The sequence below is a fragment of the Frankia sp. EI5c genome, assembly GCF_001636565.1.
Lineage (GTDB): Bacteria > Actinomycetota > Actinomycetes > Frankiales > Frankiaceae > Parafrankia.
This window is the reverse complement of the sequence record NZ_LRTK01000029.1, coordinates 57,672-115,342: the sequence shown is the minus strand read 5'-3', so window position 1 is coordinate 115,342 and position 57,671 is coordinate 57,672. Positions and strand designations below refer to the sequence as shown.

Genomic DNA, 57,671 nt, shown 5'->3' with positions numbered 1-57,671 from the left:
CGGACGATCGGTTCGGCGGACCGGTCGAAGGGCGCGAGGCCGTTCCATTCGTCGGCCCAGAGCCGGTCACCGACCTTGTTCTCCTGTAGGCAGTAGGCGAGCAGCTGCTGGGCGACGATGTGCCGTGGCTCGGGTGGGGCGACGACCGGCTCGACCCAGCCTCGTCGCCACAGCAGAAGCAGGCCGGCGGCCTGGACGAGCGCGTCCTCGGTGAGCGTCAGGAACAGGCAGTTGCGGACGGTTCCCGGCCGGCGCCCGGTTCGGCCGAGGCGTTGGAGGAACGACGCGACCGAGCCGGGGGCGTTCAACTGGATCACACGGTCGAGGTCGCCGACGTCGATGCCCAGTTCCAGCGTGCTGGTCGCGACGATCACGCAGTCGCGGGCCTCGGCGAACGCCTCTTCGGACCGGCGCCGCTCGTCGACCGACAGGGACGCGTGCGAGAGGAACGTGGTCACGCCGCGGGCGCGCAGTTCGCTGCCGAGCTGTTCGACGAGCTGCTTCGAGTCGCAGAAGACGAGCCGTTTCTCGCCCTGGTGCAGGGTGGCGAGTACCTTCGCCGCGTTCGGCACCGAGCCGACGTAGTCAAGCTCGATCTCGCCCGGCGGCGGCCCGGCCGCCGATGTGGTCGCGACCGGCACGTCCGCCCCCACGGGCACGTCCGCCCCAACCGGCATGTCGGGCGCGACCACAAGCCCGGGCCGCCGATCGACGCCGGAACCCTGGAGCCAGCGGAGCAGGTCGGCCGGGTTACCGACGGTTGCGGACAGGCCCACGACCTGCAGCTCGGGTTGGACCGTGCCCGTGCCCGAGCCCGAGCCCGAGCCGGCCGAGCCGGCCGAGCCGGCCGAGTCGGCCGAGCCGGCCGCGTCGGCGGCGTCGGCGGTGATGATTCGTCGCAACCGTTCCAGCACGGCCAGCAGGTGCCAGCCCCGGTCGTCACCGGCGAAGACGTGCACCTCGTCGACGATCACGGTCCGTACGCCGGCGAAGAAGCCGCGATGGTCGGTGCGGACGCTGACCAGCATCGCTTCGAGTGACTCGGGCGTGGTGAGCAGGACGTCCGGCCGTTCGCGGCGGATCCGTTCCCGTCTGCCGGTCGTCACGTCCCCGTGCCAGACGGCGGCCTGGCGGCCGAGCCAGCCGGTGTACGTCTCGAGCCGGGGGGCCAGGTTGTTCAGCAGCGCCTTGAGCGGACAGATATAGAGAACGGACGTGCCCTGCCACTTCTCGGAGGCCATCCGCGACAGCGTCGGGAACATCGCCGCCTCGGTCTTCCCCCCGGCTGTCGGCGCCAGCAGCAACGCATCAGACCCGCCGAGCAGCGGCGCCACCGCGGCCTCCTGCAACGGCCGCAGCCCGGGCCACTGCAGCGAGTTCACGATGTGGTGCAGCACCACCGGATGCAGCAGGTCCGGTGCGCCCGGCAGCGCTGTGTCCGGCGGTGCCGTGCCTGACGGTGCCGCGTCCGGCCGGTCCGCCACTAGAGGTCCGGGTCCAGGTCGATGTCGTCGGCGGAGGAGACGACCCGTCCCGCGAGGTTGCGCTCCAGGTCCGTCATCTCGGCCGTGTTGAGAGTCAGCGGGTAGTCCCGGCGCGGGTCGAAGTCGGCGTGCTGGTCGACGCGGTCGAGAACGTCGGCGACGAGCTTCTTCAGGAACAGCCTCGGCGCGACGCCGACCTTGCCACCGAGCTGGCCCGCGACCGCGCTGGCCNGCTCGGCGAGGTAGGCGTCATCGGTCAGTCTCTCGATGCGGGCCGCGGCCTCGGGTGAGGCGCCGCCGGCGAACAGCCCCCGGACCCGCGCCCCGAGCTCGATGAGCGACGCTTCGGTGAAGCCGGTGAGCCGTAGCTGCACCGCCCGTGGATTGTCGAACCTCGGGTCGGTCGAGAAGTCGGTCGCCAGCCGCTGCGCAAGCGGCGCGAGCCGCTGCACCCCCTGCGGCCCGTCGTAGAACGCGGGTGTTCCCGTGATCACGATGTGCAGCCCGGGGAACCGGCCGCCCTGCACCTCGTCGATGAGCTGGCGCAGCGAGTTCAGCGCCTTGTCGCGCGCGTCGGAGCGGACCCGCTGCAGCGTCTCGACCTCGTCCAGTACGACGAGCAGCCCCTTGTACCCGCTGTCGCGCAGCACGACGAGCAGCCCTTGCAGGAAGCCCAGCGCCCCGAAATGATCGAGGTCGCCACGGACACCGGCGGCCCGGCGGGCGCTGGCGGCGACGTGCGGCTGCCCGCCGAGCCAGGCGAGCAGCGCCGACGCGGTCGCCTCGTCACCGGCCACGACCGCGGACCGGTAGCCGCGCAGCGCGGCGGCGAACGCCGGCGCTGTTCGACCGACGTCGAGCAGCCGCCGGTCGAACAGCTCGCCCACCGCCTTCTCCAACGTGGCCGGGTCGTCGCCTGCGCCGCCGTCGGCGGCGAGGACGTCCTCCTCCAGCGCGTAGAACCAGCCATCGACGACATTGCGCAGCGCGCTCGGCGGAAAGGTCGACGTGGTGAGCCGCTCGGTGAGCCGCCGGTAGACCGTTTCCAGCTTGTGCAGCGGCGTCTCGTTCTCCGAGATCTGCACCTCGGCCGTCGCCAGCCCCGCCTTCTTCGCCCGCTCGGCCAGCCACCGGGTGAAGAACGTCTTCCCCGACCCGTACTCGCCCCGCACCGCCTTGAACACCGACCCGCCCGACGCGACCGCGGCCAGGTCCTCGCCCACGGAGCGCTCGAACCGGTCCAGCCCCACGGCCAGCAGGTCCAGCCCCGCGGCCGGCACCGCCCCACGCCGCAGGGCATCCAGGACGTCGCGTCGCCGCACGGCGCTGACGGCGATGCCGGTCACGTGAGCGGCCCGAACTGCTGGCCCAGCAGTTCCACGTTGAGCCGCAGGGTGTGCCCGTCGTCGAGCGGCTCCAGCACCGGGTAGTTGTCGACGTTGAAGACGCGCTGCAGGTTGACGGCGAAGCCGGCGGCCCGGTGCGGCAGCTCCCCGGCCCGCTCGGCGACGACGCTGGTCGCCAGCGTGCCACCCGCGTCGAGCAGCGCTCGCACCGCCGCCTCGACCTTCTCGACCGGTACCCGGCGGGCCAGGCCGCCGAGCTGGGAGTGGAACAGCTCGCTGGCCAGCAGCGCGGCGACGAGCACGTCGACACCCGTCGTCGGCGCGGCTTCGGCGGGCACTGGCGACCCGGCCGATGCCGCCGATCCGGCCGGCGCGGTCGCCGACTCGGCCGACTCGGCCGACTCGGCCGCCGTTTCCTCCGGCAGGTCGAACAGCGCGGGACCGGTCTGCGTCTCGGCTGCCCTGGGCCGCCTGCGCGGCTGTGACGGCGTCGGGAGGACGGGAGTGGGAGCGGCATCGCCACCGCGCCGAGCGACGAGCATCGTGTCGCCACCATCGCGCCGACCGACGAGTACGGTGTCGCCGCCGCCGAGTCCGGCGAGCAGGTCCCGCTGCTCCAGCGACCACCAGCGGGGCCGCTGGTCGGGCAGCAGCCGCCAGCCCGCCGGCACGTCGCTGCTCGTCGACGCGGCCGACAGCCGGAACGGCAGGAACGCCAACACGGGCACGGTCACCTCCGCCGCCGCCGCGCCGCCGTGGTAGCCGCCCTTGCGGCCCCGGTAGTGCAGCGCCGCGTCCCAGAGCGCGACGATCCGCTGGCCGGGCACGAGCACCCGCGGCCCGGCAAGCGCGACCTCGCCGTCACGGACATCCGCGGAGACACCGTCGGCCGGGATGCGGTGCCGTGCCGAGACGGCGTCCGGCGCGGCCAGTGTCGACGCGCCGTGGTCGAGAACGTGACCGTGGTCGCTGGTGAGGATCACGGCCCGGCCGGCGGTCTGCGCGTAGCGCAGGATGGTGCGCAGCTTGCCGACGTCGGCGAGGCTCCAGCCGCCGTCGTCACGCTGCCGGCCGGAGTCCAGCAGGTCGTCGATGGTGTTGATGACGACGGCGACAAGCGGGGTGTTCGAAGTCAGTTCATCGCTGAGCTCCCGGCCGAGCGCGGTGCCCGGCGTTCCGTCGAGGTCGGAATGGTGGAACAGGCGGACAGCTCGCCGCCGCCAGCGCGGGTGAGCCTCGAACTCGCTCTTCTCCTTCGCCTTGTCGCCGGTCAACAGACGGCCGGCGAGCAGCGAGGCCCGGGACCTGTCCGTCACCGTCGGCAGGACGGCCAGGGCGGCCCGCCGCCGGGCGATGCCACCCGTGTCGCTGCCACCCGTGCCGGCGCCGGGCGTGCTGGCGCCGAGCGGGTCACATTCCTCCCAGCGCTCGCGGCGCAGTCCTTCGGCGAGCTGGATGGCGACGGCGGCGCTCATCCCGTCGAGCACGATGAGCAGCGCCCTGCCCCGGGCCGTGACGACGGGGGCGACGACGCGGTCGAGGACCTCCTCGATGCCCAGCGGCGCACCCGCGGTCTCGCTGGGCAGGCGGCCAGTCGTCGTCCAGTCCGCGAGCAGCCGGGCGAATCGGGCGTCGAGAGCCTGCCGTCGCCGGTTCGCGGCCCGGTACAGGTCGCCGTAGACGGCACCGACCGCGGGCGACGGGTCACCGGCGGCCAGCTGCCCGAGCGCGATGTCGGCCCAGGCCTCGTCGTCGAGATGGCTGTCGAGCGCGGCGGCGAGGGTGCCGGGGCCGTCCACCGGCCGGCCGGCGAGCCAGCCGGCGAGGCGGGCCGCCATCTCGGCCCGCTCGACCTGCCCGGTCTCCAGGCGGGCGAGCAGATGCGCCCGAAGGGCGTCGACAGCGGTCGCGACCTCGCGGGCCGAGGTCCGCAGCAATGCGTGGTGCACGCCGGCGTCGGCGGCGGACAGGAAACCACGCAGCGCCGCGGCGACGGCGGACAGCCGCTCCTCGAACCCGGCCCGCAGGATGTCGCTGGTCACGCCGGCGGCCCGTGCGTCGAGCTCGTCGAGCAGCCGGTCGGCGGTGTCGAGCAACCCCGGCAGGTCGTCCGCGGTGTTCATTCCGGTGCGGACGACCTCCCGGACCGCGTCGGCGAACCGGCGCATGGTCCCGTCGTCGAGCTGGGTGTCGCCGAAGTAGCGTTCCACCCGGCCCTTCGCCCGCTCGACGGCCGCGGCGGCCAGATCGACGGGACGGCCGTCGTCGCCCGGCCAGAGGCAGTCGCAGACCAGGCCGAGGGCCAGCGCACGCTCGCCGTTGCCGGCGGCGACCAGTGTGGTCAACGCACGTCCCGCCTGACCGGTCCGCTTCCGCAGGAACGCGGTGATACCGGCGCGCTCGTCCTCGCCGAGCCGGCGGAACGCCTCGGTCGCCCCGGGAACCGTCGTCCAGCGCAGCAGCGTGGCGATGTCCAGATCGGCGGCACCGAGGCCCAGCTCGGTCAGGCCGAGCCGGACGGCGGTCAGCTCCGCCAGCGCGTCCTCGAGGCTGAGGACACCGCCTGGCCGGCGCGGCCAGCCAGTCGCCGGACGCGCCTCCAACAGGGCCTTGGCCATCCAGCGGTTGGCGTGGCTGCGTAGCCGCGGGTCGAGCTGGGCGGTGCCGAAGTCCTCCGCGACCGCGGCCCACGGCTCGATCACGTCGACGCGCTGGCGGTGGACCTGGGCGAGCACGGTGTCGCCCAGCGTCTCCTCGTCTGCGTCGGTGAGCAGCACCAGCCAGCCGTCGGGCACCGGCTCCCGCCCCCAGCGGGCGACCTCCTCGAGCACACCGAGCGGTGAGACGCAGGCGACGACCCGCACCGTCCGGCCGCTGACCAGCAGCTCGCCGGGGCCGGGCCACTCGGGCTGGGCCCGTACCAGCAGGATCCGAGCCCGCTCGCCGGTCCCGGCCAACCCGCGCAGCAGCCGTGCGACCCGGCCGTCCAGCATCGCGGTGGTGACCAGTGGTGCCGGGGTGCCGGAGCCCACCGGGCCGGCCGCGGGTGACAGGACGCTCACGGCACCGGCCGCCAGGTGATCTCGATCTCGCCCGGCTGGTCACCGACATACGCACGGACGGCGGCGATNGCCTGGTCCAGCTCGGTGGGCCGCACGCGCCACTGCCGCTCGGCGGGTTTCGGCGTGACGGGTGGAGTCGGGTCAACGGGCTGCGGGTGAACGGGCTGCGGGTGAACGGGCTGCGGGTCAACAGGGTGCGGGTCAACGGGGCGCGGGTTGACGGGCTGCGGGTCAACGGGGCGCGGGTTGGCGGGGGGCGCGCTGACGGCCCGGCGCATGAGCTGGGTCGCCTCCGAGCGGGCGTCGCCCAGCACACGCGCGAGCGGGATCGTCAGCTCGTCGGCGGCGCCGGCCCGCCGGATACGCCCGAGGATCTCCTGAGCCTCCGTCTGGTAGGGCTCCGGCAAGGTGGCGATCATGCCGAACATCTCGCCCCACGGGGCGGATGTCACAGCCTCGGCGACGGTCGCGGCGCGGCTGATGCTGAGCGCGAGTCGCTCCGCCGGTCCCGCGAGATCGGCGTGCGCCAGCCGGGTGACGATCTCCGTGCCGCCTTTCGGGCCGTCCAGCGCCGCGACCAGGTCGTGGGCGGCCCNGGCGGTCCGGAGACGTCCCGTGGTGGTTCCGGCGGGCTCCATCGCAGCGCCGGTCCGCGGGTCGAGGCCGAGATCGAGGGCGTGCGCCTCCAGCGCGGTCACCAGATCACGCGTCGCCGTGAAATGTTCCCGGGCCTTCTTCGTCAGGTCCTCGGCGAATGAGCGGATCAGCCGGCCGCGTCGCAGCGGCGGCGGCTGCACCCCGAAGAGGACCTGAGCCCGCCGGCAGGCGGCGGCCCACTCCTCGGGGCTGGGCAGCGGCTGCTCGCGCAGCGTCATGTCCCTGATCCCGGCCGTCAACTCGGGTGGCGCGGGCAGGATGCCCCCGTACCTGTACCAGGCGCGGTCGGTCTGCTCGGCGAACGCGTTGACGATCAGCGCCGCGACCGGGCTGTCGAGGCCGCGCGGCTTCGGCTCGTCGATCCACGTCAGCAGGTCGGCCACCCGCAGCTCGCCGTCGACACCGCCGGCGCTGCCGCCACTACCACCAGCACCGGCGGCGGCCTGCGCGGCTTTCCTGATGAAGTGGTCGACCCACTCCCGGCCGAGCTCGAAACGCGCCTCGTGCATGACCCCGAGGCCGAGCGCCGGCGCGATCCGCCGCATCGGCGCCCGGTCGCTCCGGACGACCTCGACAGAGTTCCCGTTGGCCTCGGCCGCCTTCGCCACGTAGGAGAGGACGAGCTTGTAGTCGGCTGGCCTGGCCGGCTGGCCGGTCTGGTCCGGGTCGAGGTCGGGGTGGCCGGGAAACTGGTCGGCCAGCAGATCCCCGACCAGCCGCCGCGCGGCCTCCCGGAACGTCGCCCCGAAGGCCAGCGTGGGGGTGAGCCCCGGCCACAGGGCGCGCAGCCAGTCCGTGTAGTCGCTGACATCCTGCTCCTCACGCTTCGCCAGCCCGTAGGCCATGCGCAGCAGGGTGCGGGTCTTCGCCAGCAGGGCGTCGTACCGGCTCTTCAGCACGCCGCGGGCGCGCTGCCGGTCGTCGGCGCTCAGATGCTGGGCGTGGCTGTCGAACCGGTTCCGGTTGAGCAGGTGGTCGAGCCGGACGAGCATGCCGAGATCGGCGAGCCGGGCGGCGGTCAGGTCCGCCGGGATCCAGCAGACCGTCCGGTGCGACGCCCCAGCGCCACGCAGCCGTTCGACCCGGGCCCGGGCGTCCACCGGCGGCCGGCCGGCGTCGTCGAACGGATAGTCGATCACCAGCCGCCACGTCTGCGGATCGGCCGGTTCCAGCTGGTCGTCGCGCAGCTCCGAGCTGCGCAGCGAACCGAAGACGACCTCGGCGGAGCGCCTGGAGCCTCGCCACACCAGGTCGAGCCGGTCCCCGTAGGCATCGTCGGTGACGGTGATGCCCAGCTCCTCGCCGAGCAGCTTTCTGACCAGGGCGCGGCGGTTGCCACCGCCGTCGTAGGCGATCGTCTGGCTGAGAATGCCGTCGATCTCGACGTCGACCAGCTCCAGGCCGACCCCCGGATCGCCGCCCTCGACCGGCAGGTACTTGACCTCGCCGAACTGGCCGGCCCAGCGCTCGACCTTCTTCCCGACGAGGCCGGCCTCGCCGCCCGGGATGGGGCTCGTGATGCTGCCGTGGTTGAGCGCGGAGAGCCGCCGCGGCGTCAGGTTGCGCAGCGCCGGCACACTCGGTGCCAGCGCGGAGAGCAGCAGTGTCTTGATCAGCCGGTCGTCGGCGGTGAACCGGCGGACCTTGACCGCCAGCTCCCCGTCGACGGCGGCGCCGGTCGCCTGGCCGCGGCGCACCCGGGCGAGGATGTCCTCGTCGAGGCCCTCCGTGTCGAGCAGGTAGGGGCGCAGCTTGCGGTGGTAGAGCCGCTGAGCCGCCTCGAACTCGACCTTGAGCACGTCGGTGAACGGCGCGTCCCCGCCTCGGGTGATGACGTCCCACAGATCGCCCAGCGGGACGACCTGGCCCAGGCGCAGCTCGTCGCGCTGCGCGACGAGCAGCTGGCGCATGAGCTTGAGCGCGGTCCGGTTGCGCTGCAGAGCGGAGGAGACGTGGACGAGGGTGTCCATGAAGGCCGGGCTGAACGGGTAGGAGAGCCGGAACGCGTCCCGGTCGGCGCCGAGCTGGGCGCCGCCGCCGAGCATCGTGTCCCACACCTCGGCGCGGACCTTCGCCGTCGTCTCGAACGCCTTCTCGATCCGGGCCGCCGCGGCGGCGTCTTTCGCGCGCAGCAGCCGCCGGTTCGCGATCAGCGGCAGGTTCCGGTCCTCAAGGATGATCTTGTCGAACCGGCCGTCGGCCAAGGTGAGCACGTCGAGGAAGCTCAGCCGGACGTCGCCGGCGATCGACTCGCCGACCAGTTCCCGCAGGTCACGCTGCCGGGCGATGAAGCTGACGACCGGGATGGGCCGGGCGCCGAGCCCACCCTCGACGAAGTTCGTGACCTTCTGGACCTCCCGGGAGACGAACGCCTGGTCACCCATGTTGTTCGCGAGCCAGAGGATCAGCTCGTCGAGGAACAGGATGACCGCGTCGTAGCCGAGCTCCTTCGCGTGCCGGGCGATCTCGCTCAGGCCCTGGTCGAGGGAGACGAAGCCCTCGGCGTCCTCCCGCAGGTCACGGTAGGTGTTCGGGAACCAGGTGGAGAGCAGGTCGGAGGCGAGCCGGCGGCGGGCCGCGGCGTCCGCGCCGGTCGGGGCGAGGGCCGCGTCCAGCTCGGCGGCCGTCCAGGAGGTGTCGTCGCCCCACTCGTCCTCCTCGCCGCCGCCCGAGCCCGCGCGGTTCAGCTCCTTGAGGAAGGCCGCGTCGCCGACCTTCACCCGCAGGCCGCGGGCCTCGTCGAGCAACGCCTCGGCCCGGTGCACCGCCGGAATCGGTGCCTCGGGGTGCAGCGCGCGCAGGCGGTCGGCGTAGCCGCCGAGAACCCGCTGCTCGATCGACTTCGCGCCCAGCATGTGGAACGGGACGAGCAGGAACTTCTTGCCGCCCAGCTCGCCGTCGTGCTTGCCGAGCACGGCGGCCAGGTCGTCGAGCGCCCGCGCGGCGGGCTCACCGTGCAGCAGCGCGTGCAGCACCGCCATGAAGTGCGACTTGCCGGAGCCGAACGAGCCGTGCAGGTAGACGCCCTTGGACGCCCCGGTGCTCACCGCCTGCGCGATCAGGCCGAGCGCCTCGTCGAAGTTGTGCACCAGCCGGTCGGTCAGCACGTAGTCGCGCATCGTCGCGGCCGCGTCGGCGACACCCTCGGTGAGCTTGAGGACGAAGTCGCTGTCCGACGTCCGCTCCGGGATGTCGATGACGTCGCGCAGCAGCGGCTGAGACGACGGGCTGGTCATACGGCCCCCCGGAATCCGGTCGTGCGGTTGTGGGACTGCGCCTGCGTCGGGCAGGAGCGACACTCGCCAGATCCGCCCGTGTACAGATCGTACGGACAGGGTGGGTCAGGTTGCCCGAACCCACCAGCCCGGGAAGCCCGGGTTGCCTGCGCGACGCCCGAACATACCGCTCGCCGTCACAGGTGACATTCATCATCCGACGCTCCAGTGGCGCTTGCCTTTGCACGGGCCAGCCGGGCCCGCTAAGTTCATCTGTGACACCTGAGTCATCTGTGACGCTCGGAGGACAGCGTGATCGAGGACCTTGCGACCGCGGAGATCCCAACCGATCAGCTTGACGATCTCGAGCGCTTCGCTCGGGGCGACGCCGGGCCGCAGTTGCGTGACCTGCTACTCGGCCTCAGCCGCTGCATCCGCGACGGGGCGACGATCACCGCGACCAGCGGCGCCGCCTCCCTGACGCCCAGCCAGGCAGCCGAGCGGCTCGGGATGAGCCGGACCCATCTCTACAAGCTCCTCGACCGCGGCGAGATCCCGTCCCACCGCGTCGGCCGCGACCGCCGCATCCAGCTGCGCGACCTCGCCCGCTTCGAGGCCGAGCGCCAGCACGACCGCCGCGAGCTCGCCGAACGATTCGCCACCCAGCACCGCACCCGCGCCGCCGCCGTCGACGAGATCGCCGACCTGCTCTGAAGCTCCGCTCAAGTCGGCAGCTAATGGACCGGTGCTGGCTCTGCGTGAGCCAGGCAGGTAGTGTCCGAGTCGTCACTGATTGGTAATGTGCCTGCGGTTGAGGGGGAGGGCAATGGCGCAGTCGATCCCCGCGCTCGTCGAACCCTCGGTTCTGCGGTGGGCTCGACACTCGATCGGGTTGACATCGACTGCGGCCGCACGCCGGATCGGCGTTCCGGACGGGCGCGTCGACGAATGGGAAGTCGGCGCCGCGCAGCCCACGATCGCGCAGCTGCGTGCCGCCGCGACCGCCTACAAGCGCCCGTTGGGCGTCTTCTTCCTGCCTGAGCCGCCTCGCTCGTTCGACGCGATGCGCGACTTCCGGCGGCTCGACGATGGGGCGGACGGGGAATGGTCACCCGAGCTACACGCGGAGTACCGGCGGGCGCTTGCCCAGCGAGAGCACGCATTGGAACTGGCTGAGCTCGATGAGCGACCGCCTCCCACCACCTGGAGCACGGCGGTTGTCGCCGAAGAGGACGACGAGGAGAGAATCGGCGCTTTCGCGCGCCACATCCTGACGATGACCCAGCCCGCCTCTCCGCCGGCGAGTGGCACGGAGTACGACGCCCTCAACTACTGGACGGCAGCCGCGGAGGACGCCGGCATCCTCGTCATGTCAACGTCGCAGGGGCGGGTGCTGACCCGGGAGATGAGAGCGTTCTCGCTCCACTTCGACCAGTACCCGGTCATCATGCTGAACGGAAGCGACGCACCCCGTGGCCGGCTGTTCTCTCTGCTGCATGAGTACGCGCACCTTCTTCTACACACCGGCGGTCTGTGCGACACGGTCACCGACCAGCGGGAGACGACAGCCGATCGGCGGCTGGAAGCGCGGTGCAACGCGGTGGCGGCCGCGGCCCTGATGCCGGCCGAGGCCGTCATCTCCTGGCTGGAGTCCACAGGCCAGGGCGAGGTGGACGAGCAGTGGGATTATGCGACCCTCCGGGGGGCCGCTGCCCCGTTCGGGGTGAGTGCTGAGGCATTCCTTCGGCGATTGGTCACTCTCGGCCGTGCGAGCAGAGAACTCTACGACGCCCGACGCCCGCAGTTCGTCGCAGCGTACGAGGCGGACTCCGACCGGGCCCGGGGCGGCGGCAACTGGTACCGGAACGCCGCGCGCGATCTGGNCAAGGGTTACGTGCGCCGAGTAGCGGATGCACACCGCCGCCGCGTCATCGACAGCTACACGGCCGCCACCTATCTCAACGCGAAGGTGGGCCAGATAGCGAAGCTGGCAGAGGAGGCGGCAGTTCGGCTGCCGGCATGACAGATGCCATTCTATTCATTCGACACCAGCGCACTGATCAACGGGCGGCGTGATCTGCTGCCTCCCGCGGTCTTCCCCTCGCTCTGGCGCAATGTCGAAGAAATGATCCTGACCGGTAACATCCGGGCAGTCGATGTCGTCAGGGACGAGCTGGCCAAGCGTGACGACGAGGTGAAAGAGTGGGCCGGGCTCCAGAGCGACCTGTTCGTAGCCCTCGGGCTGGAGATCCAGCAGGCTACGAAGACGGTACTCGCCTCGCACCCCAAGATGATGGGAAGGGGCGGCGGCCGCAACGGCGCGGATCCCTTTGTGATCGGGCTTGCCCTCGCCGTTGGCGGAATCGTCGTCACCGAAGAGAGCATGAGCGGCAGCATCGAACGGCCACGAATACCGGACGTGTGTGCGGCGCTCGGCGTGCCCTGCCTCAGGCTGATCGATTTCGTGGCCGACCAGGGCTGGAGCTGGTGAAGGGCAACTTCCCGCTCTGACTCAGGCGGCCTTCGGTCCTCGACGCTGTCCTACCCCTGGAACCGGGTGATGGGGCCGCCGGCCGGGCTGGGGCGGTCGAAGAGGAGCAGAGCGCCGGCGTCGAGGCTGGCGGTCGAGGTTGCTGTCGAGCTGGACGAGCGCGGGGCCGACGGGACCGGCGCCGCCTTCGGCGCGGACCTTCAGCTCGAGGGCCTGACGCTGCACGGCCTGGGCACCATCGGGACGGCGGGGGTGAAGTTCCCCAGCCGCAGCGACCTCAGGATGATGTTGATAGGGCTGGGTCCACCCAGCCGGTTGGGGTCCCCGCCTGCGGCTGTCTTGTCGTTGCGGAGATCGCGCAGGCCGCACAGAGCGACCGACAGCGGGAAATTCTCGGGCCGGCTGGTGGCGCCGCTGCGCAGCTGACTGAACACCGCTCTTCCGGGCGTTCGAGACCGCGATGATCCCCGGTCTGCTCCAGACCGCCGGGTATGTCTCACCAAGCCTTCCCAGCCCTGAGCGGAGTGCGGACGCGTGACTGTCGCGCGACCTCCGTGACGCAGACGAGTCACTATCCGCAAACCTTCCCTATTTGCAATATCTATTCGCATCCATTGCGATACGGTTCGGAGTTGATCCGGATGGCCTGATGGGGAGCGTAGCCATGGCACGACGCCGGGGATTCGTGGCGGAGCTGCAGCGGGATGCGGCCCGGCGCCGACGTGAGGCGGAACAGGCGCAGCGCGCCGCTGTCCGCGAGGCGGCCCGGATCGACCGGGAGGCACAGCGGACGCTGCGGGAATCCCAGCGCGCCCAGGCGGCGAGCGACCGCGAACGTGCGCGGCAGCACGTCCAGGAACGTGAGGCGGAGGCATCCGCCCGGACGGCGCACCTGAACCTGCGGATCGCCGAGCTGTCCACCCTGCTGCGCTCGTCGTTGGCGACCTCGCCGGGGTTCCCGTTCGACGTCTTGCGGCAGACCCCGAACGCCCCGGCGTTCGACCCCGGCGGCCTCGACGTACCGGCCGCTTCCCCGGACTGGGCCGCCTTCGAACCCTCACCGCCAAGTGCCGTTGGCCGGGCCTTCGGCGGGGCGGGCCGATACGAAAGGGCGTTGGCGCAGGCCAAGGCCGACTACACCGCGGCGCGCGAGGAGCACGCTGCCCTTGATGCGGACCGGCAGCGGCGCCTCGCCGAACGCCGGGCGCAGTACGACCGGATGCTTACGGAGGAACGGCAGCGCGTTCAGGCGAACAATGCCGAGGTCGACCGGATGGCGGCTGCGTTCGGTGCCGGTGACCCGGAGGTGGTCGTCGCCTATATGGCCGACGTCCTGCAGTCGTCGGTCTATCCCAACGGCTTCCCACACCAGTACCGGCTGCTCTACCGGCCGGACTCGCGGGACCTCGTCATCGACTACGAGCTGCCGACCACCGACGTGATCCCCGAGCAGCGCTCGTTCCGTTATGTGAAGAAGACCGACGAGATCACCGCGGCTGCTCGCCCGGTACGGGAACGACGGGACCTCTACCGCTCGGTCGTCGCCCAGATCGCCCTACGGACGATACGGGAGCTCTTCGACGGTGAGGGTGCCGACGTCGTGGACACGGTCGTCTTCAACGGCCATGTCTCCACCATCGACCGCGCCACCGGGCAGGAAATCCGGCCCTGCCTGGTCAGCGTCAGCGCCACCCGCGAGGAGTTCAGCGGCCTCGTTCTCGCCCAGGTCGATCCCAGCGAATGCCTCCGACGCCTGAACGCCCTCGTTTCTCCGCACCCCTACGACCTGGAGCCGGTACGACCGGTCGTCGACTTCGACCTGTCCTCCTACCGCTTCATTGACGGCATGGACGCCCTCGCCGACCTCGACGGACGTCCCAACCTGCTGGNGATGACGCCGACGGAATTCGAACACCTCGTCCGGCAGCTTTTCGAGGCGATGGGCATGAACTCGTGGGTCACCCAGGGGTCCCGGGACGACGGGATCGATGCGGTGGCGACGAACGTCGATCCGATCGTCGGCGGGCTGTGTGTGATCCAGGCGAAGAAGTACCGCCATGTTGTGGGGGTGGAGGCTGTACGCGCCCTGGCCGGGGTGATGGAAGACAAGCGGGCCACCAAGGGAATCATGGTCACCACCTCCTGGTATGGGAAATCGAGCTGGGACTTCGTCGCCCGGCACGGCCGGATCGAACTGATCGACAGTCCCCGACTCAACTTCCTCCTCATCGAGCACCTCGATCTAGACGTGCTCATTCCCCTCGACCGCAAGGTCCCATCCCGCTGACAACGCAGTACCCTGCACATTCATCGACCATTCCCACCCGGACTGACATCCTGCACAGACTGGGCCGGATGCGGCGCGGCGGCCTCGGCTGATCATTTGGTAGCGCGGCGGCCGCGGGTGGGGGCCGCCGGGCGCCAGCTCGCCAGGGCCTCCTCGGTCAGGTTGAGCTGGCCCATGGTGTCGGCGAGGAAGGCGTCGTAGACCTCGGCGGGGGAGCCGTCGTAGAGCGGGTCGACCTCGTTGTGCCACTGGCGGACCCAGGGCATGACCTCGCGCAGGCCAGCGACGAGCGGGGTGAGGCGGGTGCCGTCCCAGCCGTCGTTGTCGCGGCGGTCGACGATCATGGTCGCAAGCGCCTGCGCCTGCTCCCGGTGGTCGAAGCCGGCCCAGCCGATGAGCAGCGTCGGGTCGTTGTCCCGGCCGGCGGGCTGATAGGAGATGAACCGCTCCTTCGGCACGTCGAGCTTGCCCCGGGCCCGCCAGAACGACGTCTTCCGGAAGTCCTTCGGCGCGTACTTCGGCGGCACGGGGATCGCGTCGCGGATCTCCTTGGCCTTCTCCGNGGTGGGCGCGGCGTCCTCGGCACGCTGCTGCTCCCAGACCGACTCCCAGTCGACGCGCTTCACCAGGCCGGTGTCGGTGTACCGCAGGGCGGCGAGGAACGGGACGTGCTCGTCCGCGACGAGGGCGGCGACGACCTTGGCCAGTTCCTCGCCGGGGCGGTAGATCTCGGCGACGGAGACGAAATCCGCGTCGGCGGCCAGCTCATCGGCAAGCTGGCCGGTCGTCCACAGCCGCGGCTGCACCATGCCGTCGACGTCGGCGAACCACAGGTCACGGTCCTCCAGCCGGTCGAGCAGCCAGTCCCGCAGCGCCGCGTCCCGCAGCTTGTCCCAGCCCTCGGTCGCCCACCGCCGCTTGTACTCAGGCCGCTCGATCAGCCCGATGTTCCGGTCGGCTTCGATGACCGCGATCCGCTTCTCGACGAGCGCGCGATACTCGGCCGACCAGTGCGCGGGCACCTCGGTGATCGGCGTGGAGCCGTGCCGGCTGAACCACTCGGACGTCTCGTCACCATCGGCGATCTTCCTGGCGAGGACGATCTCGAACGCCCGCTCACCCAGGCTGATCTCGGGGACGTCGGCCATCGGCAGGGTCAGCTCGTCGGCCAGCAGCCCGTACTGCCGGTAGACCTGCCAGTCCAGCTCCTCCTGCAGCGCGATCATCCGCGCCCGTGTCGACGACCATTCGGTCTGGGCCTCGGCCAGCCGGGCACGAGTCGGCACATCGTCGGCGGCCACCGACGTGGGACTGACCGCCGTCAGCCGCTGCGCCAGCCCGTCCAGCTCCCGCCCCAACTCCAACGGATACTCCGCCGGCAGCGGGAACTCCTCAAGTTTGGTACCGGTGAACTCGTAGCGGTTCTCCCATGCTTCATCCTGCACGCCCCGGCCGATACCGCTCCCGCCCTTGGGGTGGCTGACCTGCTTGAGCCAGAAGCACGCCGTCGAACTGTTCAACACCCCCAACAGCCGCAGATGCTCCTCCTCCGAAGCCCCCGCCGGCAGCTTGATCACCGGTGCCGAACGATTGAAAATGTGGCGATCTCTGGTAAGAGAAAAATGGCTATGGGTGGATATGAAGGAAAAGGAGATTAGTGGCGAGCCATCGATACGGCTTCGTACGACAATTGCGTACTCGAACCAGGCTAGACCGCGTTCCTCTCGTGTCTTACCGAAGTAGAGAGATTTTCGCAGTCCAGGCCGCTGTGGCCAGAAGGTTGGCGACTGTGCGAGACGCATGTTAGGATGGCCATCCCTGTAGGGCCAGATTATCGGACTCGAGTTACATTGCCAGTCGCGGACGTCGTCGCCTACCGTGGATGGTATCCAATCAAGGCCTTCTCGTCGCCAACGTGGCGGAATTGGGCCGTTGGCCATAAACACGTCATCGTCGCCGGTGACGGATGCGACGCCAGCAGATTCTACTAGTGAGCTTAGTCGGGCTGGCGAGTTTAGGGCGAGAAGTGAATGTAGATCGACCGTCCCGCCGCCCGAAAGGCTCCACGGGTGAGGTCTTAGGTGCTCGCGAGCAATTTCGGATATGCTGACCCATTCATTTTCTGTCCCCGGAAGATCTATATGATCGACAATCGATCGCCAAACAACTCCTCTGCTGNGGTCGGCTGGCTGTTCGGGCTCGCCTCGAACTCCGAGAATCGCGCGAACGGTGGTTGGCCGATTCCAGCGGTTGCGTCTACCTGCGAGAATTGTGGTCGGTGTGCCGTGGCCTGGAATGTAGGCGCCTGATGTGTCGACCACATGGGTTAGCTCGACCTTAGAAGCGAAGAAATCCTCGATGAGCTTCTTGCCGAACTCGCGCTTCATGAAGGAGTTGGCCGTGATTTGGCCAACTCGGCCCGCGCCTTGGCCTTCGGTGTCCGCGAACTTCGCGAGTTCGAAGAAGCGCTGAGCGAATGGAACGGTCAGGGAATATTTGCCGGAGCATGCGCTGTACAGTTGGCGGTAAAGTTCGTTGAGTTTCTTGTCTCTTACGACAATGTAGGGAGGATTGCCGACGACGACGTGATACTGGTCATCGGTGAGGATGCCCTTATGCTCGTGTACGTCCTCGGTGATATAGGAGAACTCGGCGAGTTCGTCGCGCTCTTCGCCAAAGAGATCGAGCTGACGACCCTTGAGGAGCGAGTCGCCGACGGCTAGGTGTAGCGGGAACGCGTAGCCTGCCGCAGCTGAAAACGTCTCCAGCCCGGCGGTGCGCAGTGCGGCGACGATGAGGCGGAACCGGGCGATCGCCACCGCGTACGGGTTGATGTCCACTCCGTGGACAGCGTTTAGCGCGAGGCTCACTCGCTCAAAGACGTCCTTCTGCGGGTCCGGCGCGAGCCGGTTCCATTCGCTGAGGAGGCGGCGGAAGGCGCCCAGCAGGAAGTGCCCCGACCCGCAGGTCGGGTCGATCAGCTTGAAGTCCTTGAGGCTTTCCGCGTCATACCCGAACTCCTCCAGAGCCGGCTTCATCGTCAGGTCGAGGATGAACTCCTCGACGAACTCGGGGGTCTGGAGGAGGGCGTACTTCTTGCGGACGTCCTCGGAGAGGTCCTGGTAGAGGTCGCCGAGGAAGCGGGTGTCCCAGGCCGGGTCGGTGAAGTCGTGGACGAGTGCACCGGACTGACGGGTGCGCCAGAAGGTGATCAGGTCCTTGGCCGCGTCGTGGGTCACCGGGATCTGGAACAGCGCGTTGTGCCGCTCGTCGAACAGCCCGGCCCCGACCGGCACCTTCGAGATCTCGCCGAAGGCGGCGAGCAGCCAGTCGCGGGCGGTCAGTTCCGGGTGCTGGACGTAGAACTCGTTCAGCCGCTCCTCGGCCAGCGTGAGCCGCGCCTCCGGCCCGGCCAGGTACGGGTCACCGATCAGCCCGTTGTCCTCGCAGAAGCGGACGAACACCGTCCCGAGCACCCACGCGACCGCGGCCTGGGTGACCCGCTCGCCCAGCCACGCCGACCAGGTCGCCGCCGTCCGGCCGACCTTGAACGCGCGGTCGTACTCGGCCCTCAGCCGCGCCCCGACCTCGGGCACCGCGTCGACCTGGGCCCGCAGGTCCTTCTCCAGCACCTTGACCTGCTGCTTGGCATCCTTCAGCAACGCCGCCCGGTCGATCACGCACTACCCCCAGCCGCTCAGCCCCACCGGCGCTCCCGCCGTGTCACCGCTCCCGGAAGGAGGGCTATCCGATGCTATGGGCAGTACGGTGCGTCACCGGAGCGCCATGCCTGCGGCAGGCCGCCGGCTATGACGGCGCCCGGGTCGGCTGGCGGGCGGGTGGGAGGACCAGACGGGCGATGGTGATCGAGTGGCCGGACGGACTGGTCCGGGTGGTCAACGGTTCGTCGGTGGCCGGCGTGGGCCGCGGCCTCTGGTCGAAGATCACGACGTAGCCCGAGGGCAGGCCCAGGTGGTTCAGGTAGTCGTCGAGCTGGGCGATCGCGTCCTTGAGCGGGTCGGCCTTCCCTGGCCGCTGGGCTTTCACCTCTAACACCTCGCGCTGCTCGGCACGGGTGCCGTCGCGGGTGGTGTAGCGCCAGCGTAGGTAGAGGTCGGCGCGTCCCCGGCCGCTGGCGTACTCCCGGAACACGTCGCCGTCGCCGTTGACGGCCCGGTCGAGCCAGGCGAACAGGAAAGCGTGCGGGAGGGCCTCCTGATACGGCCTGCCATCGCCCAGCATCTTTCCATGGGTGCGCCAGAACGCGGCGAGTCCGGTCAGCGCGCCNGGGACGTCGAACCGGCCGTCGGGCAGGACGAAGTCCCGGGCGGTGGGAAGCGCGGCCGGGCTGGGGACGACCTGGTCGGCGAGAGCCCGGGAGATCACCTCCGCGTAGATCGGGTTGGCGATCCGCGGGCCCTCCTCGTCCCCTTCGCTGATCAGCCCGAGGTCGCGGACGAAGGACCGGTCGTCGGAGTACTCCAGGTCGACGGGCTGCTCGGCGCCGGCGAGGATCGGCAGGAGGACCCGCTGGACCTCCGGCTCACGCAGCCGGCGCACCAGCGAGTCCAGGTGGCTCGGCCGGGCCTGGATGACCCGCTCCCGGGCGGTGTCGACCTGCTCGACCGTGACCGGCTCCGTCGCCGGAATCCTCATCCGGTCGACGATCTCCGCTGCCAGCGCGTTGACCAGCCAGGGCTGACCGCCGGTCAGCGCGTACACGTGCTCGACGGCCTCGTCGGTGAAGACGCGGCCGGTCTCCGCGGTGTGCTGGCCGTAGAGCTCGCGGATCTCGCCGAGGGTGAAGTCCCCGAGCCGCAGCGACTCGACAACGATGTTGAAAGGGCTCGGTCCGCCCGACCGCTCTGGATTACGGCCAGCGGCGGTGCTCCTGTAGTCGCGGACGTCTCGTAGGCCGCAGAGCGCGATGGAGGCGGGGAAGGCGCCGGGGCGGTCCTCGAAGCCCTCGCGGATCTGGCTGAGCACCGAGACGAGTGTCGCCCCTGTGAGCGAGTCGATCTCGTCGAGGAACAGAACGAGTGGCCTGGGGCAGTACTCGGCCCAGGCGGCGAGCGCGCCGCCGAGGAGATCCCCGTCCGGGCCCTCGGGCCAGGCCGGAGGGCACAGTTCCGCTGGAAGGCTGAGCCGGGCCTCCCGGCTGGCCTTCGCGAGGATGGCGCGGGTGGCACCGCCGATGTCGTCGCCGAAGGCCGCGCCGCTCTGCAGCGAGAGCTTCGCCGCCGCGTACCTTCCACTGGCCGTCAGTTCGGCTGCGAGTGCCCGCAGCGTGGTCGTCTTCCCCGTCTGCCTCGGTGCATGCACCACGAAGTAGTTCTCGCGCGCCACCAGACCCTGTACTTTGGGTAGTCGCGCCGACGCCGCGATCATGTAATGTTTCCCCGGCACACAGGGTCCAGCGATGTTGAACCAGCGCGCCACCACTCACCGGCCTCCTACGCTGCAAAGACCATGAACCGATCACCCGTAACTCTACGGGGGCTGACGGTGGATGATCGTTAGGTGGCGCTACGACGCGGCGAGGTCGGGTTCGTCGCCCGCGGCGCGGTGCAGGTTGGCCACCCACGAGTCCGGCAGCGGCACCCAGTCGCTCGCGGTCACCAGCTGCACGAGCGCTCCGTCGAGCCGTGGCGGCAGGCTCGGCTCGGTGGTCGGGCAGAGCAGCCACAGCGGCCGGCCGCCGGCCCGCGTCCGCGCGCGCTCGGCGAGGGTGAACAGCACGTCGAGCCCCCGGCCGTCGTAGCGGCCGAAGACGCCGGCGTCGTGCAGCAGCAGCGGCGCGGGCTGCCCGCCCGGCCCCACCCGGCTGGCGGGGGCGTCGACCAGTTCGGTGAGGAGCGGTGCGGCCCGCTCCCAGGCGCGCCGCACGTATTCGGCGAGGTTCGCGGCGGCGCGGCTGCCCGGTTCGGCGGTGTCGGCGCGCAGGATCGTCGCCCACGTCGGCTTGGGCTTCGGGTCGACCTCGGCGTGCAGGGCGTCGAGGAACACGGCGGCGACGTCGACCGGTTCGGCGGCGAACCGGTGCGGCTTCGCCAGCTCGGCGCGCGCCGTCAGGTAGTGGCTGCGCCGGACGGTGAGCGCGCGGAAACCGCCGTTCTCGGCGGCCGCGGCCAGCCGCTGCTCGGCGGTCGCGGCGGCGGCCCGTGCCGGGCTGTCGTCCGCCAGCGCCGAGCCCGATCGGCCGGTCCAGGCGCCCAGGCCGGTGGGTTGGCGGACGACGGGTGTCGGCCGGGAGCCGAGACCCGTCGAGGAGAGCAGGCCGTGCGGTGGCCGGTAGCCGCCGCGGGCATGGTCCCATTCGAGGGCGAACCCGGCGTCGCGCAGCGGGCCGTCGAGCTGCGGGTGCGGTGGCAGCTCGGTGGCCAGCCCCGGGAACCGGGCCAGCACCCGTTCGTGGATCGTCTCGACGAACAGGGGGTCACGTTCGGCGCGCTCGTCGGGTCCGCTGGGCTGCGCGGGGATGCCGCCAGCGCGGGCCGGGAGGAGGACACCGGCCTGGGAGAGTCGCAGCGCCCGGACGAGGTCGAGGGCCCGCGGGTAGATCTCCAGGCGGGCGTTGGTCGCGGCGGTGCGGGACGCGGCCGCGGCCAGCCGGACGAGGCGCGTCGCGTCGAGCGCCGGCATCCCGTCCGGGGTGTCCGCGGCGAGCTCGCGCAGCACGGTCGCCGGGCTGGGGAGCTGCTCGGCCCTCGCCAGCCGGTCGGCGACCTTGCCGAGCGCCACCGCGTAGTCGAGCAGCGCCGGCGCGGACGGGGTGGTAGGCCCGTCGGCCTCGGTCACCTCCAGGGCGACCAGAACCCGGTCGCTGTCCTTGTACTTCCGCCGGGCGATCCGCGGCTCGGAGTCCAGGTCGACGGTCTCCAGCGCGGCCCGCACGACCGCCGCCGCCCGCGCCCGCGGCGCGCTCGTCCCCGGAGAGCTGCCCCGGCGGGCGAGCACCGCGGTGACCAGCTCGTCGAAGCCCATCACCCGACCGGCGTCGGCGAGGACCTCGACCAGTTCGTCGTGCACCGACCGGACGGCGGCGTCGGCGTGCCAGGCCTTGCGCCGCGCGATCAGCACCTGGGCGATCCGGCCCGGGGTCACCCCGACTCGCTCGGCGACCAGTTGCTGCCCCGGCCAGAGTGGCAGGTCCGGCGGCGTGCCGGTGGCGTCGGGCAGGCCGAGCAGCAGGCGGGTGGCGTCGGCCTCGGTGGTGGCCCGGGCGGAGCGGGGCAGCAGCCGGTCGGCCACCGCCTCGACCGGCATGCGGGCGTAGTCCGCCGCCGTCGCGGGCTGGGCCGCCGTCGGCGCCTCCGCCGGCGGGCGCTGCGGGGCCGGGGCGAGCGTGCGGCGCCACTGCCGGATCCGGGCCTGCAGCTCCTGACGGGTCCGGCTGGCCAGGCCGGGCAGGCTGATGATGTCCTTCGAGCCGAGGTCTAGCAGGTCGCCGACGGTCGTCGCGTCGAGCCGGTGCGCCGCCGACACCGCGCGCGGTGACAGGCCGGCCTGGTCGAGCGGCGTGGCGTCGGTCGCCTGGGCCGCGGCCTCGTCCGGGGTCAGTGGCTGCTCGCCGGCCGCCGGGTGGACGCTCGGCACCGGCGGCGTCGAGTCGGCGGCGCGGAAGACGGCGAGCCAGGCGTCGCGCATGTCCTTCAGCGAGCTGAACCGCCTGGCCGCGTCCCGGTCGAGCGCGCGCAGGAAGAAGGAGGTGAGGCCGCCGCGGATCGCCGGGTCGAACGCCTCGGTCGCCACCGTCGGCGGGCCCTCGGTGAACCGTGGCTCGGTGGAGCCGTCGCCCCATAGCGGCAGCTCGCCGGAGGCCATCTCGTGCAGCGTGACCGCCAGCGCGTACCGCTCGGCCTGGTCGTCGTAGGTGGTGCGGGTGCCGGCACCGAGGAACGGGTCCAGGTAGCGGGGCGTGCCGGCGGCCGTGTCGCGCACGGAGTGGTTGGCCAGCGAGAAGTCGATGAGCACCAGCTGCCAGGTCCGGTTGGGCCGGCGGCGCAGCACGATGTTGTCGGGCTTGAGGTCGCGGTGCGCGACGCCCTCGCCGTCGAGGTAGTCGACCGCGACGAACAGGTCGCCCGCGAAGATCTCCAGCTCGTCGACGGAGAGCCGGCCCTCGCGCAGCTTGCGGGCCATGGTCTGCTCGCCCGCATGGTCGAGGACGAGGACGGTGCGCCCGCCGATGACGAGGGTGTCCTGCCGGGCCAGCCGGATCACCCGCGAGTCGCGCAGCCGGCCAAGCACGTCCGCCTCGTGCGTGAGCCGCCCCGCCCGCTCGTCGGAGAGCGCGACCTTCAGGACCTCGTCGCGGTTCGTCTTCTCGTTGTGCGCGAGGAACGCGCGGCTCGTCGAGCCGGTACCCAGCCGGCTGGTGATCCGCCATTCCCCGCCGACGAGGTCACCGCGCTCGGCCTCCAGCGGGTCCGGTTCCGGCACCGGCTCGGTGGACAGGTCGAACGGCGAGGTGATCGCGCCCTCCGTAGCCCCGACGGCCGGCGCCGCGGACTCCCCGACGACGAGCTCCAGCCAGTCGAGGAAATCGCCGACGGTGGCGAAGCGATCCTCCGGCTTCGCGCGGGTGGCCNGCGCGACCAGGTCGTCCGCCGTCTCGGACAGCGAGTCGACGACCGCGGAGGGGCGCAGCCCGCCGGTCTCGGCGAGCAGCGCCTTCACCGCGTTGCGGGTCGGCGCGGGAGCCTCGCCGGTCAGGATCAGGTACGCGAGCGCGCCCAGGCCGAAAACGTCGATGCCGACCGGGTCCGGGTAGGGGGCGTCGACCTCGGGCGCCAGGTAGCTCTCCGCGGCCCGTTCCAGCTGCGGCAGGAACCGGTGCGCGGGCTCGAGGGCGAGCGCGACCGAGGTCTTCGTCAACGAGCCGGTCAGCTGCCCCGTCGACGCGTCGATGTCGCGGGCCGCCGCCTGCCAGTCGCTGATGACCAGCCGGGGGGAGAGCCAGCGCCGCTCGCTCTCCGCCTGGTCGCGGCCGCGGCGGGCGGACGGTACGACGAGGACGCTGCGGGCCGCGAGGGCCCGGTGGTAGAGGTGGCGGCCGTGCGCGTAGTCGAGCGTCTCGGCGAGCTCGCGGATCATCCGCAGCCGGGTGCCGGCGTCGAGCCGGTCGCCGTAGCGGGCGAGGTAGTGGTCGAGGCGCATCTCGTCGGGGTGGTGCCGAAAGATCAGCGCCGGGCCGGCCTCATGCTGCTCCAGGCCGTCGACCTGGACGATGCCCTGGTGGTCGATCCCGTTGAGGACGAGGAACTCGCGTTTGGCCGCCGCCTCCCGGGCACGGCGCTCGGCCTCGCCCGCACCCGTCTCCACCAGGTAGATCCGCACCCGGCGGCGCGCGGAGGGCATCTGCGTGTGCCGGGCGTGGTAGTCCTGCCAGGTGGGGCCGGACTCGAAGGCCGGGATCTCCAGCTCCCACGCGCCGACGCGCCGGTGCCGCCGGCTGGGTGCGATCCCGGCGACCGGGAGCAGCGCCGCGAGCCGCCTGGACGTCTCCGGGGCGATCCGGTGGCGTTCGTCGCGCAGCGGGGCGTCCAGCAGGCCGGACCAGATCGACGGAAGCGCGGCCGCGGTGCCCGCCCGGACCGGGGCGCCGTCGGCGGCGGGTTCCGGGCCGAAGATCCCGTGCAGCTGGAAGTCCGGCAGCTCGACCTTCAACGTCCCGTTCGAGAGGAAGACCGCCGGCTGGAAGAACGGCATCCGCAGCCGGCCGAGGCCCTGCGCGCGGGCCGCGGTCTCCAGGAGGTGCTTGAGCTCCTTGGACTTCTGGTTCGCGAGGATCAGCGGATTGTCGAAGATCAGGTCTGGGCCGGCCGGCCGGTGCTGGACCCAGTTCGACCCCGACGCCGTCAGCCGGCCCGCCCAGCTCTTGATCTCGATCAGGTACACCCCGCCGCGGGCGACGACGAGCAGGTCGACCTCGCGCAGGTGCCCGGTGGACGCGACGAAGGTGAAGTTCGACCAGGCCCGGTACGGCTCCGCGTCCGGCAGCAGCCGCTGGACGTGTTCCAGCGCGTCCCGCTCATGGGCGAACTGCGACGCGGTGACCGTCGTCCAACGCCTGTCCTGCACCCCGTCTCCCCGCTGCTCCCGCCGCCGCGCTGGGACGGCGACCCCCGCCGCCCCAGCCCGCGACATTAGCCCACTTACCCGAGCCCAGTTACACGGCGAGCTTCTTCAACATTCCGTGAAGCTGGCTGATCTGGCGATTCTCCTCGACGGTCAACGGCGTCGTGCGGAAGTGCGCGACCGAGTTACGGATCTTGCGGACGGCGTCGAGGAGGTCGATGAAGGCGCTCTGGTCGACGAACGGCCAGTTGAGCTTCTGCCAGTTCGCCGGCACCTTCAGCAGGAACATGTAGTCGCCGAACATCATTTCCGCGACCCGTGCGGTTTTCTTCCTCGTGGCCTTCAGGACGGCCGGGTCATGGTCGAAGGCGGGCGTGAGCAGGCCGCGGATGAGCCGCTCGATCTCGCCGATCACGAAGAACGGCCGGGCGAGCTCACCGAAGCGGGTCGCGACGTCGGCCATCGTGACGATGCCGCAGATCTCCCCCTGTTGGTTGCGGACCAGGACGTAGTCGGATGCGGTAATCGTGGCCAGTGCCGCCAGCAGGCTGTCCGTGTCATGGACGACCTGTACGTCTTCGTCGGTCGCCTTCGCCAGGCTNGGCACGTGACCGTGCGCGTACAGCATCGCGACGGACTGCCAGGTCACGACGCCATGGAGATGGGACGCGCCTTCCAGCACCGGGATCTGCGAGTACTCCCACTGGAGCATGCAGGTGATCGCCTTGTGGAGGCTGTCCTTGGGCCCGACGGTGCAGAGCTCCCGATGGGCTGACGGCAGGTCGCCGACCCGCAGCGTCCCCGCCGGGAGTTCCTCGTCGGGGTACTCGCCCGCCGCCTCCTGCCCGGCTGGTTCCTCCTTTCCTCCCTCTCCTCCCTTTCCGCTCGACTCCGCCGCGCCGTCGCCCGCGGCTCGCTGCGGCGGGATCTCGTCGGGTGACGCCGTGGAGGTCGCGGTGTCGTCGGGTGAAGGTGCCGGGTCGAGCACCTCGGCGGCCGGCGCGTCCTGCGGGCTCGGGCGGGGTGCGCCTTCGTCCTGCGCTGGCCGCGAGACCGGCATGACCTTGATCAGGGTGTCGAGTGGGCCGGCCTCGAAGGTCGGCTCGGTCGCCAGCCGGGCCTGGGAGAGCTGGACGCGGATCGCGGAGATGGCCTCGGGGCTGCGGACACCGTAGCCGAACCGCCTCAGCAGCTGCCGGATCGTCAGCTCGCCGTCGACCAGTGACGTGAGGATGTCGTCCATAAGGGTTGCTCGTGGTCTCTGTGCGACGGGGGGTCAGCTGGCCGCGACGGCGGGCGAGAGCGCCTCCCGGCTCGCGGGCTTGCCCATCGCCTTCTCGATCACAGCGAGCAACCGCTGGATCCTGTCCTGGTAGAAGGCCTCGAAGTCGTTGGCTCGCAGCGTCTTCGGGTCGATTCGCTGGGAATCGACGAGATCATCGATCCAGTCGGCCGGCAGGCCTGACTCGCGGGCGAACATCTCGAGGTAGGTCGCCGGCGAGCGCCCGCCGATCGTCTTGGCCGCGCGCAGCGAGAGGGGAGACTTGTTGATCACGCTGGTCATGCGAGGGTCCTTGACGCCGGCGCGCTCGAACNAGGCCTTCGGGAAGATCTGCCGGAAGTCGACCGCCTCGGTCACCAGCGTGTCGGCGTTGATCGGCGCGTCGGTCGCATACCAGTCGTAACAGCCTTCCTGCAGCAGCAGCGCGAAGACGCCCTTGTAGGCGGCGCTCAGCTTCATCGTCATGGTGTGCAGCCGCTGCTCCTGGAACGCCGCCTCGGTGACGGTGTCCGGCTCGCGGCCGGTGCCGTTCACCCAGTCGACCACGTGCTCGACGTCCTTCGGGAACCGGCTCTCGGTGGTACCGCCGTAGAGTTCGCCGAACACGCCGCACCAGTACCAGCGGACGATCTTCTCGTGCGCCTCGGGGCGGTCGGTGACCGCGCCGAGGATGGTCCTGATCGCGGCCAGTGGCACGAGCTGGGTCCGGTACGGCAGCTCGCCGCTGCGGAAGACGCACTGGCCCTGGAGGAAATCCCCGGCCCACGCGAGCGCCTCCGTCACCGCGGGCGACCATTTCCGGTAGTCGGCCAGGGGGAGCGTCAGCAGGTCCCTGCGCTTGCACCGGATCGACGGTGCGTCCGCGGTCCGCCGCGGATGCTCGGCGAGGTAGCGGTGGCGCTTGTGGTAGCTGATGACCAGCATGAGCGCCTGCAGAAAGTCGATGTTCTTCAGATCCTCGAGGACCGGGTACTTCTCGCTCAGTCCCTTCGAGATCCCTCCCCAGTCCTCCTGAAGGTTGAACTCCGACCCGTGCGTGGACGTGTACTCCCGGTTGCCGGCATAGGTCGCCGTGAGCAGTTCGAAGACGTTCAGGACGAGCCCGCCGGTGTTGACCTTCTCGAACACCGTGCAGACGGCCTCGTTGCTCGTCTCCTTCGGGAGCTTGACCCAGGGCACGCGGAACTGGTTGATCCTCTTGAGTACCTCGCCGTTGAAACGCGCCCAGGTGTGCTTGCGGTCGTCGTCCACCGCGTAGGCCCACCCCCAGCCAGCGGTCTCCATCGAGTCCAGGCTGAGGTTGAGCGGGTACATCCCCGCCGCGCACTCCTTCTCCCGGCTGGTCAGGTCGATGACGTCGTCGGGCCCGGAGCCCCGGCGCAGCAGCCGGCTCGCCGGCACGGAGACGATGGCCTCCTCGCGCTCGTCCTCGCTGCCGATCGCCCGGACGATGTCGATGTAGTACCAGACCGACAGCTCGTTGTGCCGCTCGTCCTCGGTCTGCACGGGCTCGCTGGACATCAGCGCGTGGTAAAGCGAGGTGAGGCGTTGCTGCCCGTCGAGCAACAGCTGCGCGGGGACTGCTCCGTCGGGAGCCTTCGTGCCCTCCAGCGGGCGCGCCTTGAACTGGGCCTCACCGCCGGTCTCCAGCGACATGATGACGCCGAGCGGAAACTCCCGGGTGACCGTCGCGAGCAGGGAGCGGATCCGCTCGTCGTCCCACTTCCATTTCCGCTGGAAGTCCGGGAGCTGGATCCGGCCAGTGGACACGTCCTTGAGCAGCTCCTCGAGGAGGGTGTCGTGCACCGCCACCGTGGAATCCNCCTGTCACCAGTCGGTCGCCAACCGTTGGATTATCCACGCTCCGTGCTGGTGTTCAAACTGCCCCGACCCGACACACGACCATTTCCTCGCCGCCGGCCGGTGCCCGATTTCGGCTGACCGCCTGGTGAACGGTCAGTCGCCTCGCACCGCGACGCCCTCGTAGCCGAAGCCGATGACCTCCGGGCCGATCCGGTAGTTGTCGAGGCTTTCCAGGGCCAGCCCGGCCTTCGTGACCAGCTCGTCGATGGGCCGGTTGAGGTGGCAGCCGCCGAACACCCGGCCCCAGGCCGGGGTGAGCCGGTCCTGCCAGCGGGCGACCCCCGCTCGTGGGGACCGGCCGTGCTCGGTGAAGTGCAGTGTGCCCCCGGGCCGCAGGACTCGCCGGACCTCCCGCAGTGCCTGGTCGACGTCGGGAATGGTGCACAGCGTCCAGGTGACCAGCACATGGTCGACCGAGGCGTCGGCCAGTTCCAGCCGTTGCCCGTCCCGCCCGACGAACTCGACCGGCACGGTGGTCGCGGCGATCCGCCGCTGCGCCAGCCGCCGGCCGGCCGGCCGCCGCAGGTTCGACCGCCAGCAGCCGGGTGACCTGCGCCGGCAGATGCGGCAGGTTGCGCCCCGAGCCGAAGCCGATCTCCAGCACCTCGCCGCTCAGCCCGGCGGCCGCCCGGGCTCGGGCCGGTTCCACCAGCCGCCCGAGCACCACGTCGATGATCCGCGGTAGTACCTGGTCGTCGTAGTAGCCCACATCCGCTCCCTCCGCTGTGCGCACCNTCCACTATCCGGGGGTGCTTCGTCGCAGCCGGGGAACTCTGTCGAAGTAGCCGGCGAGTCTGGCGGCCTGGTCGAAGAACTCCAGTACTCGCGAGGAGTCGTCGTCGAGGTGGGCGACGGTCTCCGCGCCGAGGTAGAACGCGACGGCCGCCCGGGCGAGTACCGGCATGCGCACCAGGCCCGCGAACGGTTTGCCGCGCAGCACAGTGGTGAGCACTTCCGCGGCCAGTGCCTCCCACCGCCGAGTCTCCAGTGTCAGCTGGGCCGCCAGCCGCGACCCCGGCCGAGCCCCCGCATACAGCTCCTGGACCGCGGAGATGTGCCCGACCTCGGTGTCCTCCAGGTAGAGCTCGCGGAGAATCTCCACCGCGCGCCCGGCCCGGTCCACACCGGACAGCTGCTCCCGGTACCGCTGGACGCGCGCCTCACAGGTGTGCGCGAGGGCCGCGACCAGGACGTCGTCCAGATCGGTGAAGTGGTAGTAGAGGACGCCGGGGGCGAATCCGCCGACCTGGGCGATCGCCCGCGCTGTTGTGCCGGCATAACCGTGCCGCACGAGGCAGGCGAGCGTGGCGTCGAGGATCCGGCCGCGGGTGTCAGCCCGGCCGCGGGTGTCAGTCCGGCCGTGGGTGTCAGTCTGGCCGTGGGTGTCAGTCCGGCCGTGGGTGTCAGTCTGGCCGTGGGTGTCAGTCCGGCCGTGGGTGTCAGACAACGCGTATCGGCCGAACGCCGTTTGCGGCGAGGTACCCGTCGAGCCGACGGGCCAGTGCCGGGAGATGGTGGCTGGGCACCTGTGGGTACAGGTGATGTTCGAGGTGGTAGGTGAGTTCGAGGAACACGGCGGGGATGATCCTCCCGCGCAGGGTCCGAGTCTGGGTCAGGGGCGTGTCGCCGTAGTCGTGGTGCGGCAGGTACACCGTCAGCAGTGGGTACACCCAGCTCCCGGCGATCGCCAGCAGCGCGTAGACCAGCACGGCCGGGGTGTACGGCCACAGCAGGGCGCCTCCCGCGAGCGCCAGCACGGGTGCGGCGGCCTCGGCGAGCAGCCAGCCGCGGTCGCGCCCCCGCCGGTAGGACCACCACCACAGCCGCGGCAGGAACACCGGGCCGTAGCCCACGGCGCCGAGCAGCGACAGTTCGGCGGGATGTCCCTCCGGATCATCGGGGTGCGGGAAGAGCCGGTGGTGGCGGGTGTGGGTGGCGCGGTAGGCGTGCCCGCTCTCCAGCAGGACGAGCCCCATGGCGAACAGCGCCCGGTCGGTGCCCGGCCCCGACAGGCCGAGCGTGCCGTGCACCACGTCGTGGGTGACCGTGACGACCGCGACGAAGATGCCGAAGACGATTACCGGGGTCAGCCACCACCAGCCCGCCCAGGCCGCCGCCGCGAAACACAGCAGGCCGGCGATCGGGCGGGCGAGCGCGATCCACCGCCGCCGGCGGGTGGTGACCAGCAGATCGGCACCCAGGTCGGCCAGCGTGGGCGGGCCAGGCGGGCCAGGCGGGCCGGGCGGGCCGGGCGGGCCGGGCGAGTCCGGGGAGGTCATCGGTTGAACCCCCGCTCGCGCAGCATTCCCTCCGCGACGATGCGGCTGCCCAGCACGCAGGCCACCGTGCCCAGACCCGGCCAGGTCGAGTCACCGACCAACCAGAGCCCGCGGCCGCCGAGGTCGTGCGGAACGGCGTGCTGATTGGTGTTGCGCAGGTGCTGGCGGACGCCCCCGACGGCGCCGCCCGGGCGGAAGCCGAACCGTTCGTAGCTGCGCGGCGTGCCCGTCGCCGCGAACACCGCCCGCTGCCCCAGCGACGGGTAGGCGCGGCGGGCACATCCGACGAGCAGCTCGCCGATCCACTTCTTGCGCTGCTCGTATTCGAGCTCGTCGAGCCCTTCCCACTCGGCCAGCTCGGTGTGGGTGGAGATCATGACGGCGCGGTGCTCCGGCGGCGCGCTGAGGGTGTCCCCGGGTTCGGAGACGGAGACGAACATGTTGTTCCCCTCGCCCAGCGGGCGGTCGTAGGACTGCAGGAACTGGTGGTGCGTGAACTCCTGCCCCCGCACCTCGTCCTCGGGTACGCCCAGGAACACCACGCACGCGCCACCGAGCGCCGGCGCGTCGCGTTCCAGATAGGGCCGCAGCCTGGCGGCCACGGGCAGCCCCGCGCAGATCGCGGCGGTGGTGGCGGCGGGAACCGCGGCCACGATCCGGCGGGCACCGATCGCGCCTCGGCGGGTGGACACCCGGTAGGCACCCGGCTCGCCGTCGATCCGCGAGACCGCGCACCCGGTGCGCAGCCGGCCGCCCAACCCGCGGTAGTGCGTGACGAGCGCCCGCCAGAAGCCGTGCATCCCCCCGGCGTGCCGGCTCAGGCCGGCGCCCCGGATCGTCACGCCGAGCGCCGCGTTGATCAGCGGTGCGTCGTCGACGGTCGCGTGCACGGTGTCCTCGACGAGCATCGCCAGTAGCCCGACGAGCGCCAGGTCGTCGCGCAGCCCGTACCGGCGCAGCGCGTCTCCGAGCGTCCAGTTCAGATAGCGGGCGAGGGGGACGCCGGTCGGGCCGAGGGCTCGCAGGTCGTGCAGCGCGTCCGCCGGCCCGCGCACGGGGAGGCGCACCCCGGCCCGGCTCGCCCGCCAGAACGTCCGCGCCAACCGGTCGATCAGCGACCACAGCTGTCGATGGGGGCCGGTGTCGCCGAGCGTGCGCCGCCGCTCGGCGTGCCACCGCGCCGGGTCGCGGTGCAGCACGACCTCGCGGTCGGGCAGGTGCGCCACGTAACCCGGTAGCTCGCGGGTGTCCAGCGGGTTCATCCCGACGCTTCGCAGCAGCTCGAAGCCGACTCCGCCCGGCGCGAAGTCGACGAGCGTGGTGGCGCCGACGTCGAAGGAGAAGCCGCGTTTGCGGAAGTAGCCCGCGCAGCCGCCGGCGTGGCCGTGTGCTTCGAGCACCGCCGTCGACAGGCCGGCGGCCTGTAACCGAAGCGCCGTCGCCAGGCCGGCCGGACCGCCACCGATCACCGCCACGTCGAACGGCTCGGCTCCGGTCGGCTCGGTTCCTGTCGGCACGTCCTGAACATCTGTTCTGAACATTTGTTCAGGATGGGGCGCGCGGTGGGGCGAGTCAACGTGTGCGGTCCGTGCGCGCCGCCCGGGCGGCAGGGGCTTTTGTCGGGGATGTCACCAAGGGGTTCGCGGCCCGCCGTCCGGGACAGGTCCTCAGTACTGACGAAAGGGAGAACCGCCTGATGCAGCTGACCCCAACCAGTGATCACCGCCTGGCCCTCCGCGAGCCCCGGGTGGTCGCCGCGGTCGACGGACCGGACGCGGCGGACTACGCGGACGCGGCCGACTATGTGGCGCACACGGCGACGTTACGAGGGGTGGTCCGGCAGCGGCTGGTCACCCGTGCGCTGGTCAGCCACCTGCCGCCCGCGCCGGCGCGGCTGCTGGACGTCGGAGGCGGGAACGGCGTGCAGGCGTTGGAGTTCGCCCGGCGGGGCTACGACGTGACGATCTGCGAGCCCGACCCGAAGATGCTGGCCGAGGCGGAACGCAGGCTGACCGACGCCCCCGAGCAGGTGCGGCGGCGCGTCGAGCTGGTCCGGGGGGACGGGCGGGAGGCCGCCCGCCTGGTGGGGACCGGCTGGGACGCCACCTTCTGCCACGGCGTCATCATGTTCGTCCCCGAGCCGGCCCCCCTGCTGAACGTTCTCGTCGAGGTCACCCGGCCCGGCGGGATCATCTCCGTGGTCGGCAAGAACGGCCCGGCGCTCGCGCTGCGGGCAGGTCTGCAGGGCCGCTGGCGGGACACCGCGATGCTGCTCGGCGAGCCCGGCGCCGCCCGTGTGCCCCGCGCCGCGGGCACCCTGCCGTCCGGCGCCGCGGGCACCCTGCCAACCGGTGACGATCCGGCGAACGTCGCCGCGATCCTCACCGCGGCCGGCACGCGGTCGCTCGCCTGGTACGGGATCAGGACGTTCACCGATCATCTCGGCGACCTCCCGCCGGGGCCGGACGTGGACGCCGTCGTCGACGCCGAATGGGCAGCCGGCACGCGGGACCCCTACCGCGGGATCGCCCGCCTCATCCACCACGTCCATCGCCGCACCGGGTAGCACGGTCGCCGCCGGGGCCCGCGCGTCGATACCGCTGACCGATCACTCGCCTGGTGACGAGCGGGCGGTGCGCTGGTCGGTGCGCTGGCCGGTGACGAGCAGCGCGCTGCGGTGGACGTCCCGGGGGGAGCAGCGGCGGTCGAGCCTGGTCCGCAGCAGCGACCGGGCGAGATCGGGCCGGTTGGCCTGGATGGCGCAGTAGATCGTGGTGTCCTCGACGATCTCGCGCTGGGCGGCGCTGCCCCCGAGCGTCTCGACGCCGGGCAGCGCGATCAGCGCGTCGGTCGCCCGGTCGGGATCGCCGTGCAGCAGGTGCATCAGGGCGTCGGCCAGCGGCGCGATGGTGTCGGTGAAGGCCGGGCTGGACCGGGCGGCCGCGGACCGGCGTAGCTGCGCGAGGCGGCGGCAGTCGCCCGCGGCGGCGAGCGCCACTGCCGAGTGCAGCCCGACGAAGGGTGTCGGCGGGTCGACGAGCAACGCGCCGGGAACGGTCTCCAGCACCGGGCCGAGTTCCACCGACGTCCAGGCACCGGCCGCGAAGCCGCGCCACAGCAGCGACGCCGAGTCGATCAGCGCCCGGACGCCGGAGACGGCCGGCGGCGAGAGCTGGGCCGCGAACCGCGCCCGGGCCGCGCCGTCGTCACCGAGCGCGAGCTCGTGCAGGGCCGCGTGCCAGGCGAAGTGCGCCCGGTGCGACGAATCCGACCCGCAGGTCGAGATCCACCCGTCCAACCAGGCCAGCCCGGCCTCGTGGTCGCCGGTCTCGTAGTGGACGTGCGTCTTCGCGTGGACGGCGTGGCCGGCGGTCGGTTCCACGGCCAGCGCCAGGGCCGCGAGCTCGGCCGCCTCCTCCCAGTTCTCCTGCTCCTGGCGGGTGAAGGCGAGCAGCCCCCGGTACCACCAGTCGTCGCGGTAGACGGCGGCCAGTCCTTCGACCAGGGCCCACGCCTCGGCCGGCAGCTCCGTCGCGCCGCTGAAGGCGATCGTGGGCACGGCGATGCTGACGGCGAGGGCGTCCTCCGGATATGCCTGGATGTAGCTCAGCAATGCCGCGGCCGAGTCGGCCCCCGGCTCGCGGATGCGGGCGGCGACGACCTCGATGAAGCGCCGCTCGCGCTCGTCGGCCCGGGCGGCGTGGCGGTGCGCGTCCCGCAGCGCCGCCTGGACGTCGACATCGGCCCCCCACTCGGCCCCGAGCAGCGCCAGCACCGCCTGCCCGAGGGCGAACTGGGGGTCGGCGGCGACCGCCTCGGCCACCAGCGTCTCGGCTCCGGACCGCACCCGCAGGATCCGCCCGAGCCCGGCGACATAGCGGCCGGCCGCCTCCGGGGTGGCGGTGAGCGGCAGGCCGTAGGGGTCGCGCACCCGCCGCACGACCCGCGGCCCGGGCAGGGCGGCGACGACGGCGCGGGCGAGCGCGGCCGCCTGGCCACGCAGTTCGGGGATCGCCGTGCTCTCCCACAGCTCCCCCCGCCGCAGCGGCCCGATGGCCCAGATCGCCGGCCGGGGCCCGTCGGCCGCGACCAGCCGCCCGGACGTCTCGGTGGCGAAGCCCAGCTCCAGGCTGTCCGGCGTCGCCAGGCGCGAGGCGAGCAGGTTCATGACCAGGGGATCGTGGCTGGCCCGCACGCCGGCGCCCGCCCCGGTGCAGTTGACCACGGCCGCGGCGACCACCCGGGAGCCGTCGCTCAGCGAGACCTCGACACCGGCCGCGGTGTCCCNGGCGTCGACGACCCGCGCGGCGTGCGCGACCAGCGATCCCTCGGCGCGGCGCTGCTCCAGCCAGGAGTGGACGGCGGGGTCGACGCGGTGCCGGACCTGGTCCCAGCGGCGCATCGTGGTGGCGAGGAACCGTGACCGGGCCGCCGGCTCCAGGCGGGACCACAGCTCGGCCGTCACCGGCCGCATCGAGTCCACGGCCTGCCGCCAGTCGCCGCCGGCCGCGCGGATGTGCTCGAAGACGAGCCGGCGGGCCTGGGCGAGGCTCACCGGCGCCTCGGGCAGCTCCGGAGCGGCGATCGGCGGCGCCGNGTGCTGCGCGTGGGGCAGCGGGAGCAGCCCGTGCCGCGAGGTCACGTGCAGGCGCACGCCGGCCCGGCTCCAGCGCTGGGCCATGTCGGCCATGGTCAGGCCCGCGCCGACGAGCAGCACCTCGCTGCCGGTCGGGACGCGGGGCGGGGACTCCGCCCGCCACGGGTCGGCGACGAACCGCGGCGAGCGGGTCAGCGCCGGCGGGGCCCAGGACGCCGTCGGCGCGCCGTGCCCGAGCGCGAGGACGACGGCGTCGACCGGATGGCTGGTGCCGTCGTCGAGTGTCAGCCGCAGCCGGCGGCCATGCCGGCGGACGTCCGTCGCCCGGGCGCGCACCCGCTCGCAGCGCACGCCGGCCGCGGCCCGCAGCGTCTCCTCCAGGGTGTGGCGCAGGTAGTCGGCGTAGAACTGGCGNGGCGCGAAACCACCGGGCGGAAAATCGACCGCGACGTGCCGGCGAAGCCAGCGCAGAAAGTGCAGTGGATCGTCGTCGAATGCGCTCATCTTCGCGGCCGGAACATTGAGCCGGTGCCGTGGATCCCGGGTCAGATATGCCAGGCCCTCACCGACCTCGTCCGGCTCGACGAGCATTATTGTGAACCGCCGGCCGGTAACCGCCACGGACCTCGCCAGCTGGGCGGTGGCGAGGCAGCCGCTGGCCCCACCACCCACCACCGCGACGACCACCGGCGCACTCATCGGGACCGTCGACAGTATGCGTGCGGACACCTTGGCATCGAAAGATCTCCCTTCGCGTCCCATTCCGTTCAACACCAGGTTAGGCGCAGCGGCGGCCGACCGTTGCCCAGATCGACAGACCGTTCCGGTGGCGGTGAGGCAGGTCTCGAAGGCGNGGTCGCTCCGGCCGCGGAGATCTCCGGGCCGTTCCTCCCCGCCCCGCACCCGGGTGGTGGCGACCGACCGGGCACCCGGTGCCCGAGCGGTACCGCGGTACCGCGGTACCGGGGCGGCTCAGGCATCCGGGCGTGCCGAGCCGCCGGGTCCGCCGGTGGTGGGGTGGACGTCGTCCGCGGCGCCGGGCTCGGCCCCCGGCGTGGTGCGCCTTCTCGAAACGGCGGGTCGGGTGAGTGGGCGTCCGCCGGTCACCCGGTATAAGGCAGTGTTTTTCGGACTCATAGTGATTGTCCCGTTTTGCCGGAAAGTCCGTGCTGCCGTCACCGGGGGGCCGGTATGCTCTGTCGCCCGTCGGATGGTCACTGAATCGGCGACGGTGAGGTCAGGGCAGAAGAGGGGCCTTGATTCTCAAATGCCCAGTGTGGTCTCATGGTACCCGCAGCCTATGATACAGAGATTCCAATCATGTTTCTCTGTTTCACCTCGGGGGCTGCCGAGCCGCTGGAGGGCGAAAGATGGTCGAGCGGAGCAGGCGCCAGTTACTGATCACGGGCGGTGCGCTGGGTATGGCCGGCGCGCTGTCCGCGGCGACCCCGGCATGGTCGTGGTCGCCTTCGGGTTCGGTGGTCGGTACGGGAGCCGGCCTGGACCCGAAGTACGTGTGGGATGCCGAGGCCGACCCGCTGGTCGCCGCGCTCAGCGAGCGCGGTGACGTGACCGCGGTCAACAAGCTGCTGAAGACGTGGACGAAGAACGGCCAGCCGTTGCCGGCCGGGCTGCCCGCGGACCTGCGCGACTTCATCGAGCGCGCGCGCCAGCTGCCGAGCTGGGCCGACAAGAACAAGCTGAAGGCCGCGACCAACTTCAACCAGAAGCGCGGTCTGTACCTCGGCGTCACCTACGGCTTCGTCAGCGGCATGCTGAGCACGGTCATCCCGCGTGAAGCCATTGCGGTGTACTACTCCAAGGGTGGTGCGGACATGAGGGACCGCATCACGAAAACCGCCAAGCTGGGCTACGACATCGGCACCGCGAACGCCTTCGAGCCCGACGGCGAAATGATTGTGACCTGTGTCAAGACCCGGCTGGCCCATGCCGGGGTGCGGCACCTGCTGCCCAAGTCGCCGTACTGGAACAAGGTCGCCGACGAGGAGATCCCGATCTCCCAGGCCGACATGATGGTGACCTGGCACAGCCTGCCGACCACCGTCATGCAGAACTTGCTGCAGTGGAAGGTGCCGATCGACGCCACCGAGTCGGCGGGGTTCCTGCACTCCTGGCAGCTCACCGCCCACATGCTCGGCATCCTCGACGAGTACATCCCGGCCACCTGGGCGGAGGCCAACTCCCAGGCCGCCCAGGTCCTCACGCCCATCCTCGGCCCGACCCCCGAGGGCATCAAACTCGCCGACACCCTCGTCAACCTCGCCTCGTTCATCGACGGCAGCCTGCTGAGCAAGCCCATCCTCTGCGCCCTCACCCGCTACTTCCTCGGTGACCAGATCGCCGACTGGCTCANGCTGCCGCGCTCCCTCTTCTGGGACACCGCCTTCGAGGTCGCCTGGCTGCCGTTCGTCGCCGTCCGCGAAGGGCTGCTGAAGCTGGAGCGGGCCCCGGGAATCCTCCAGCAGGTCTACTGGGCCTTCGACGAGATTCTCCGTCTCGGCGTGCTGGTCCTCCTCTCCGGCGCCGACTTCCCCATCAGCATCCAGATTCCCGACGCCAACAACCCCAACTACTGACCGTCAGACGCACCCGCCGGAGTCAGCCCGTTGCCTCCGGTGCTCTGGTCACCGGCGCCCCCCACGTCGGTGACCAGAGGTGCGGCCGGCGGGCGCGGTCGATGACCTCCTCGGCGGTCAGGGGCGAGGAGGGGTGGTGGCTCAGGCACATCGGCGTGCGGATCCTGCCGAACGGCAGGCTCTCGCTGGTGGCGTAGAACTCGCCGACACCGAGCCGGCCGATGTCCGGGGCGTCGCCGCCGCAGGCGCGGGCCATCATCCGCGCCGCTTCGATCTGGGCCGGGGCGTTCAGCCGACCGAACATCTGCGTGGTGGCGTTACCGGGGATCCCGTTGTGCAGGTTCTTCGGCGCCTGGGTGGCGAAGACCAGCCCGAGACCGTACTTGCGGGCCTGCGAGGCGAGTGCCAGGGTGCTCGCGGTGCAGGCGGTGGACGGACCGGACGGGGCGAAGGTCTGCGCCTCGTCCATGACGAACAGCCCGCCCAGGGGCCGATCACCGGCCGGGTTGCGCTTCACCCAGGAGAACAGGGCGAGCTGCAGCTGGTTGACGAAGCTCTGGCGCTGCTCGTCGTGCGGCAGCCCCACGAGACTGATCACCGACACGCGGGCGCGCCGTCCCGGGGCCGGGGAAAGCAGCAGGCCGGGATCCACCGGCTCGCCCTTTCCGCCGAACAGCGGATCGTTGACCATCGCCGCTCGCAACGCCTGCGCCAGTTCCCCGGCGCGCTTCCCCGCCGGGTCGAGGTCGTCGGCCACCCCGTCCGGCAGGTCGGCCAGCAGTTCGATGAACGCGGTCAGCCCGGTCCGGCTGCCGCGAGCGAACCGGCGCAGCGCCGCCGTCAGGACCGCCCGCCCGAGATTGGCCCGGACGGTGTTCCCGGTGACGTTCGCGCGGACCGCCAGCGTCGCGACGGCGGCGTCGATCGCGGCCTCGAACTCGTCCGGGTCGTCGCGCAGCCCGGCGAAGTCCGGCAGTGGCTGGAAGGTCAGCGCCCGCCCGCCGTCCCGGCGCGGCGTCCAGATCACCACCTCGGTGCCGGCGAGGTAGTCGGCGGCGAGCTGGTCGTCGCCGGTCCGCCAGCCGGTCGGCGGGCTCGGCCAGGCGTCGCCGAGGCGGGCCAGGTCGTTGTTCGGATCGAGCACGATCGAGGACACACCGCGCAGCGCGGACTCCTCGACCAGCCGCCGGATCAGCACCGTCTTGCCCGAGCCCGATCCGGCGAAGATCGTGACATGCCGGCGCAGCACGGCCAGGTCGATCCGGGCCGGCGTGCCACCCCGCACCGCCGTACCGAGCGCGAACACGGCGGGCGCCGCGCCGCCGCCACCCGCGGCATCAGGCGAGGCCGGTGACGAACGATCGGTCTCCGGCGAAGGGGGTGACAACCGAGCGGTCGGGCCGGGGATGTGGGGTGCCCGCGCTACCGCCGCACCCGGGCCGATGCCGACCGCGTCACCCAGTGCCGCCCGCAGGAGCCAGGTACCGCTGGCCGGCCGCCGGTCGACCAGCCACTCGTGCAGCCCGGCCGGCCGCTGGTCGAGCAGGGTCCGCAACGCCTCGAAGGTACCCAGGTCCTCCGTGTGCAGCGACACGGTACGGCCGCCGGCGGCATCGAACGCGGCCAGCGCCTGCTGCACCTTCTTCCCGGTGCTCCACGGAGTGTTCCGCACCAGGAACAGCCGTCGCCGCGGACTGCCGGCGACCATGGCGGCGGCGGTGCAGGCCGCGATGACCCGGGGCAGAACCGCGTTGCCATGGCTGGCGGTGACCGCCCGGAAGCACCAGTGCAGCTGCTCGCCGGTGTCGGCGTCGACGGTGCGGGTCAGCCGTGCATGCAGCGCCGGGCGGGCGCTCGGAACCGCTTCGAGACCGTAGTCGCACGCCTCGCCGTTCTCGATGATCCACGCGGTCAGCCCGGCGGTCAGCAGCACGGGTACGAGGCTGTCCTCGTTGGCGGCGGTGACGGCAGGCCGCGGGCCCGCTCGCAGCTCGGCGAACCGGGTGTCGAGCGCGCTGAGTGCCTCGGGACTGGCCGTCCCCGCCTCGTCGGGCGCTCGGCCGGCGCCGGTGCTGGTTCCGTCGGTGGCCCTGATGTCGGCGGTGACCGTGATGTCGTCGACGCCACGGGTGTTACCGGCGCCACGGGTGTTACCGGCGCCACCGGTGTTACCGGCGTCGTCGGTCTCCTCGTCGTCCGCGGCGGCGAAGTCGGGCAGCTCGCGCACGACGCCCGCGGACAGGCACTCCTGGATGTGCCGGTCGATGCGCTGCAACAGTTCCCGAGGGGTGTACTGCGGGGCGCGCTCGAAGGCCGCCCGGGCCACGGGCCAGGTCGGATGGGGCGGGGTGAAGCCGATGCGGTCGAAGTCCTCCCGGAACCGCCGTTCGATGATCCTGGCCGTGATCTCGGGGTCGTCCAGCCGGTCCAGGGGCATGATCGCCGCGAACCGGTCGCGCATGGAGGTGACCGCCCGCTCGCGGAACTGGATCCAGCTGACCGGCAGGCAGGCGAGCAGGCACAGCGTCCGCTCCGTGCGTTCGTGCAGGACGAGCAGGCCGTCCGCCAGCATGTTCAGCCGCACGGCGCCCGACCCGCCGGAGCCGCCCGGGTCGCCGTCCGACGAATCGTCGCGGGCCGTGAGCTCGGCGACGATCCCGTCGACCTGATCGACGGCGATGACACTCGGCCCGGTCAGCGCGAGCAGCCGGGACAGATCGCGGGCGATGTCCATCGGCGGGCGGGTCCGCGCCTGCATGCCGCGGCGCGCCCGCTCGCCGGGCTCCTGCTCGTCCATGGACCGCAGGTAGGTCTCGCCGACCGCCTGGGCATCGTAGTCCTCCGAGTTGTAGAGGACCAGGGCACGCAGTGTGTGCTGGCACTCGCGGGCCAGCGCCCCGTCGTGGTCGAAGAACGCGACGACGAGGTCCTTGAGGTGGGTCGGCTCGAGCGGCTGGTCGCCGATGACCGTCGCCGTCAGCTCCGCCGGCACGAGGAGTCGCCTGCACAGCGCCAGCAGGAAGCGCCGGATCTGGGTCATGCCGTCGACTGTCCGGAACAGGTCGGTGAGCATCGCCGAGACGACGCTCTCGGCGAACGCGTCCCCGCCGACCGGGCCGATCAGGAAGAAGTAGCCNCCCCGCCGCTCGACCTGCTGACGCACCCAGCCGAGCAGGTGGGTCTTCCCCGTGCCGGCCTGGCCCTGCACGACGAGGCCCGGGGGGCGGCCGTCGCCGAGCCGGTCCAGGGCCGCGAGAATGCGCCGCCGCGGCTCGACGTGCACGCCGTCCACGTGCACCGGGGAGTCGCGCCACACGTCCTCGAGGCCGTGTACCCAGTCCAGCTTGATGGCGCCGAGCGCCTCCAGCTCGGCGCTCATACCGGCCCGATCAGCAGCAGATGGTTGTCGTGCTCACCGATGCGGACCGCCGCGGCGCGGTCGGCGGCCGTCAGCGACTTCTGGTCCTCGTCGGGCACCACCCGCACGTCGGGACGCCGGGCCAGCTGGCGCAGCGCTCGGTCGACCTGTCTCCGGTCGACACTTCCGAGCAGCGGCCGGACGTCGGCCAGCCGCACCCAGTCGGGAGCGGCGGTCGTCAGGCTGGCATACGCCGCCCGAATGGCCGTCTCCAGGTCGCCAGGGCTCCCGTTCCCAGCGGCCTGCACCGGGGCCGTCGTCTCCGCCTCGGCCGTCTCCGCCGCCTCCGTCGGGGCCGTCGTCTCCGCCTCGGGTGCGGTTGCGTCCGGCTTGTCAGGTGTTCCCGTGTACGCGCCGAGCACGTCGCCGATCGTCCGCCGCTCACGCTCAAGGAACCGGGCCACGCCCTCGGCGAACGCGAAGAACACCCCGGCCGGCACGCTGAGCCTGGTGAACTCGCCGGTCGGGGTCAGCTCCCGCAACGCCCTGTTCCAGCCGGCGTCCGTCAGCTCGTGGAACAGCACGTTGCCATGGCCGGAGATCTTGCCGCTGCCGACCAGGCCGAGTTCGTTGAGGCGCCGCCGGTCCTCGCCGACCAGGTCGAAACCGAATCGGTCGCGCAGCTCGCCGTTGGAGATGGGCTGGTTCTGGGCGAGCAGCGCCAGCAGGAGCGCTGCCTGCCGGGCGGTGAGGGCGGTCGCGTCGCGGGTGGCCGAGCCGCCACGAGACGCCGAGCTGGCGCGGGTCATGGGTTGGTTGCCTCTTCCGATGGTGTCCGGCGCGCCGTCACGCAGCGCTCGATCTGGTTGATGACGAGGTCCACGTCGCCGAGAACCGCGTCGTTGGTGAACCGCAGGACGGTGAACCCCTCGAGGCCGAGTTCGTTGTCCCGCCAGCGGTCGCGTTCGTAGTGCGCCATCGCGCGGTGCTCCGGGCCGTCCACCTCGACGACGACCCGCTCCGCGAACCACGCCAGATCGACGTAGATCAGCGCCGAGAGCGCTCCGGAGCGGTGCGGCTGGTTCCAGGCCCTGCCGCGCGCCCAGGCCTGGCGGCTCAGCGCCTGTTCCAGTCGCTGTTCCGCCCGACTCGCCGGATGGGGCCGCCCCCGCATCGCCGGCGCCGTCGCGGCCGGCGCCGCAGCTGGTGCCGGAGTCGAGGTCGGAGTCGGTGGTGCGGGAGCTGGTGTCGGTGCAGTCGGTGCAGTCGGTGCCGGCGAGCCTGGCGGGATGGCACGGGTGGAGCGGGAGCTCGCGTGGCTGACCGGGCAGGGCGAAGCCTGGATCCGGTCAGCGTGTGGGGCACTGGGCTGCCCGGTCAGCCAGACACCGGCCCGGCCCTGGTACGCGAACCACTCCAGTGCGTCCAGGAGGGCTCCCTGCCCGGCGGGACGCAGGTCCCCCGCGGTCGGGTCGACGACCAGTGCCAGTCGCGCTCGGTCGAATCCCGCGGCGATCGCCTGGGTGACCCCCACCGCCCGGATGTCGAGCGGGAAGCGGCTGGTCCGTGGCCGCGCCCCGCCGTGCAGCGCGCGCTCGGCGAGGTCGGCCAGGTAGCGCGACGAGATTCCCCACGTGTCGGCCACCCCCGCGGCGAGTTTCCGCACCGCCGCCGGGGCCGATCCGCCGGCCGACTCGATCACCTCGCTCTCGGGTAGCCAGGCTGGAAGCATCGCCATCGCCACCGCCTCCAGCTCGTCGAGCAGGGCATGCTGGTGGGCGGGCATGGAGGCGGGCATGGAGGCGGGCATGGAGGCGGGCATGGAGGCGGGCATGGAGGCGGGCATGGAGGCGGGCATGGAGGCGGGCATGGAGGCGGGCACGGGCCGCGGGCGGTAGGCGACGGTGGCCGGCGCGTCATCCGGCAGCGGGTCGAGTGCGCGTCGCACAGCGGCATCCGTCGTTCCCCTGAGCCAGATCAACCGCGCGGTCGGCAACGCGCCCCAGGACTCACCGGGCACGGTGACCACGGCGGCCGGCCGCGGGCACGGCGGCGGCGCTGCCACGCGGCCGTCGGCGGGGGAGCTCTCAGCACGCGCCTCACCAGCAGGCGCCGCCGGTGCCGGTGTCGGCGGCGTGGTCAGCCGGGCCCGGACGAGGCGAGCGCCGCCGCGAGCCTGGGCACCCGGCCGCCGCGCCTCACAGGTCTCGGAGGCTCCCCGGCGGGTGAGTGGGCCGCCGGGACGGGCTGGCCGTCCCGCGGGGGAGGGCCTCGGAACACTGGTGGGGAAGGCAGGTGCGGGCCGCCCCGGGGCCGCGGCCGGCGCCCGCCGGGGGAACTCCGGTTCGGCCGTCGGTTTGGCGCGGCCGTCCATGGCGTGGCGGACGAGCTGAAGCAAGGTGTCGCGGGCGGACTCGGCGGAGAGATCGAACAGGTCGATCGGCGCCAGGCGAGCCAGCAGACCCGGCGCCGCGCACTCCTCGACGCGAACGGGCAGCAGGCGCCGGTCGGATCCGGACNGGTTCGCGGCGATGGCCGCCTGCCATTCGGGCACGTCGTCAAGAGAATGCAGGTAGGCCGCCGAAAGCACGAGCATCGTGCGTTTCGAACCCACGATGCCCGCCTGGATATGTGAACTCCAGTTCGATCCCGGAACGAAATCCCAGGCCTTGATCAGGACCCGATAGCCCGCGGACTCCAGATGCCAGGCAAGCCACTCGGCCCAGCCACGGTCCGACGCGGCGTAGGAAAGGAAGAAATCCCACCGGCCCGCTGCCAACACAAGGTACACCCCCGTCCGGGCCTGCCCCCGTTTGCCGGCCCGCGTCGCGATTATTGCATCGGCCACCGGGCGGGTAGCTCCGGTGGTTCTCCCGTGGGTGAACGGTGTGCGCTATGCGGTGCGGCCGGAACGTCGGCGCCTCGACGGGTAAACGAGGCCGGCGCATTCTCGTCTGGAAAGTGCCAGGTCAGCGGCCGCGCGGCCGTCCGGGCCAGAGCGGTGCCGCCCGCCCCGACGGTGTTCGGCCGGTGTGCTCAGCCGGTGAGGACGTAGCCCTGCACACCTTCGACGATCTGGCCTTCGCGGGAACCGTCCGGCGAGACGAAGTGCTCACCGCTGCCCGTCTGGCAGCGGACGATCGCCCTCGTGGCCGGTGTCGCCGGCTGCGAGCCGTGCACCCAGAGCACCTCGTCCGCGCTGGGCCGGCGCGCCGGATCCTTGTCGAGCGCGCGCGCCAGCGGCGGGACGAGGCGCCCCGGCACACCCGTGAGGTCGGGGGAGTCCCGCAACCTCGCGCCGGAACCGCTCGCGGAACTCGGGTTCGGCGACCTGGTCGGGCCGGATCACCTTGACCGCCGCCGGGCGGCCGCGCGGGTCGAGCCCCAGGTCGACGGTCCCCATCCGACGATCGGGTCGGAGAACGACATTCCTGGTGCGGACGGAAAGTGCCGCCGCGGTAAGCCCGTGTCTCGTACGTGGGTGACCTGAGGAACGACACCGCAACCTGGTTCTCGAACATCAGCCGTTGACACAGTGGGTGGGGTGGGACTGTTCGTGATCTGACGGTCGCGGTCGGCATTTCGGGGGGCGGCGTGGGTGTGGCGATTCGGCAACTGAAGAGCTCTGGGTGTCTCCTCGCGAGAGGTATTGACACTCCCGCCCGCGGACGAGGCGCAACCCCGGGTGGAGCGGAGACACAACGAGGTCTTCAGTCGCTGTCGGAGAACACCGCGAACGGGCGGCGCGGGGGCGGGCGAGGGCTGTTTCGGGGCCTGTGCGCCCGCTGAAAGCCCTGGTGGCGGCGTTGTGGCGGGTTCGGTCGGGGGCGGCGGCCCGGTGGCCGTGCGTCGGCCGGCTGGCCGCGGGCCGAGGTTCCCGCGGGCGGGGTGGTGGACGTTGGAAGGGTGGGGCGGTGCTGCCCCGGTACCGGTCCGGGGCGGTCGCTCTCCGGGCCTCGCGGCCCGGCTCGGCACCGGGGGCGTCCCGTCCGGTCAGACAGGTCTGTCACCACTGCCACCTCGCCTCGGGCTGATCCTCCTCGGGTTCCGGGCAGACGGGAGTGAGTGGCGATGGAACGAGACGTCTCGTTCCATCGCCTGCGAAAACGGCCACGCCGGGTATGTCGGAGTGTGGCCTGCCTGAATGCGCCGACCCCAGGGTAACCAGCTCCACCGGCCGCCGGGAAATGTGTGCTTCCGCGCAATCTGCGTTACCGCTCCCGATGGCGGTTACCGAACTGTCTCGTGCCGGACAGCCGGTTCCGTGGGCTAACAGCGCATGGAATCCTCGCGCGAGGATGTTCTTGCCTGACGGCACGCGGGGAGGAGGTGCGGATATGTCGGCAGACGCGATCAAAAAGGACCTGCGGGATGTCCTGGAACTGGTGCATGTCCTGCACGGAGATGATGAGGCGGGCGGCGAGATGCCCGCGGTGGTGCTGGCCCGGCTGGCGGCTATGGTCGGCTGCGACTCGGCATCCTACTGCCGGGTTGACCATGTCGACCGGCGGCTGCTGGCGACCGTCGTCGAGCCGGACAGCACCGACCTCACGGAGTCGGCCGCCTTCGCCGCTGTGCTCGGGCAGCATCCCGCGTTCGTCGCCCACCGCGAACGGCGGCTGTCCGCCGGCGGCTCGGTGGCCCTGACGGATCTGCTGGAGCTCCGCGCCCTGCGCAACCTGCCGATCTACGCCGACTTCTACCGGCCGCGCAATACACATGACCAGCTGCTGAACCTGGTAGCGGTAGGTCGCCACCAGGGTACGGCGCTGGTGTTCAACCGGTCGCGGCGCGGCTTCCCCGAGCGGTCCCGGGAACTGCTCGATCTCCTCTCTCCGGTGGTCTGCCAGGCAGTCGCGCACCGGGCGCGGCTCACCCGGCTGACCCGCGCGCTGCGGGACGCCCAGCGGCACGCCGCGGCGTCGGAGGAGGCCGCGGGCCGGCTCCCGGGGCTGACCCCGCGGGAACGTGAGGTTGCGGCTCGCCTCGCCGACGGGATCGGTGACCGCGAGATCGCCGTAGCCCTGGGAATCAGCCCGCGTACCGTGCACAAACACCTCGAACAGATTTATCGCAAGCTCGGCCTGCAGAGCCGGGGTGCCGTCGTCGCCATGATGCGAGACCCACGGCCGGCCCCGGAACCAGGAACCGCTTCCCGGTAGGGCAGCCGATGAAACCGTTCACCGGGCCCCCGGGTGGGGCGCGGCGCATCGGCCCGCATCAGCCGGGTCCGAACGGTTATCTCCGGGCCACCGGCGCAGTACGGATGACCCCTTCGGAGGAATCGGCGCGGGTGGGGGCGTCGCCCTTCATGTCATTGGCGAAGTCGGTGTTCGTGGAGATCGCCTCGTACGGCGGGTTCGCGGCGTCCTCGGTCGCGAGCGGGCCGCCCCGCTCCCCGAACCGAAGCGGCGAAGCCGGGTCGGTGGGGTCGATGCCGGCCATGACCGCTGATCCGCCTTCCGGATGCGCCCGCGGGAAACCCGCGTCCCGGCCGCGCGTGCTCGACCCGTCGGTGGCGTCGCCGGGCGCTGCCGCGACCCGAGCCGGCATCCGCGTCAGCCGTCCACCGGCGAAGCCCGCGCCGAGTGCCGCCACCAGCAGGATCGCGAGCCGGATCCCGCTGTTCCCACGGTCCTGGCCGCGGCGTTCCAGGGACTGCCCTGCGCTCATCTTCGGACTCCCCACCTCGACCACCGGGTGTGGCCGGTCCCGAACCTCGCCGGCCTCTACCCCTGGTCTGGTCCGGACTCGGCGGCTAAAACGTCGAGACGGTCGAGAGCTGACGGTCGGCGGCTCACCGTGGAACGCGGCGCCGGCGATCGCCGACCGGCCCCCCGAGGGCGGTGGGCATTTTTCTTGACTAAGTTCAAATCTGATGGTCAAGCTACTCGCCATGACCAGAAGCGGGCTGAGCCTCGAAGAGCGCGTGCGACTGCTGGAGGACCGGCAGGAGATCCTGCAGAGTCTGATCGACTACGGCGAACTGCTCGATGCCCGTGACCTCGACGCCTGGGCCGAGCTCTGGGCCGAGGACGGCGAGTTCGAGATGAGCACGGGCCGGACGGCTCGCGGGCGGGCAGCGATCAGGGGCATGCTCGCCGCGGTGCTGGAGCGGAACCNGCCCGCGGTGGTCCACCTGGAGGTGAACCCGCGCATCACCCTCGACGGCGACGCCGCCCGTTCCACCGCGCTGTACGGGGTCGGCCGCACCCAGGACGACGGGCTGACCCGCGTCATCTGGTTCGGGCACCACCACAGCCGTCATGTACGCACTCCGGACGGCTGGAAGATCCACTATCGCCGCAACACCGTGGATCTACCGGAGTCCGGCCACCCCTGATGACGCAACCGCCCGCCGGAAGACGTCCCGAAGATCTCAGCGGGCGCGCCGAAGACGCGGCGAAGACGGGCCGAAGAGCGGGCCANGGCCGTCAGGTGAGGCCGTGCCGGTCGTGCGCGGACGGGGGCGCCGTGAGCGCCGCGGCGGCCACATCGAACAGATCGGTGACATACAGCTCGTAGGGGACCTCGTAGGGTGCCTTCTCGCGGGTGGCGCTTTCGCGGGTGGCGTTTTCGCGGATGGCCGGGTCCGGGCCGTCGGATCTCCCCGCGGGTAGCTGCCCGTACCCGGCCAGGGCCGACAGGCAGAGGCGGATCAGGTGCGCCAGCCGCAACGTCCGCAGCTGCCGGGGTACCTCGACCAGCAGGTCAAGGATCGCCACGGTCACCTCGTGGCCGACCTTGCCGGCCGGTCTGCCGCCGGCCCACCAGGGGTGGTCCTCCAGCGGGTGGGCGCCGAAGCGGCCGAGGAATCGCACGTAGAAGCTGTCCGGCCGGCGGGCCTCCTCGGCGAGCGGACGCATCAGCACCTCGAACAGCCCACGCACCGTGTGGTCCTGGCCGTGGGCTCGTGCCGCCGCCAGCAGCTCGGCCCGGCGCCGGTCGAGCGGCGGGACCCGGTAGGCGATGATCGCCTCAAGCAGGCCCCGCTCGCCGCCGAAGTGGTACTGCACCGCGTTGTTGTTGCCGTTGCCGGCGGCCCGGCAGATGTGCCGGAGTGACACCGCTTCCAGGCCGTGCTCGGCGTACAGCCGCTCCGCCGCCAGCAGCAGCCGCAGCCGCGCGTCCTGGGCCCGGGGCGCGGCGGCGGCTGTGGCCCGCTCGGCCTCGACCGTCGGCGACGGTGCCGTCGGCGACGGTGCCGGCGGCGTTGTGGGTGCCACGGCTATCGGTCGTCCTTCCGGCCGCTGACGGGGGCGGCCTCGTCGTCGGCGACGCCGAGCTCGGCCAGCAGGCGGGACCGCAGGGCGGCGAACTGCGGGTTGGCGCGGGTGCGCACCGCACCCAGCCGGACCGGCTCGTCCAGGGAGAGCCGGCCGTCCGTGAGGACGGCGACCCGGTCGGCGAGCAGGATCGCCTCGTCGACATCATGCGTCACCAGCAGCACGGCCGGCCGGTGGCGCTGGCACAGGTCGCGCAGCAGGCTGTGCATCCGGATCCGGGTGAGTGCGTCGAGCGCGCCGAACGGCTCGTCGAGCAGCAGCAGGCCGGGGGAGCGGACCAGCGCCCGGGCGAGCGCCGCCCGCTGGGCCTCACCACCGGACAGCGTCCCGGGCCAGGCACGCTCCTTGCCGGCGAGGCCCACCTCGGCCAGCGCGGCGGCGGCCCGGGCGCGAGCGTCGCGTTCCCGCAGGCCCAGGGCCACGTTGTCGACCACCCGGGCCCATGGCAGCAACCGCGGGTCCTGGAAGACGACGGCGTCCCGCTCGGGGACGCTCGCCTTCCCGGTGGCCTCCGTGTCGAGGCCGGCGAGGATGCGCAGCAGCGTGCTCTTGCCCGAGCCGGACCGGCCGAGCAGCGCGACGAACTCACCGGCGGCGATGTCCAGGTCGATCCCGGCCAGCACCTCCCGGCCGGCGAACTCGCGGCGCACGCCGCGGACCCGCACCGCGGGCCCGACCGCGCCGCCGTTGCCACCCGTCGGGTCCGCGTCCGCGTCCGCCCGCCCGGCGGTCGCGGTTGTCGTCGCGGTCAGGGACGTGGTCACGGCGGTGGGTCGGGTAGTGGCGGTCGGGGTGTCGGCGCCGGTCAGCGCCGTCGCCGGCGTGCCCGGCGCCGGGGCGAGGGACGTCCTCGGCGTGGTCATGTGGCCTCCAGACCGCGCCGCCAGGCCAGCGCGCGGCGTTCGAGCAGACGGACGAGGGCGTCGGAGAGCAGACCGAGAACACCGTAGACCGCGAGGCCGACGACGATGATGTCGGTCTGGTTGAAGGTGCGGGCCTGGTCCATGAGGTAGCCGATCCCGCTGGAGGCGTTGATCTGCTCACTCACCACGAGGATCAGCCACGAGACCGTGAACGCGAACCGCAGGCCGACGAGGAAGCCGGGCAGGGCGCCGGGCAGGACCACCCGGCGGATCAGCGCGAGGCGGCCGAGCCGGACGGTGCGGGCCAGCTCCACGTAACGGCTGTCGACCCCGCGGATCGCCGCGAAGGTGTTGATGTACACGGGGAACGCGGTGCCCAGCGCGACCAGGAACACCTTCACCTGCTCGCCGATGCCGAACCAGAGGATCGCCAGCGGCACCAGGCCGAGGATGGGGACTGCGCGCATGATCTGCACNGGTGCGTCCACCAGGTCCTCACCGAGCTGGAACAGCCCGGCTATCAGGGCCAGCGCCACCGCGGCACCCACCCCGAGCGCCAGTCCGAGCGCCACCCGGCGCAGCGAGATCACCAGGTTCTCACCGAGTGTTCCGTCGGCGGCCAGGGTCCAGCCACTCTGCAGCACCGTCCACGGCCCGGCGAGGACGTCCGACTGGATCAGCCCGGCGGACGAACCGATCTGCCAGAAGGCCACCAGCAGCACCGGCCCGAGCAGCCGGCGGAGGGCCTTCGGCACCGGCCGGCGGCGCGGCCGGTTCGGGTCGGCGAGCGCGAGCGTCACGCTGCCCCTCCCGTCCCCGGCGGCACCGGGGACGGGAGCGGCGGGAGCGGGGACCGCGGCGGTGGCGACCTGGACGTCTTCGGCGCCGCCACGACTCCCGAGGACGAGCGAGGTCATGCGAACGACCCACCCTCGGTGGACTCGGAGGCCACGCCGTCGACGCCCACCGGGATGTCGCCGGCGATCGTGATCCGGTGCATCACCCGGTCGAAGCCCAGGTGGCCCTGGTCGGTCGGGGCCAGGTGGGCGGTGGCGCGGTTGTCCCAGAACGCGATGCTGTCGGGCTCCCACCGGAACCGGACCGTGAACGCCGGGGTCGCAAGGTGGTTGAAGAGGAGGTTGAGCAGCGTCTGGCTCTCGGTGTTGGAGAGCTCGACGATCCGCTGGGTGAAGGTCGGGCTGACGAACAGCACCCGCTCGCCGGTCTCCGGGTGGACGCGCACCACCGGGTGGACCGACTCGTAGATCTTGCTGGCGAACGCCTTCTGCAGCTTGCTGCCGTCGCCGCGCTCCAGGTGGATCTGGTTGCGGTGCACCGCGTGCAGACCGTCGAGGAGGTCGCGGATCGGCTGCGACAGCGTCTCGTAGGCGACGGCCAGGTTCGTCCACTGCGTGTCGCCGCCGTAGGGCGGGACGACCACGCCGCGCAGGATCGAGCCCATCGGCGGGTTGTGCACGAACGTCACGTCGGTGTGCCACAGGCTGCGGACCTGGTATTCGGACATGCCGGCGCCGAAGACCCGGGAGTCCAGCGGGAAGATCTCCGGGTGGCCTTCCAGCGTCGGCAGCGTCGGGTGCCCCGGGGTCACCTGCCCGAAGAGCTGACCGAAGGCGATCTGCTGCGCGGGGGTGATGTGCTGGTCGCGGAAGAACACGACCTTCCACTTCAGCAGGGTTGCCCGGATCTCCGCGACGACCTCGGGCGCGAGCGGCCCGGCCAGGTCGACGCCGAAGATCTCGGCGCCGATGTAGCCGGACATCGGGCGGACATCCAGACCGACCGGGGACGCGGCGGCGGTTCCGGTGGTGGCGGATCGGGTCTCGGTGTCGTTGGTGATGGTCACTGCTGGGCCTCCTCGACCGCGGAGTTGTATCGGGCGTCGAAAACCTTGGAGATGTCGATCTTCTTTGGCAGGACCCCGCTGGCGTGGAACAGATCGGCCAGCTTCTGCGCACCGCCGATGCTCTCCGCGTCAATCGGGACGAACTCCGACGGGATACCGGTTCCCACCAGCACCTTCGCGGTGGCCAGCGGCACCTTCAGCTCCTCGACGTAGTACTTGTCGATGTACTCGTCGGTGTTGGCGTCCCGCCAGGAGACGGCCTTCACCCAGCGCTGCACGAAGTCACCGAGGGCGGCCTGCTTGGCCGGGTCGGAGAGCACCTTCTGGGTCGTGATCAGGTACTGCACCACGGGCGACGTGTCGGCCCCGTCGACCTTGTGCGCGGTCGGGTTGGCCTGCAGATAGGTGGTGGCGAGCGGCTCGGCCGTCACACCGGCGTCGACGTCGCCGCGGGCCAGCGCGGTCGGGATGTCGGTGATCGCCAGATTGACGATCTCGACGTCCTTCTGCTCCAGACCCACGGAGTCCAGCGAGCGCAGCAGGTAGGCCTGCAGGATGGTCCCGGTGGTGATCGCGACCTTCTTGCCCTTCAGCTCCGTGACTGACCTGATGGGGCTGCCCGGCTTCGTGAGGAGCACCATCTGGCCCGGCGGGTTGTGCCAGCTGGCGATCACCGCGAGATCCTGCCCGGAGGCCGCGGCGATCACCGGCGGAGTGTCGGCGACGTAGCCGACGTCGACCGCGTTCGCCCGGAACGCCTCCAGCAGCAACGGCCCGGAGGCGAACTTGGACCAGTCGATCTTGTATGGCGTGTCGGCGGCCTGCCCGGACAGGTCAAGCGCCGGCTTGATGGTGCCCTGGTCGCCGACGCGCAGCGTGGTGCCGGCCGGAATGGTCGTCGGGTAGCTGGTCACAGCCGTCGCGGGCGTGCCCGCCGAGCCGCCGGACCCGGAGTCCGAGCCACAGGCAGCCAGCGCGCAGACGGCGAAAAGAGTGGACAGGGCTGTCAGAACAGCCGCGCGGCGTGGCCGACTCCGGCCGGCCCGATGGGCAGGCGTGAACACAGGACTCCTCGCGAACGTGAGTGCCGCGCGGCGTCCTGCGCGGCGGAGAGAAAGTGGCCCGGCGGAACCGGGCGGACGCTTCGACCTGCCCACTGAAACAGTTAAGTCAGCTGTTTGTCAACTTAGTTGGTGGAGATACTGCAGTAGTGTTACAGGATGATCTTGCTTAGCGTCGGCGGGTCGCCGGCGGAGCCCCGGGCGGCGGCGGAGGTTCCGCCCACAGTGTGCTGACCTGCACCGTCAGGTCTCGGCCGGATCCCCGGGGGTACTCGGAGGCCCACCCGCGCGGGTCGTCGGCAGGGGCTGCGCGGGGCGGATGTCCCTGCCCCGCAGGGCCTCGCGCGGCCCCCGCGCGGGTAACGGGCGGGTGTCGCGAGGGCGGGCGGGGCGGTGCCGCGAGGGCGGTCGGGCGGGCGTCGCGAGGGCGTCGGTTCAGGCGGCGACATCCGCCCGCGCCGGGCGGGGGAAGGCGCCCGGCGGGCGTCTCGACGCCGGGTATTTGGTGACCGCCGCCACACATCGGCGTCGAGGTGTGGCGGCGGTGGCGGTGGCCGCGGTGGCCGCGGCGGCGGCGGTGGCCGCGCGGGTCGGGTCGGGTCAGGCCATGGCGCCGGGCCGGCGCAACAGGCGTAGGACCTGGCTCTCCTGATGCGGCAGCAGGGCGGGCTCGGCCGCGTGGAGGGCACGTCTCAGCAGGTCGTCGGCACCCTCGTGGTCACCGTGCGCGCGGATCACCTCCGCCGCGTGCCACAGCACCGGACCGCTGTCGGGCGCCTCGCGCAGCGCCACCGCGGTCTCGTTCGCGGCATCGGTGGCCCGTCCGCGCCTCGCCAGGGCCACCGCCCGGGCCGCGCGCATCAGTGGCTGGGCCACGACCTGGGCCGACGACCGGGCGAGCCGGTCGAAGTCCTGCATCGCCGCCTCGTCGTCACCCAGCTCGACCCGGAGCCGGGCACGGCCGGCCAGGGCCGCCGCCGAATCCGGCGTGAACGTCAGAACAGCGGAGAAGATCGCCGCCGCCGCCNAGGGCTGGCCGGTGCACCACAGCGCATGCGCCAGCGCGGTCTGCACCTCCGCGTCCCCGGGGAGCCGTTCGCTGGCGGCCTGCAGATCCTCGAGCGCGTGGGTGGTCTGACCGGCGGCCAGCAGCAGCCGGCCCAGGGCGGCGAGCATCCGCCCGGAGGACTCGGTGTCCGAGAGTGACTCGTAGACCTCGGCGGCCTCCCGGTAGCAGGCCTCGGCGTCCGGCCAGCGGCCCTGGACCTCGTACATCTGCGCCCGCAGCGCCTGCGCGCCGGCCCGGGTCAGCGAATGCCCCGGCTCGCGGCGCAGTGCCTCCTCGACATGGGTGCGGGCGGTGGGCAGGTCGCGGTCCGCGAAACTCACCTGGGCCGCCCGGAGGTGGTCGTCGGCACCCGCCTCGGCGGCGGTGCCACCGTCCGCCCACTGGGGGAAGCCACGCTGCAGCGGCTCGATCAGCCGGTCGTCGAAAAGCTCGAACCGCCGCGAGCCCGACCGGTGGTCACAGCGCAGGACGTAGCGCTCCGCCAGGTCCTCGAGCAGCGGGGTCGGCAGGCCGGCCGTCGTGGTGAGCCCTTCGTCCACCACACCGCGCCGGCCACGTTCGGTCACGAACGTGCGGGTGAGCCACGCCCGCAGCTCGCCCTCGTCCAGGTCGTGCTCGTTCGCCACCGTGACCAGCACCCGGGTCAGGTACTCGGCCAGTACGGCGGTGACGTTCCCGGCGGGCCCGAGCCGGGACGTGATGACCAGGTCCGCGCCGGGGCGCGAGCGCCACAGCTCCGTCGCCACCAACTGCAGGAACACCGGCTGGACGGTGTCGGCCAGCAGCGTCGACTCCGCACCGGTGGCGTCGACGACCCTGCTGGTGAGCAGATCGCCCACGCAGGCATGGGCGGCGCCGGCGGCGAGGCGGGTCCCCATGGCACGCAGCGGCTCGACGAGGGCGGCCTCGGCGGCCGGTGGCTCCAGCGCCGCGACGGGCACCTCGATGACCGGCGTGGAGGGTGCACTGCCGATCCCGGCCAGCAGAATCCGCAGGTACGGCTCCAGTGCCGGGTGGTGATCCGAGCGGACCACCAGCAGGATGCGCAGCGCCGGCAGCGCGGCCGCCGCCTGCGCGAGCAGCTCGACGCACTGGGCCCGCATGGGCTCCAGCCGCGCCGGTCCAGGCGCGAGGAGCTCCTCGACCTGGTCGATCGCCACCAGGATCGGCCGGGTCGAGCTGTGCGGCCGGCGTCGGTCGGGGTGGTCGCGGATCGCCTCGAGCAAGGTCGGCGGGTCCGCTGTGGACGACCAGCACCGCAGGAGGGCCTGGACGAAGGGATTGCCGGCGCCGAGCGCGCTCCCCGGGTCGGCGGGTCCCACGTCGGGGGACCGCACCGTCGGGGAGGCCTCCGCGAGACTGACTCGCCCCACCGGAAGAACATCGGCGTCGACCGAGGTCAGGCTGGGCAGCACGCCCGCCCGCAGCAGCGAGGTCTTGCCGACCCCGGTGGGCCCGTGGGCGAGGACCACGCGGGCCCGCAGCCACTCGGCCAGCAGCGCGTGGGCGGCGGCATCCCGGCCGAAGAACAGCCCGGAATCCTCCTCGGTGAACGGGCGGAGGCCGACGTACGGGTTGGTGGCCCGTGCCTCGATCACCGTCCTCCTCCGCCTGGGGCCGCATCCGCCCGGCCTGGGGAGACGCCCGCCGCGAGCCCGTTCGGCCAGGTCAGAGGAGTGGAGTCCCCGGGTAGATTTTTTGTGTCTTTGGTTGGAAATCTGCCGACAATCACTGAATGGTATGCTTCCAATGGAACCGGAGGCCTTTCGGCGTTGGCGCGACCGTGCCCGTGAATCCTATCCATCGGCCCTGGCTCCGGCTCTGGTGGCACCCGGTCCTGGGCCGTCCACCCTATTCTCCGGGACTTTACGCGCGGTGCGCGTCGACTGTGCCAGGTGGCACGATTTTCGCCGTACGAGGCCGCCTGCCGCAGTCGCTCCCGTGGGATCGGAGGTGTGCTGCCGATGTGTCGGCGTGTCGACTCGGCCGCGAGTGGTGCCGAGTGGTTACGGGCGTGTTGCGAGCGTGGGTCGGATGCTGGATCCCGGGCCCGGGTCGCGCGAATTCGCAGGTCACGAGGTTTATGTGGTCGATGGTGACGGGCGCGCCGAGCTGTCGCCTTCGGGCACCGCGAGAAACCGTCGAAAGCGGTGGACATCCGCTCGGAAGTATGCACTCGGCGGGCCGCGGGGAGGTGCGTCCGTGAATCCCGGTCCGTGTCGTGTGCCGGCCGCGGTCCGGGCCTCGTGCGAGGATCCTGTGAAGGCGCGAGAGGACCCTCGGTCGGGAGGTGTAAGACGATTGGGAGGTGCATGGCACCTCGGTAATCGTGTTGACTGGTGTTACGATCAGGAGCGACCGCGTGTGATTGAGCGGCGCACCGGCGACGCGTGCGCACCCGTATGCCCGTCGGCTGATCCCTACAGGCGAGCAGGCGAGCAGGCGGGGGGTAGGTAGGCGTGGCTTCGGTGGTGGAGTTCGACCCGGTGAGTGGGCCGAGTCGAGGCGTTCCGACGATCTGNGGTGGGGTGCCCCAACGGAACAAGAACTTCACCGGGCGGGAAAGTCAACTCGCTGAACTCCGGCGCCGGATAGCCTCCGACGAGGGCGAGGTCACGGCGGTTCTGCCGCACGCCCTGCAGGGCCTGGGCGGTGTCGGCAAGACGCACCTCGCCATCGAGTACGCCTACCGGTACCAGTCCTACTACGACCTGATCTGGTGGATTCCCGCGGACCAGCCGGTTCTGGTGCGTTCCACGCTCGCGGCGCTGGCGCCGCGGCTGGGCCTCGCCGAGGGCGGCCTGCTGCGGATCGACGACTCGGTGGCCGCGGTCCTCGAGGCGCTGCGCCGCGGATCGCCGTACCGGCGCTGGTTGCTGATCTTCGACAATGCCGACCAGCCCGAGCTGATCCGCAGCATGATGCCGCACGGGCCGGGCCACGTGCTCGTCACCTCGCGGAACCGCCGGTGGCAGAGCATCGTCGACACCATCGAGGTCGACGTCTTCGACCGGCGCGAGAGCCTGGAGTTCCTGCGGCGCCGGGTGCCCGGTATCGCCGAGGTCGACGCCAACAGCCTCGCCGAGGCGCTCGGTGACCTTCCGCTGGCGTTGGAACAGGCCGGCGCACTGCAGTTCGAGACCGGTATGGATGTACGCGANTACCTCCAGCTCCTGAAGGTCGCCTCCAGCAAGCTGCTCGCCGAGAACCCGCCGGCCGACTACTCCNGGCCGGTGGCGGCCGCGTGGAGCCTGTCCGTGGCGCAGCTTCGGGATCAGTCTCCCTTCGCGCTGGAACTTCTTCGGCGCTGCGCCTTCTTCGGGCCAGAACCTATTTCGCTGGAAATGCTGGACCGCGGAAAGTACACGCTGGACTCGGATTTCGGTCAGTCGATGCAGGACCGGCTCATGGTGAGCCGCGCGATGCGGGAGCTCGGCCGCTACGCGCTGGCCCGGATCGACAACAGCCGCAAGACCGTGCAGGTCCATCGGCTGGTCCAGCTGCTCATCCGGGAGGAGTTGGCGCCGGAGGAGCAGGAACGGATGCGGGACGAGGTCCACGCCCTGCTCGTGGCGGCGGACCCGGGAGATTCCGAGACCCAGAACCGCGCGGGATTCGAGAACCTCCTGCCGCACATCGTCCCGTCCGGTGTCTACACCTCCAGGGATGTTCGGGCCCGCCAGCTCATCGAACACCTCATCGGATATCTGTACAACGCCGGTGACCTCACGACGGCACTCGCCGAGGCCGAGCGCGCGCTGGAACGGTGGCAGCAGGACTCCGGCGATCAGGACCCGGACGTTCTCGTCCTCCAGGGAATCAAGGCGAACACCCTCTGGTCCCTGGGCAAGTACCAGGATGCCTACGATCTCCGCCGCCGCACCCTGGCGGNCATCACCGAGGTCCTCGGGGAGGATCACGAGGAAACCCTCATCATCCTGAACGGTCACGGTGCGGACCTGCGCGCGCGCGGTGATTTCCGGGCCGCGCTGGCGCTGGACGAGGACGCGCTGCCCCGGCATGAGCGGGTCTTCGGCCCGGAAAGCGCCCAGACGCACCATGTCGTCAACAACCTCGCGGTCGACTGCAGCCTCAACAGCGACTACCAGCGGGCGTTCGAACTCGATCAGGAAAACCTGACCAACCGGCGGGACATGTGGGGCGGCGACATCAACCTCTGGGTCGCCGCCTCGCTCGCCGCGGTCGCCCGTGACCAGCGCCAGCTGGGCCAGTACCTGAAGGCGCGCGAGTCGGCGGAGTACGCCTACCGGATGTTCGAGGAGCTCGTGAACCGGCGGGAGCTCCAGATCGACCACCCCTTCGTGCTCGGGCAGGCCAAGGATCTCTCGGTGGCCCGGCGGAAGGCCGGGTTGTTCCACGAGGCGCTGGAGCTGGCCGAGCAGGTGTACGACCGATACACCTCGAGCCGCCAGTTCGGGAACGAACATCCTGACGCGCTCGCCGCCGCGATCAACCTGGGTAACGCACAGNGGGTGGCCGGNGACCCGAACGAGGCCGCGGAGCNGATCGAGAAGACGGTCAACCGGTACCGGGACGTCTTCGGCGCCGACCATCCCTACACCTACGGCTGCCATCTGAACCTGGCGCTGGTCCATCGCCAGCTCGGTCGTCTCGACGAGGCGGAGCGCCTGCTGAAGGACGCGCTGGCCGGGCTCGAGGCCAGGCTCGGCCCCGACCACCACTTCACGCTCACCTGCCTCGCGAACCTGGCGACCGCCAGGTCCGCCCAGGGGCAGGCGGCGGAGGCACTGGAGATCGGTGAGCGCGCCCTCGGCCGGTTCCGGGAACTTCTCGGCCCCGACCATCCCCACACGCTGGTCTGCGCGACGAACACGGCCCTCGATCTCCTGCGGACTCCGGGCCGGGAGGACGAGGGCAGGAAGCTCGCCGAGGAGACCTCGCAGCGTTA

Annotated in this window: 30 protein-coding genes and 20 pseudogenes (2 of these 50 cut by a window edge); 16 read left to right on the top strand and 34 right to left on the bottom strand. The window is 71.6% G+C overall.

Going from position 1 to position 57,671, the window contains the following annotated elements; all coding sequences use genetic code 11:
- From UG55_RS15580 to UG55_RS15565, 5 genes and pseudogenes are all read right to left on the bottom strand, one after another.
- A protein-coding gene (locus tag UG55_RS15580) for a DEAD/DEAH box helicase (protein ID WP_066069157.1) crosses the window boundary here: on the bottom strand, positions 1–1,430 show its 5' portion. The gene continues 826 nt to the left of window position 1, outside the view; the window shows 1,430 of its 2,256 coding nt (coding positions 1–1,430); it begins with the start codon at positions 1,428–1,430; the stop codon falls past the left edge of the window.
- Positions 1,431–1,483: 53 nt separating this feature from the next.
- A pseudogene (locus UG55_RS37670) lies at positions 1,484–1,715 on the bottom strand (BREX system ATP-binding domain-containing protein); the annotation flags it as partial.
- Between the two features lies 1 nt (position 1,716).
- Positions 1,717–2,830, bottom strand: a 1,114-nt coding sequence (gene brxD, locus UG55_RS15575) for a BREX system ATP-binding protein BrxD (protein ID WP_396230922.1), incomplete at its 3' end; no start/stop codon positions are given.
- Positions 2,827–5,892: a BREX-2 system phosphatase PglZ gene (gene pglZ / locus UG55_RS15570; RefSeq protein WP_066069029.1), complete on the bottom strand. Its 3,066-nt coding sequence runs from the start codon at positions 5,890–5,892 to the stop codon at positions 2,827–2,829. The genes pglZ and brxD, both read right to left, overlap by 4 nt.
- A gap of 596 nt (positions 5,893–6,488) precedes the next feature.
- A partial coding sequence (locus tag UG55_RS15565) for a phage resistance protein (protein ID WP_242424514.1) occupies positions 6,489–9,785 on the bottom strand: 3,297 nt, incomplete at its 3' end.
- Between the two features lie 291 nt (positions 9,786–10,076).
- On the opposite strand from UG55_RS15565, the gene UG55_RS15560 reads away from it, so the two are divergent.
- The 5 genes and pseudogenes from UG55_RS15560 to UG55_RS47360 all read left to right on the top strand — a co-directional run bounded on the left by UG55_RS15560 (position 10,077) and on the right by UG55_RS47360 (position 14,542).
- Positions 10,077–10,478, top strand: a complete 402-nt coding sequence (locus UG55_RS15560; protein WP_083986840.1) for a helix-turn-helix domain-containing protein — start codon at positions 10,077–10,079, stop codon at positions 10,476–10,478.
- A gap of 112 nt (positions 10,479–10,590) precedes the next feature.
- Positions 10,591–11,647 (top strand): annotated as a pseudogene (locus tag UG55_RS15555) (ImmA/IrrE family metallo-endopeptidase); the annotation flags it as partial.
- Between the two features lies 1 nt (position 11,648).
- Positions 11,649–11,787 (top strand): annotated as a pseudogene (locus tag UG55_RS47365) (hypothetical protein); the annotation flags it as partial.
- Between the two features lie 3 nt (positions 11,788–11,790).
- Positions 11,791–12,255 (top strand): DUF4411 family protein, encoded by a 465-nt coding sequence (locus tag UG55_RS15550; protein ID WP_066069024.1) that lies wholly within the window; start codon positions 11,791–11,793, stop codon positions 12,253–12,255.
- Positions 12,256–14,146: 1,891 nt separating this feature from the next.
- Positions 14,147–14,542, top strand: coding sequence for a restriction endonuclease (locus UG55_RS47360; RefSeq protein ID WP_206779377.1), 396 nt, complete (start codon positions 14,147–14,149; stop codon positions 14,540–14,542).
- A gap of 92 nt (positions 14,543–14,634) precedes the next feature.
- Here UG55_RS47360 and UG55_RS37665 read toward each other — a convergent pair.
- From UG55_RS37665 to UG55_RS15495, 12 genes and pseudogenes are all read right to left on the bottom strand, one after another.
- Positions 14,635–15,104 (bottom strand): annotated as a pseudogene (locus UG55_RS37665) (DUF7008 domain-containing protein); the annotation flags it as partial.
- A gap of 1 nt (position 15,105) precedes the next feature.
- A pseudogene (pglX, locus tag UG55_RS37660) lies at positions 15,106–16,720 on the bottom strand (BREX-2 system adenine-specific DNA-methyltransferase PglX); the annotation flags it as partial.
- A gap of 1 nt (position 16,721) precedes the next feature.
- Positions 16,722–18,222, bottom strand: a 1,501-nt coding sequence (gene pglX, locus UG55_RS37655; protein ID WP_396230921.1) for a BREX-2 system adenine-specific DNA-methyltransferase PglX, incomplete at its 3' end; no start/stop codon positions are given.
- A 1,846-nt stretch (positions 18,223–20,068) separates the two neighbouring features.
- Positions 20,069–23,132: pseudogene (pglW, locus tag UG55_RS15525) on the bottom strand (BREX system serine/threonine kinase PglW); the annotation flags it as partial.
- Position 23,133: 1 nt separating this feature from the next.
- Positions 23,134–24,691, bottom strand: a 1,558-nt coding sequence (locus tag UG55_RS37650; RefSeq protein WP_242424512.1) for an NERD domain-containing protein, incomplete at its 3' end; no start/stop codon positions are given.
- Between the two features lie 22 nt (positions 24,692–24,713).
- Positions 24,714–25,220 (bottom strand): CBS domain-containing protein, encoded by a 507-nt coding sequence (locus UG55_RS47355; RefSeq protein WP_396230924.1) that lies wholly within the window; start codon positions 25,218–25,220, stop codon positions 24,714–24,716.
- Positions 25,221–25,224: 4 nt separating this feature from the next.
- Positions 25,225–25,682, bottom strand: a 458-nt coding sequence (locus UG55_RS47350; RefSeq protein WP_396230923.1) for a CBS domain-containing protein, incomplete at its 3' end; no start/stop codon positions are given.
- Between the two features lie 536 nt (positions 25,683–26,218).
- A partial coding sequence (locus tag UG55_RS15515; protein ID WP_255360489.1) for a DUF262 domain-containing protein occupies positions 26,219–27,710 on the bottom strand: 1,492 nt, incomplete at its 3' end.
- Positions 27,711–27,860: 150 nt separating this feature from the next.
- Positions 27,861–28,476, bottom strand: a pseudogene (locus tag UG55_RS15510) (class I SAM-dependent methyltransferase).
- 30 nt (positions 28,477–28,506) lie between these two features.
- On the bottom strand, positions 28,507–29,214 hold the full coding sequence (locus tag UG55_RS15505) for a TetR/AcrR family transcriptional regulator (RefSeq protein ID WP_242424509.1): 708 nt from the start codon (positions 29,212–29,214) through the stop codon (positions 28,507–28,509).
- Entirely contained in the window at positions 29,207–30,046 is an 840-nt protein-coding gene (locus UG55_RS27385) for a fatty acid desaturase (protein WP_083986838.1), read from the bottom strand. The genes UG55_RS15505 and UG55_RS27385 overlap by 8 nt, the downstream gene beginning before the upstream one ends.
- Positions 30,043–31,587, bottom strand: a complete 1,545-nt coding sequence (locus UG55_RS15495; protein WP_066068993.1) for an NAD(P)/FAD-dependent oxidoreductase — start codon at positions 31,585–31,587, stop codon at positions 30,043–30,045. Before UG55_RS15495 ends, UG55_RS27385 begins: the two co-directional genes overlap by 4 nt.
- A gap of 155 nt (positions 31,588–31,742) precedes the next feature.
- Here UG55_RS15495 and UG55_RS15490 point away from each other — a divergent pair, with 155 nt between their 5' ends.
- Positions 31,743–32,612: a methyltransferase domain-containing protein gene (locus tag UG55_RS15490; protein ID WP_083986837.1), complete on the top strand. Its 870-nt coding sequence runs from the start codon at positions 31,743–31,745 to the stop codon at positions 32,610–32,612.
- A gap of 2,031 nt (positions 32,613–34,643) precedes the next feature.
- Here the strand turns inward: UG55_RS15490 and UG55_RS37645 are convergent.
- Positions 34,644–35,057, bottom strand: a pseudogene (locus UG55_RS37645) (FAD/NAD(P)-binding protein); the annotation flags it as partial.
- A gap of 1 nt (position 35,058) precedes the next feature.
- The coding region (locus UG55_RS37640; RefSeq protein ID WP_242424553.1) for an FAD/NAD(P)-binding protein at positions 35,059–35,342 on the bottom strand (284 nt) is incomplete at its 3' end.
- A 671-nt stretch (positions 35,343–36,013) separates the two neighbouring features.
- Here UG55_RS37640 and UG55_RS45455 point away from each other — a divergent pair.
- A pseudogene (locus UG55_RS45455) lies at positions 36,014–37,016 on the top strand (oxygenase MpaB family protein); the annotation flags it as partial.
- A gap of 1 nt (position 37,017) precedes the next feature.
- Positions 37,018–37,240, top strand: a pseudogene (locus UG55_RS45450) (DUF2236 domain-containing protein); the annotation flags it as partial.
- A 22-nt stretch (positions 37,241–37,262) separates the two neighbouring features.
- Here the strand turns inward: UG55_RS45450 and UG55_RS45990 are convergent.
- From UG55_RS45990 to UG55_RS29140, 6 genes and pseudogenes are all read right to left on the bottom strand, one after another.
- A pseudogene (locus tag UG55_RS45990) lies at positions 37,263–40,376 on the bottom strand (ATP-binding protein); the annotation flags it as partial.
- Position 40,377: 1 nt separating this feature from the next.
- Positions 40,378–40,619 (bottom strand): ATP-binding protein (locus UG55_RS37620; protein ID WP_242424504.1); only part of this gene is annotated, 242 nt, incomplete at its 3' end.
- Complete coding sequence (locus UG55_RS15470; RefSeq protein ID WP_066068980.1) at positions 40,616–41,407, bottom strand: hypothetical protein; 792 nt, start codon at positions 41,405–41,407, stop codon at positions 40,616–40,618. The genes UG55_RS37620 and UG55_RS15470, both read right to left, overlap by 4 nt.
- Positions 41,404–43,117: pseudogene (locus tag UG55_RS15465) on the bottom strand (DUF559 domain-containing protein); the annotation flags it as partial. The gene UG55_RS15470 and the pseudogene UG55_RS15465, both read right to left, overlap by 4 nt.
- Before the next feature lies 1 nt (position 43,118).
- A partial coding sequence (locus UG55_RS37615; protein ID WP_242424548.1) for a toll/interleukin-1 receptor domain-containing protein occupies positions 43,119–43,380 on the bottom strand: 262 nt, incomplete at its 3' end.
- Between the two features lie 254 nt (positions 43,381–43,634).
- Positions 43,635–43,889, bottom strand: a complete 255-nt coding sequence (locus UG55_RS29140; protein WP_157901518.1) for a hypothetical protein — start codon at positions 43,887–43,889, stop codon at positions 43,635–43,637.
- A gap of 1,046 nt (positions 43,890–44,935) precedes the next feature.
- Between UG55_RS29140 and UG55_RS15450 the strand changes: the two genes are divergently transcribed.
- Entirely contained in the window at positions 44,936–45,760 is an 825-nt protein-coding gene (locus tag UG55_RS15450; RefSeq protein ID WP_066068970.1) for a LuxR C-terminal-related transcriptional regulator, read from the top strand.
- Positions 45,761–45,836: 76 nt separating this feature from the next.
- Here the strand turns inward: UG55_RS15450 and UG55_RS15445 are convergent, their stop codons facing one another.
- Positions 45,837–46,271: a hypothetical protein gene (locus UG55_RS15445; RefSeq protein ID WP_128423005.1), complete on the bottom strand. Its 435-nt coding sequence runs from the start codon at positions 46,269–46,271 to the stop codon at positions 45,837–45,839.
- Positions 46,272–46,476: 205 nt separating this feature from the next.
- Between UG55_RS15445 and UG55_RS37610 the strand changes: the two are divergent.
- Together UG55_RS37610 and UG55_RS37605 are read left to right on the top strand one after the other, a co-directional pair.
- Positions 46,477–46,720: pseudogene (locus tag UG55_RS37610) on the top strand (nuclear transport factor 2 family protein); the annotation flags it as partial.
- Position 46,721: 1 nt separating this feature from the next.
- The coding region (locus tag UG55_RS37605; protein WP_242424501.1) for a nuclear transport factor 2 family protein at positions 46,722–46,941 on the top strand (220 nt) is incomplete at its 5' end.
- Between the two features lie 91 nt (positions 46,942–47,032).
- On the opposite strand, the gene UG55_RS15435 is transcribed toward UG55_RS37605, so the two are convergent.
- The 8 genes and pseudogenes from UG55_RS15435 to UG55_RS47340 all read right to left on the bottom strand — a co-directional run.
- A complete protein-coding gene (locus tag UG55_RS15435) occupies positions 47,033–47,824 on the bottom strand; it encodes a TetR family transcriptional regulator (RefSeq protein ID WP_066068965.1) in 792 nt (263 codons plus the stop codon).
- A 2-nt stretch (positions 47,825–47,826) separates the two neighbouring features.
- Complete coding sequence (locus tag UG55_RS15430) at positions 47,827–48,747, bottom strand: ABC transporter ATP-binding protein (RefSeq protein ID WP_083986836.1); 921 nt, start codon at positions 48,745–48,747, stop codon at positions 47,827–47,829.
- Positions 48,744–49,223, bottom strand: a pseudogene (locus UG55_RS37600) (ABC transporter permease subunit); the annotation flags it as partial. The pseudogene UG55_RS37600 and the gene UG55_RS15430, both read right to left, overlap by 4 nt.
- A 1-nt stretch (position 49,224) precedes the next feature.
- A pseudogene (locus UG55_RS45445) lies at positions 49,225–49,664 on the bottom strand (ABC transporter permease); the annotation flags it as partial.
- Positions 49,661–50,611, bottom strand: a complete 951-nt coding sequence (locus tag UG55_RS15420; protein WP_242424497.1) for a TauD/TfdA family dioxygenase — start codon at positions 50,609–50,611, stop codon at positions 49,661–49,663. The gene UG55_RS15420 and the pseudogene UG55_RS45445, both read right to left, overlap by 4 nt.
- A complete protein-coding gene (locus UG55_RS15415) occupies positions 50,608–51,525 on the bottom strand; it encodes an ABC transporter substrate-binding protein (RefSeq protein ID WP_242424495.1) in 918 nt (305 codons plus the stop codon). The genes UG55_RS15420 and UG55_RS15415 overlap by 4 nt, the downstream gene beginning before the upstream one ends.
- A gap of 747 nt (positions 51,526–52,272) precedes the next feature.
- Positions 52,273–52,699: pseudogene (locus tag UG55_RS47345) on the bottom strand (hypothetical protein); the annotation flags it as partial.
- A 1-nt stretch (position 52,700) separates the two neighbouring features.
- Positions 52,701–54,339, bottom strand: a 1,639-nt coding sequence (locus UG55_RS47340) for a tetratricopeptide repeat protein (protein WP_396230920.1), incomplete at its 3' end; no start/stop codon positions are given.
- Between the two features lie 930 nt (positions 54,340–55,269).
- Here UG55_RS47340 and fxsT point away from each other — a divergent pair.
- The 5 genes and pseudogenes from fxsT to UG55_RS37565 all read left to right on the top strand — a co-directional run.
- Positions 55,270–55,901: pseudogene (gene fxsT, locus UG55_RS37590) on the top strand (FxSxx-COOH system tetratricopeptide repeat protein); the annotation flags it as partial.
- Position 55,902: 1 nt separating this feature from the next.
- A pseudogene (locus UG55_RS37585) lies at positions 55,903–55,968 on the top strand (hypothetical protein); the annotation flags it as partial.
- Position 55,969: 1 nt separating this feature from the next.
- Positions 55,970–56,632: pseudogene (locus UG55_RS37580) on the top strand (tetratricopeptide repeat protein); the annotation flags it as partial.
- Position 56,633: 1 nt separating this feature from the next.
- Positions 56,634–57,231, top strand: a pseudogene (locus UG55_RS37575) (tetratricopeptide repeat protein); the annotation flags it as partial.
- 35 nt (positions 57,232–57,266) lie between these two features.
- Positions 57,267–57,671: part of a tetratricopeptide repeat protein coding region (locus UG55_RS37565; protein WP_242424493.1), annotated on the top strand (this coding region is incomplete at its 5' end). 91 nt of the annotated region lie beyond the right edge of the window; the window shows 405 of its 496 annotated nt.

Excerpts from the sequence above, each read along its gene's own strand:
- UG55_RS15550 (WP_066069024.1), top strand. The coding sequence starts at position 11,791 with ATGCCATTCTATTCATTCGACACCAGCGCACTGATCAACGGGCGGCGT.
- UG55_RS47360 (WP_206779377.1), top strand. The coding sequence starts at position 14,147 with ATGACGCCGACGGAATTCGAACACCTCGTCCGGCAGCTTTTCGAGGCG.
- UG55_RS27385 (WP_083986838.1), bottom strand. The coding sequence starts at position 30,046 with ATGACCTCCCCGGACTCGCCCGGCCCGCCCGGCCCGCCCGGCCCGCCT.
- UG55_RS15495 (WP_066068993.1), bottom strand. The coding sequence starts at position 31,587 with ATGTTCAGAACAGATGTTCAGGACGTGCCGACAGGAACCGAGCCGACC.
- UG55_RS15490 (WP_083986837.1), top strand. The coding sequence starts at position 31,743 with ATGCAGCTGACCCCAACCAGTGATCACCGCCTGGCCCTCCGCGAGCCC.
- UG55_RS15470 (WP_066068980.1), bottom strand. The coding sequence starts at position 41,407 with ATGACCCGCGCCAGCTCGGCGTCTCGTGGCGGCTCGGCCACCCGCGAC.
- UG55_RS15450 (WP_066068970.1), top strand. The coding sequence starts at position 44,936 with ATGTCGGCAGACGCGATCAAAAAGGACCTGCGGGATGTCCTGGAACTG.
- UG55_RS15445 (WP_128423005.1), bottom strand. The coding sequence starts at position 46,271 with ATGAGCGCAGGGCAGTCCCTGGAACGCCGCGGCCAGGACCGTGGGAAC.
- UG55_RS15430 (WP_083986836.1), bottom strand. The coding sequence starts at position 48,747 with ATGACCACGCCGAGGACGTCCCTCGCCCCGGCGCCGGGCACGCCGGCG.